This is a genomic window from Parapedobacter soli (assembly GCF_025460835.1).
Lineage (GTDB): Bacteria > Bacteroidota > Bacteroidia > Sphingobacteriales > Sphingobacteriaceae > Parapedobacter > Parapedobacter soli.
On sequence record NZ_JAMXAY010000038.1, the window covers coordinates 1 to 50334 of the forward strand.

The window sequence follows — 50334 nt, forward strand, 5'->3', positions numbered from 1 at the left end:
TTTTTAAATGGAAAATGGCTGGCTGACTTTTTCAGCAGGCCCTACTTAACCGATGAAATTATGAAAGCGATTCACAATCAACGGATATGTTGTGGGGCTGTGTTGGTTTGCTTGCTTATCGTGGCTTGCAAAAAAGACAATCCGGCCGAACCGAATGAAAAAATGGGGGTTTTTGTTAAGACCGATGCCACCTACGGACAGGTACTGACCGATAGTGCCGGCATGGCGCTCTATTTCTTCGCCCGCGACGCCGATGGAAGTTCGGCATGTACAGGCAATTGCACCTCGATATGGCCTGCGTATTACAGCAGCCATGCTGCGGCCAGCGGAGCTGTAGAAAGCGATGATGTGGGTACCATTACCTTAGCCAACGGTGCTTTGCAATCCACGTACAAAGGGTGGCCGCTATATTATTATGCCAGTGACGGTGCGCCTGGTGACATCGGTGGTGATGGTATTGGTGGCAACTGGTTTGTCGCCAAGCCCGACTATTCGGTGATGGTGGTGCAGCACCAGCTAGTGGGCGCTGATGGTATCGCGTATACCGAAGACCTTGTACCGGGCGAAGGCCAGACACGGTACCTGGTTGATGCTTACGGGCGTACGCTGTATGGGTTTGTCCAGGACAGGTATAACATCAACAATTTTACGAATGCCGATTTTTCCAACAATGGTGTGTGGCCGATCTATGAAGCTGGGCCGGCATCCGTTCCATCGGTACTTGATCCCACCGATTTCGAGGGAATAAACGTGCATGGGCGCACGCAATTGACCTATAAAGGGTGGCCGCTTTATTATTTCGGTCAAGACGCCGCCCGTGGCGAAAACAAAGGGGTTAGTGTTCCGGCCGTCGGCATTTGGCCGGTGCTGAACGCCGATTCGCCGGAAGCCACGGCACCCTGATAGCTAACGATTTATTCTCTTATAAACACACATGATGATAACGATGGTACGCTGGAGAAAAATTCTATGGAGGGCACCGATGCTGGCACTGGTGCTCGGTTTTATGGCATGCGGGAAAGATGGGGCACCCACGCCCGACCCCGACCCGCCCGGAAATGGCGGCGGTGATGATGTGACGGCGGAGAACGTAACATACACCAATTTTGTGGGCGTCTTGCTCCAGTCGAAATGCAGCATGTGCCATGCGGGCTCGGGCGAAGGTACACCTTATTGGACTTTCTCGGGGTATAATTCGGTGAAAGATAACATCGATCGCATTAACGATGCTGTTATTGTGCGGCGGATCATGCCAAAAACAGGAAGTCTCTCCACCCGCGAGCGCGAATTGCTCAAAGCATGGATCGATAAGGGGGCACCGCAATGATAAAGGTATACGTTTGGTTTTTCGCAATGGTCCTGTGCTTCCGCGCGGAGGCGCAGGGCTTATTGATCGACAAGGCAAGCCGAATTTCGTTTTTTTCGGAAGCGCCCCTTGAGAATATCGCTGCGGTGACGGAAAAAGCGGCGTCGGCGCTCGATACCGGCAGCTGTGAAATCGCATTCAAGGTGACGATAAATACTTTTGCGTTCAAAAAACGGCTCATGCAGGAACATTTTAACGAGAATTACATGGAAAGCGACCGTTTTCCCCACGCCACCTTCAACGGTAAAATCCAAGAGCCTGTCGACTGGCACCGCGACGGTACGTATCTTGTTACGGTGGTGGGTACGCTGGATATACACGGCGTCGGAAAGCAGTACACGGTCCCCGCAACCATCACGGTAAGGGGGGAATCGATAATGGCTGTGGCCAAGTTCAATGTGCGCGTGGCCGACCACGATGTGAAAATACCCCGTATCGTTATCAAGAACATCGCCGAAGTGGTGGAAGTAGACGTCTCGGCAACATATAATAAGTAATACCGATTACGTATGAAGGCAGCACGATATATCACAAGTATGACCCTGTTTATAACAGCGGTAGCCATTTCTCGGCCGGTAGCGGCGCAGATCGACTTGGAGGCGGCCCTTGCGGATAGTACCGGCCATGCACGGGAAGCCGTGGAAGCCACATTCAAAACCACCCGCATTATTAATAGCCAGTCGCCCGAAACCATCCATAAGCGCGAGCTCGATTTCAAGGTAGACCACCGTTTTGGCGACATAGCCGGCGCGAACGGCGGTGCCAAGAACTTCTTCGGCTTGGATAATTCTACCGATATCAAAATCGGGTTTGAGTACGGGATAACGGACGATCTGAATGTCGGTATCGCTCGCGCCAAGGGTGCTACCCACGTAGCCCAGTTATACGAAGTGAACATGAAGTACAGAATGCTACGGCAAACGGTTGATGGCAAGGTGCCTTTCTCTATTGCGGGATACGGCAGCCTAACCATACCCGGTGTGCAAGCAGATGAGCAAAACGATGGTGAAGCTACATCCTATCGGCAATTTTCCGACCGCTTGAATTTCGTCGGCCAGCTGATTATTGCCCGGAAATTCGGCCCGGCCCTGTCGCTGGCCGTGCATCCCACGTATATCCGTAGGAATACCACGGCAGATTACGACGGTCAAGATAACCTGTTCGCGGTAGGGATTGGTGGACGGTTGAAGGTGAGCAGGCGTATGGCGCTGGTGATGGACTATTTCCTGCCGTTCCGATCACCGGCAAGCAAGGAACGGTATGCGGAAGCCACCACCGCGCTTTACAACCCCCTGGGCATAGGCTTGGAAGTCGAGACCGGTGGCCATGTGTTCAATCTTAATTTCACCAATGCCACGGCCATCCAGGAGATGCAATACATTCCGGAAACCACCTCTTCATGGACCAAAGGTCAGTTCCGATGGGGGTTTACGATCTCCAGGCGCTTTTCGTTGTAGCGGACGCCTGTTTCGTGTCGCTCACCGTTTTTTTGTTACCGCACGTATCACCGTATACATACTGATGCACACACCACCGAGGGCGAAAAGCGCTGTCCAGATAGGTGTTTCGGCCTCGCGCGATTGGTCTATGCGGTAGCCGATATACGTGAACACGCCGATGATGGCGAGCATCTGGAAGCCTACACCGCTGAAATAAGCATATTTACCCAGCGCTTTAGTCGGTAACCGCTTCCGTTTTTCCATAAGAAATCAGCTTGATATCAGCCGCGTGCTCGGGCAATGCCAAACTGCGGCTGGTGGTACACCGGCCATTGATGGAAGCCCCGTCTTCAACGATGAACCGCATAGCCTCAATGTCTCCTTGGATCAGTGCCGACTGGTTGAGCTGAAGGACTTCCTTGGCGGTAATCTGGCCCTGCACGGTACCCGATATCTCGCCCGAACAACAATGGATGTTGCCGGTAATGTCGCCGCTGTCACCGACCACCAATTTGGCAGTACATGAGACATTGCCCGTAATTCGCCCATCGATACGCAGGTCGCCCGTTGTGGTAACATCGCCCGCGATTTCGGTTCCATTGGCAATCAGGTTGAAGCTGCTGCTCCGTGTCTGGACTGGTTTTTCCGTTTTCTTACTAATGAACATATTGGTAACACTTAGGTAAATCAGATTTCCTCAAAAAGCGATGTAGTCCGTGGGGTTTACTGGATTGCCATTATACCACAACTCGAAATGGAGGTGCGGACCGGTTGTCAACGATCCCGTGTTCCCGGCAAACGCAATAACTTCTCCGCCACGCACAAAACTACCAATTTTTTTGATTATTGAAGCACAATGTTTATACTGTGACAGCAGGTTGTTCCCATGTTGCACAATAACAACATACCCGGTTTCGGGTGTGTAAGACGCAAAAACAACATGGCCGCTCAGGGTAGTACGTACAGGTTCGTTCTGCTTCACCGCAATGTCTACCGCGTAATGCTGCTCCTTGGTACTGAAATTTGAACTGATGATCCCTTTGATGGGGCTGTAAAACGTGTATGACGAAATCCCCGTCCGGGAGGGGCCCGGATTCTCCGGAAGGTCATAGGCCGCACCCGACTCCAGCAGTTCGCGCAATGCCAGCTCGTCTTCGGAGAGGCCGACGTCAGCGGCCCGAGATAGTGCTGCAGCCTCGCCCGCAGGGACCGCGCCGACTGTATCGGAAGGGGGATCACCCGCATCACCACTGATGATCCGCCGGATGTTATCCAAATATTGCTCGTGTGCGCGGGCAACCTGTTCCATCGAGTCGATCCGTGCATACGCTTCCAACAATGCGGAGCGTCCGTATTCGCCCAAGGAGGAGCCGATCACGTACTCGCGCAGGGGCGTAGAACGGATGAGTACGGCCGTTAGTATGACGACCACGACAGCAGCCGAAATGGTACCGCTGATCCAATACCATAGTTTACCCCGGAAAGCGGCTTTTTCCTCGAATGTTTCCTCATGGAGCACCACCACTTTGTAACGTGCATTGAGGATTTTGGAGAGCTTGTTTTTTTGTTTAGCCACGAGAACTCCTTTCTAAGCGGGTGTCTGACAAAATGGGAGAACGTATTTCAAGCGCAAATTGCAGTGCATCCATAAATACCCTTGAAAGTAAAGCAAATAATGAATAATTATAGGTAGATGAAAATAAATGATATTTTTGCATGTGCATTCCCAGCAAAGATATTCATTTTTGTGGCATTTGCCTGCTATTTCATGCATACGCGTTATAGCAGGGATGCTGGTGTATTGCGTAGTGGCCGGCTGTGCTGCGAATAGGGAAAAGGATAGGGCAGCCGAGTATGACATGATGGAAAACCTGACCGCCAAATTCAATATTGTCTATCACGGCCGTAAAATCATCGCCGACGTTACACGACAGAATTTTGAAGCCCACCACGAGGATTACCAACAGCTGCTACCGGTACTGATTGAACCTACCGAAGCGACATCGTCATCAAATACGCAGCTGATGGACTCCGTCATCGGCAAAGCGCTGAACATCATCAACCACAAGGGCAAAAGCAAGTATATCAATGAAGCTTACCTACTTACCGGGAAAGCAAATTACCTGAAGGGGAATTATTACAACGCAGTAGAGTTTTTTACCTATCTGGCCAATACGTTTGCCGATATGCCAGAATACCGTCAGGCCGCACTGGTATGGAAGGCGCGGTCTTTGATGCAATTGGGCAACCTCACCGATGCCGGTTCGGTGTTGGATACCGTTTTTGCCGGCTTGGAATCAGAAAAGAAATCAATGGGGCTTGCCTTTGCTACCCAAGCTAAATACTACCTCCTGGTGCACGATGAAGAATCGGCCATAACGATGCTTGAACAAGCCATAGAACACACCCGGCTTAAGCCGATTAAATTGCGGTGGCATTTCCTTTTGGGGCAACTGTTGCAGCAGAGCGGTCGTAAAGAAGAGGCTTACGGCCATTACAGTAGGGTTGTACGTAGCAATGCGCCGTATGAGATGTCATTTTATGCGGCACTGAACCGTGTGTTTTTGACCACTGGGGAAAATAGCACGGGCGAGCAACGGGTGAGGCTGTTGCGGCGTATGCTGCGCGACGGGAAGAATAAGGAATTCAGAGATCAGATTTATTACCAGATTGCAACGGTCTTTTATGAAGACGGTTATCTACCTGAAGCGTTGGCAAACTATGAGCTGGCCCTGCGGCAGGAGAGTAGCAATCGGTACCAGACCACGCTCACCTACCTGAAACTGGCCGACCATTATTTCGCTGCCACAGACTACCCCACGGCCAAGCTTTACTACGATAGTGTGGGGATGGTGCTGCCTGTTGATTTTCCCAATGCGGGGGAGGTACAGCGTAAAATCGCTAATCTGGATGAGCTCATCGCGCAGCTAACGGTTGTGGCGCACCAGGATAGCCTGCAATACCTAGCCCGGCTTGACGAGACTACGCGCAGAACTGAAATCGATAGCATATTAACCCGCAGTTGGCTGCAGTATCAAGCCAAAAAAGTTGAGCCGGCCAAACAGCGGGCGTCGCAAACGCAGCGTTTTTCGCCGTTTGACGATATGATGCCTGCTGCGGTATCGTATACGGATAACCGTTTTTATTTCAATAACCCGGATGCGATGGGTATGGGGCAGGCTGAATTCAGGCGGAGGTGGGGCAATCGCCAATTGAAAGATAATTGGAGGTTCAGCGATATGGCTGGTGCAAGTGTTATAAGCGGGGAGGCGGCAGGAACCGTTGACACGGAACATACCCCCACCGAGGAAGTGGCGGCCGTGGATAGCACGGCGTGGGTGAGTAACCTGAGGCAAACTTACTTGGATGAATTACCGGATACGGATGAGAAAATGGCCGCTTCCGACACGCTTATACACAATGCGTTGATACGGGTTGGAAATAGTTACCGCGACGAATTGCTGGACAATGAAGCCGCTATACGTACGTATGAGGAATTGCTGGAGCGGTATCCGTCCACCCCCGAGGCGCCGCTGTTGTATTACAACCTTTATCGCCTGTATAGCGGTATCGACGACGCCAAAGTGGCGCTGTATCGCCAGAAACTATTGGTCGATTTTCCCGATTCACGCTATAGCCACATCATTCGCGACCCGGCGTACCTGGCTAAACTGGAACAACAACAGCGGGTATTGGACCGGGCGTATGAGTCCGTATATACCTTGTACACCGAACAACAGTACCCGCAGGTGGTGGATGAGGTTACGCGCTTGCTCGACATCGGAGACGGGCGCCAACAGACATTGAGCCAGCTGGCCTACCTGCGGGCTCTGGCGTGGGGCCGTACCGCTGCGATCGATACATTCGAAAACGCATTGCGGCAGTTGGTTTCCGATTTCCCCGGCGATAGTTTAATTACGCCACTTGCAAACCAGCATTTGGAGTTTATAGAGACACACCGCGATACCCTGGCTACCCGCCAATACGCTTTACAAGCAATTGCCGGAGAACGCAAGCGGTTTGTTGACGAACCAACCATGACATTGTGGCCCCAGCTCGTAATAAGGCATGGCCCCGAGTCGCCTAGACCACGCCGCGAACTGACTGTGAATACCGCCGGACGAACCGGCTTGGGCGGCAGACCTAACCTCGGGAATGTACAGGGTATAGCAGGCCAGCAGTTGGCCAGAGTGGCCGAAGTCGGTGATCTCGGACCCAATGTCTACCGCGATTTGGAGCTGCTCCCGGATTCGGCAACTTACTATTTCGTAATCAACGTGATGAATGCCCGGGCCAATCTGGCCCCCTCCCGTTTCGGGATTGGGCAATTCAACCGCACCCGGTACGCCGGACAGGCAATCTCCCATCAAATGAAAGTCATAAACGATGAAAACCAGTTGGTTTACGTTGGCCCATTTGATAGCTATGATGATGTAAAGCAATATGAAACGCGGATTTTGCCACTGATTCCGGATATCATGAAGATACCGACAGACCTATATAATACCTTTGTGATCACGGCGACCAATTTTGGCACGTTATCTGATTTTGATAAAGTCGATGATTACCATGCCGTGTATCAAGAACAACTGGAACGGTAGCGCTTAACGCGTAAATTTTAAGTAGTAGAATGAATAGACAAAAGAAGAAGGATAAAAGCGAGCTAACGAAAGAAGAAACCAGCCGATATACCCGTATGTTCTGGAAGACACTTATCGGGGTTATTTTATTAGGCTTTCTATTTATTTTCTGCGTCGGTATCGGGCTGTTCGGCCAATTGCCGACATTCCGCGATTTAGAGAATCCCAAAAGCAACCTTGCGTCTGAGGTCATTTCCGACGATGGTAAGGTGCTAGGTACTTATTATGTGCAGAACCGTTCGAAAGTGACCTACGAGCAACTGTCGCCCAATTTGGTGCAAGCACTCATCTCCACGGAGGATAAGCGGTTTTACCGCCACTCGGGTATCGACTACCGCCGTACATTCACTATTATTTTTTATAACCTGGTCGGTAAGCGCCAAGGGGCGAGTACGATTACCCAGCAGCTGGCGCTCAACCTGTTCTCGGAAGGCCGTGCACGGAGTACGGGCAAACGTATCATCCAGAAATTCCAGGAGTGGATAACTGCCGTGCGCCTAGAACGGAATTATACCAAGGAGGAAATCATCACCATGTATTTCAATACCGTCGATTTCGGTGCATACAATACTTTCGGTATCAAATCGGCTGCGCGGACGTATTTCAATACCACACCGGATAAGCTAGACATTCCACAGGCAGCCATATTGGTAGGGATGCTTAAAGGTCCAGGTATGTACTCGCCCGTGCGTTACCCACAGCGGTCAATCCGGCGGCGGAATGCGGTGATTGAAAATATGCGAAAGTCAGGCTTCATCACTCGCGAAGAGTCGTTGGAACTGCAGAAAAAACCGTTGGTGCTCGATATGAGGATATCGGAGTATGGCGACGGCTTGGCGCCCTATTTTAGGGCAGTACTGAAGCGGGAAATCCAGCGCGAATTCAACGAACTGTCAATCACTAAGGCCGATGGAACACCATGGGACCTGGACCGGGATGGCCTGAAGATATACACCACAATCAATTCAAAGATGCAGCTGTATGCTGAAGAGGCCCAGCGTGAGTGGATGAAGACAGTGCAAGCCTCGTTTGATAGGCAATGGAAGAACCGCGATCCATTCAGGGGCGATAAGGCAAAGCTGCTTGAGACAGGCATGAAACGCTCAGATAGGTACCGGGTGCTGAAACAGGCGGGGCTCTCGGAAGCCGAAATAAAAAAGGATTTCGACACGCCGGTGCCCATGACGTTGTTTACATGGGATGGAGATAAAGATACGGTGATGACGCCGATGGACTCCATCCGTTATAATAAGCTGATACTGCGGAACTCCTTCATGTCCATGGAGCCGCACACCGGTTACGTGCGTGCTTGGGTGGGCGGTATCAATTTTGAGCATTATAAGTATGACCAGGTGAAAATGGGTACGAGGCAGGTTGGATCTACCGCTAAGCCATTTACCTATGCTGTAGCAATCGATAACGGCTACTCACCGTGCTTCAAAGTGCCTAATGAGCCGCTTACGATAGGTAGCGGCGCTTATGCGTGGACACCACGAGGTGAAAACAAGGCCGGCAGCCCCATTACCTTGCGTACGGCACTGGCCAATTCCCAGAACTTCGCAACGGCTTATATGATCAATGAGGTGGGGGCGAGGCCGGTAGCGGCACTTACCCAACGGATGGGTATTACTTCCGATGTGCCTGAATATCCATCTATTGCATTGGGTGCTTACGAGGCTTCGGTGTATGATATGGTAGGGGCTTACTCGGCATTTGTAAACCATGGCGTGTGGGTGGAGCCTACGTATATTCTTCGGATTGAGGATAAAAATGGCATGCCCATCTATGAAAAGGCGCCCCGCGTTACCAAGGTGCTGAATAGCGAAAGCGCCTACATTATGGTGGATATGCTTAAAAGTGTGGTGGCAAATGGTTCGGGTGGGCGTATACGCTGGCGTTACAACCTCACGAACCCAATCGGGGGTAAAACCGGTACGACGAATGACAACGCCGATGCTTGGTTCATCGGTATCACACCCGAACTGGTGAGTGGGGTGTGGACGGGTGCGGAAGACCGGGGTATCAGCTTCGCGTCTATGGCAGAAGGCCAAGGCGCACAAGCCGCATTACCCGTATTTGCACTGTATATGCAAAAAGTGTATGCCGATACCACATTGAATTATACGAAAGGGGATTTCCCATTGCCCGAAGGTGGCCTTACCCGTGAACTGGATTGCAGCAAATATCAGGAATTTGACCCGGTGGAAGAGCCGAGGCTGGATGACAGGCTTGGATTCTGATTAGAAAATGTGCTTATTTGAAGAAATGCTTGCAGCTTGGTGGCCGTAAGCAGGGTTGTTGATATGGCGAAGTTTGACTATCGTAAGGCGCTTGAACAGATACCGCACCGGCCGGGGGTATACCAATATTGGGACGCCGATGGCGAATTGATTTATATCGGCAAAGCGAAAGATCTTAAGAACCGCGTAAGTTCCTATTTCGTAAAAACCAGCCAATTGAATGGCAAAACGCGCGTGCTGGTACGTAAAATAGACCGGATTACCTTCACCATAGTAGATACCGAGATCGATGCATGGCTACTGGAAAATAGTCTGATCAAGAAACATCAGCCCCGCTATAATGTGATGCTGAAAGATGACAAGACCTATCCGTGGATTGTCATCAAAAACGAACCATTCCCACGTGTCTTCCCGACCCGGAAATACGTCAAAGATGGTTCGAAATATTTCGGGCCCTATGCTTCCGTAGGGATGATGCATGCCATCATGGATACAATCCGTGAGTTATATCCACTCCGTACATGTAATTTATCGCTCACACCGGAAAACATTGCCAGTGGTAAATTCCGGGTGTGCCTGGAGTACCAAATCGGCAATTGCAAGGGGCCGTGTGAAGGTTACCAGACCGAAGAAGATTACGAGCGCAACCTAAAGGACATCCGTGATATCCTTAATGGCAAGATCGGAGTGGTTATCCGGCGGCTGAAAGAGCAGCTGGATGCAGCAGTGGCAGAATTGAACTTTGAGTACGCACACCATTTGAAAACCAAACTTGATTTGCTGGATCGTTATCAGAGTAAATCAACAGTCGTCAACTCTTCCATTACAAATGTCGACGTGTTTAGCATTGCATTCGACCAGAAATACGCATTTGTCAATTACCTGAAGGTGATGAATGGTGTTATCATCCAGACACAGACCGTGGAGCTGAAAAAGAGACTTGACGAAAGCGAGGCCGAATTATTGAGTCTGGCCATCCCGGAAATACGTAGCCGGTTCAACAGTACCTCCAAGGAGATCATCGTTCCGTTTGAACTGGATGTCGATACCAAGGATCTACGGTTTACGGTACCCAAACAAGGCGAACGGAAAAAGCTGTTGGAACTCTCACTCAAAAACGCACTGTACTTCAAGAAGGAGCGGCTCAACCAATACGAGAAGCTGAATCCGGAATTGAAAACCGAACGTATCCTTACCCAGATGCAGAAAGACCTGCGCATGAATGTACTCCCTCGCCATATTGAGTGCTTCGACAACTCCAACTTCCAGGGAAAGTATCCGGTCTCTGCAATCGTGGTATTCAAAGACGCCAAACCGTCAAAAAAAGACTACCGCCATTTCAATGTGAAGACGGTCGAAGGGCCAAACGATTTTGCCACGATGGAAGAAGCCGTGCATCGTCGGTATCGTCGGTTGTTGGACGAGGGACAGACGCTGCCCCAGCTCATCATCATCGACGGTGGCAAGGGCCAGTTGTCGTCGGCATTGAAAAGCCTGAAGCTGCTTGGTATCGATAAACAAGTTACCGTGATCGGTATCGCCAAACGGCTGGAAGAACTGTATTACCCCGGCGACCAATACCCGATGTACCTCGATAAGAAGTCGGAAACGTTGCGGGTAATCCAGCACCTTCGCGACGAAGCCCATCGATTTGGTATTACGTTCCACCGCAAACAGCGTAGCCGCCATACGTTCCGGACGGAACTGGAAAATATCCCCGGTATCGGCAAGGTCTCCGCCGAGAAATTGCTCAAGGCGTTCAAGTCCGTAAAGAAGATACGGGAGGCGAGTACCGAGGAGCTTGCTACGGTTCTTTCCCGAAAACAAATCCAGGCCCTGAAGGCCTACTTTAGTCAGCCGGCAAATGCCAAGTGATTGCCGGGCTACCTGCTTAGCGCTGCTAACACCGCCTTACCATGGTTCACCAGTGCAGCAGTAGTCGAATCGGGTGCCGATTTGACATTGAACTTTGCCAGCTCATCATCCAGTGTTTTTAGTTTCGCAGTGTCCGATGCTACAAGTAATTTTTCGCGCAATATCCGGATCTTCTCAGCGTCTTGGATACCTTCCCGCATGCGCTCAAACCGGATTGAGCTCCGCCCATCGGGGTAGATCACATACGTATCGCCCGCGGGCCATGTGCGGAATCGCGAGTCAACCAATGGGTTTTCCGTCCATGAGTTGTATGACCAATGCAAATAGCCGTCCAGGCCCGTTGTGCGTGTGTACCAACCCATAAAGACAGCCTCCGATGGGTCGGAAAATGTGAAGACGTTTGGGAACTCATCGGCGCAGCATACGTAATAGGTGCTAATAAGTCCGTTTTCCTTTCTGAAAGCCAAGTCCTTTTCGTCAAAGTCGGCGTCGAACGCGATACAGATATCGTTCAGCATAGGGTATTGTTGGTAGCTTTTGTGGTTGTCGGCCAAGGCCACACCTAGCTCCGGAGCAACTTCCTCCAACAGTGTCAATGCGATTTTCATTTCTTCCGGAGAGCGCTCATCCATGGCGATGTTGGTGAACGAAAGCCAGCCTTGAGCATTCAGGTGATCGCGGAATGAGGTAAGAAAAGGTGTCCATAGCTCCGTGAATTCGGGGCTCCCGGGTTTTGCACTGACGTTGATGGTGTCCCCAGCTGCTTCGTCGATGTAGTGGATTTCATGGTTCCACGGAAGTAGCGAGTAGCAATTGATGAGCTTGTTTACGCCAAGATCGAACATGAAGTTTACCCAGCGGTCAAATACCGTGTAATCATATTCCCATTGGCCGTCTGCTTTCTTTGTCCAACGGATCATATCTTCATACGGATCGAAGCACTGGTTGTTCCAGGGGTCTTTATTCAGGTTGGCGGTGATAACTTTCTGGCCGGCATCGGCCAGCATTTGCATAGGTGCCTTAATCAATTCCCAATGCTGGTCAGACCATACTTTCACGCCATGTACACGCGCTACGGCCGACGGATGCTGCCATAGGTCTAAATGGAATGCCCATTCGCTTGCCGGCGGCAGGGTTTGCGGGAGCACCTCGATGGCAAGGTCGAGCTGCTTGGTTTCCTGGCCCTCGGCGTGCAGTTTTACGGTGCCTGTATATACACCGGGAGAGGCGCTCGACGGGATATCAAAGCTCAGCCAAACAGGAAGGGTGGTGCCGCCCGCCATGTCGAAACATGAGGTGTTATCCAGTACGTCGGCTGATAGTGATACCGGGAAATCCTCGGGCTTGCGGTGGCCGCAACCATCAGCAAAAGCATCCGTAAGGACATACCGTACGAAGCGTGCGGTGCCGATTGCACCATCCATGGTTGCGCCGTCTTCGGCGGTGAACGGGGAGAACTCGAATTCGATTTGATTTATCGGTTCGCCCGACCATAATACCAGTTGTGCCGATATGCGCTCCCCGCGCCAGCCGCTGCCCTGCCATTCGGTAGACTGGGGCAAATCGGGAATAGCGGACTTCGCGTAACGTTGGTCGATGGTCCCGAAAGCATAATTCAGGCCGTTTACGGCCGACCAGTCCACAACGGTGGTGTCGGGGTCGGCAGCTTCTGCGTAGGTTTCACATGATTTTGTTTGGCGAGACTGGTCGCAAGCTGCCATCAGGACTAAGCTGGATAGCAGTAGGATATACTTCTTGTTCATCCGGTTTACTCTATTTGGTGAATGGCTATGAGCCTAATCGTTGCCAATACTACGGAATGGACAGGGATTTTGCAACGCCTTAGCGCATGCAATCGATTGTGTAATTTTGAAGCGGTCAATCGTGCAAGGAAGCGATGGCCCGGGGTATTTCGGCTATGACCTGTGTTGCGGGTACCACGTCCAGGCCCCCGGCATGCAGTCGGTCTCCTGCCAGCCCATGCAGGTAGCATCCGAGGATTGCCGCCTCCCGTGGTGCATAGCCCTGTGCTAAAAGCGATACCAGTACACCCGTAAGTACATCCCCCATGCCGCCACTGGCCATCGCCGGATTACCCGTAGGGTTTATAGCCACATTGCCGTCGGGCAGCACGATAAAGGTGTATCTGTTTTTCAGAATAATAATTATTCCAAAGGCCACGGCTTTTTCTTTGGCGGTTTGTAGGCGATCCCACCAGTTGCTGTGTGTACCGAACAACCGGTCGAACTCTTTCATGTGGGGCGTAAGGATACTTAGTTTGGGTAACTTTTGGAGTAATCGGGGGTGCTGGCTGAGGAAAGTAAGCGCATCGGCATCGATGACAGGTGGTTTTGTTAGCCCGGTTAGTATCCGGTGCAAATCGATATCTGTTTGGCCAAGGCCAGGTCCGATAGCGACTGCATCCGTTTTTTCCAAACCAGTTGTTGGGGTGTCGTGCCGCGGCCAATACATGACTTCGGGGTAACATGCGTTCAAAGCTGTTAACCCTGCTTCAGGGATGCACGCTGAAGTGAGCCCGGCTCCGGCATATACACTCGCCCCGCATGCTAAGATTGCCGCCCCCATGGTCGGCTCGCTGCCTGCGATAACCAGAGCATGGCCATACGTGCCCTTGTGCGAAAACGGTTTTCTTCTTTTGTAAAAGTGCTGGGCGTCGGTGGCTTCCACCAGCAGGTAATTACCAGGTAAACTTTCAATGAAATCGTCGTCGAGCCCGATGTCTACCACTTGGAAGCGCTCCATCGCCCTGGCCGATTCGGGGAAGAAAAAACTGAGTTTAGGTCGGTGGAATGAAATAACATCGCCGGCGTAGACGGCATAGTCGCTGTCGGGCATCAGCCCGTCTGCTCGGAGGCCCGTTGGGATATCCACTGCCACCGTATTTCGATGGGCTTGGTTAATGTGCTGTGCCAGGTTCAGCCAGTCGCCCCCAAGCGGTTTGTTCAGCCCCGATCCCAGCAGTGCATCGACGATGACATCCTGTTGGATGGGGGGCAACTTGGCCGCTGGCAGGAGCTCGGCGATCGGTACGGGTGTGCCGCGCAACCTGGAGAGATTGCTGGTGAAATTTTCGCTTTCCTGCATACTGAACCGTGCAATCCATACGGTAATTCCATCGTACCCCTGCGCTTGTAGTATACGGGCAACGGCCAAGCCATCACCGCCGTTATTTCCCGTACCACAGCACACCAATATACTGGTGTTTTTATCCGGATAAAGCTGAATAAAGGTGGTTGCGAACGCCAACGATGTTTTTTCCATCAAATCGAGCGACGTAATATGCCCATACTCGATAGTGTGGCGGTCGGCGTCACGCGTCTGTGCAGCGGTCATGATTGTCTTCATTTTTACACGCTCTTCATGGGTTAAATATATAGTTTTATAGGTGTAATGTCAAGAACAGGTGCGGCTATGGCCGATTCAAGGAAATACATTAACTTTGTTATTTCATCGCATAACGCAGGAGAAATATGATTGTTAATGACCCTTTACAGTTGGCTCCGGCTATTACGGAAGCATTGGAAACTGTTTTCGATCCGGAGATACCCGTCAACATTGTTGAGCTGGGTTTGGTATATGAGCTTATCACCAAAGAAGGAGGTATAGCTAAAGTAGTGATGACGCTCACCGCACCCGGATGCCCGGTGGCTGGTGATATCATCGATGAAGTGCAGCGGAAGGTATCGGACGTGGAGGGTGTGCACCAGGCCCTGGTGGAGCTCACATTTGACCCAGCCTGGGATAAAAGCATGATGAGCGACGTAGCCCGTTTGGAGCTCGGCTTTATGTAATAGCTGCCCCCAGACCGTCCCCGAATCAGCACTTACTCGCCAAGTGAGTGGACGATTTGCGATCGGTACTCTATATCTTTTTCCTGAAACTCGATGGTTTTCTTGTACGTATCGAACGTGAAAAATACTTCCCCCGGAACAGCCGAGTCCGGAGCAAAAAAGAGCTTGAAGCTGTATGTAAAAGGCTTGTTGTAGTCTACCGCACTGCGGTTGGATGAGAATACCAACGGTTCAACCGGGGCGGCTTTCATTTGGGTTACATCGCCCACATTCCACAGCGTTGCCAATGCGGCCACGAAGCGGTCGCTTTCCGGGCCAGACCGGACAAAGCTGATGGCACCCGTCTTAAATCCCATTTCTTCATTAACGGAACCATCGTCGTTGACGCCGGCCTCAATCACCTTGTCCAATTCAATGTTGAATCCAACGGTGTCATTTTCATATAACCCGAGGGCGCGGTACGTGATGGATGTGTCCCCATCGACCCGGTCCGATATCCGCAAGGCCACGTACTTCGGCTGTGACGGATTGGTAACGATTTCAAACAGCGGTGCGGCGTCATTGGCATCCGGATTTTTGGACGCATTGCCACAGGAGGCGAGCAACGCCGCCCCGACCAATATGGTGAATACCTGTTTCATGATAATGTGTTTTTGTTGTCTACTTGTTTTTCCAGATCGCTTAATGTTTTCACCGGCTTCTTTTCCTGGACTCCTTTGCCGAATAGGGCGTTCCAGATATTGCGTGATTCTTTCGTGAGCAGGGGCGCAACGATCGATAATATGAGTACATATACGACCACAAACGATTGGATTACTGGCAACAGCTTGCCTGCTTTGCCAATATTGGCCATGATGATTGAAAATTCGCCCCGGGCAGCAAGGGTAAAGCCTATATCCACTGAGTTCCGTTTTTTCAACCCCGAGAAACGGGAAGCGAAATAGCCCGATGCGACGTTGCACACCACCGTTACCAATGCCGCTATGGAAGCCCATAATACCGAGCCGCCTAATGTTGTGGGATCAATGGAGAGACCGAAGCTGAAAAAAAACATCGCACCGAAGAAATCTTTGAAAGGGAGTACGAGCTGCTCGATACGCTTGATGTATTGTGAATCGGCGAGTACCAGACCTGCCATCAGTGCTCCTATAGCTTCCGCCACATGGATGGTTTCGGAAAAACCGGCAACGATGAATAAGAGTGCAAATATGACGAGCACGAACAACTCGGAAGTCTTGTCTTGCAGAACCCGGTCGATAACAGGTACGAATTTACGGCCGAGGATGAGGAAAGCGAGGATGAAACCTAAAGCGAGCAACGAGGTGCCGGCAACTGTCCAGAACGAGGTGCTGCCTGTTAATATCAATCCGGAAAGGAATGAGATATGCATGGCAATAAACAGGTCGTCAAACATGATCATGCCCATGATGACTTCCGTTTCGGGATTGGCAGTCCGCTTCAAGTCGGTCAATACCTTGGCTACGATCGCAGTTGATGAGCTGGTCATGATACCGCAGAGTACCATGGTTTCTTTAAAGGGTAACCCCATCAGCCAACCGATCAGTAAGCCGGAACAGAAATTGAGCGCCACATAAAACGTGCCTCCCGTGATGATGGATTTACCCGATTTGATGAGCCTCCCTACTGAAAACTCGAGCCCGAGATAAAACAGCAGGAAAAGTACCCCCAGGCGGCCCATGAAGTCGATATATGGCTTACTTTCTGTAAAAGTAAGGTCGATAGTGCCAAAGGTGGGCGCGTGCTCGCCGAGCACCATCCCAATGAGGATGAAAAAGGGGATGACTGAAAACCTGAGCTTATTGGAAATCAATCCAACAAGCGCTACTAAACCTACGGCAATACCGATTTCAAATATCAGGGTATGTGACGTCATCCGCTTCTTTTTCTATTATAGTATTTCCTTTATCAATTTAATGTGGTTACGCTTACCGGCTACTACCATCGTGGTGTCGGCACTCATTACATAGTCGGGCCCGGGGTTGATAATGCTGTCGCCCTCTTTTATCGCTGCGATGATCGACGCACCGGTCCGCTTGCGGACTTCCAGTTCGCCAATCGATTTACCCAGGCTGGGCGAGTCCTTGCTTACCTTTATCCATTCGATGGTAAGGTCGTCCAAAGCAACCTCGATAGTTTCAAGTGCTTTCGGTTTGTAGGACAATCCGCCGATGATTCCGGCCACTTGGCGCGACTCTTCGTCAGAAAGTGTCATCACGCATTTTGATTCGCTCTTCTCTTGGTCGTAGCGGTAGAGCTCGCGCCGCCCATCGTCATGGATTACTACCACCATATGATCTCCGGCTTCTGTTTCGATCTGATACTTTTTGCCGATACCAATCAGGTCCGATTCTCTTACAATTGACATAGTTGTCTCTCCCTAATTAAAACTCATGCAAATGTATGAATTTTATGAGAAAGCGGTTGGGGATATATGGATGGGGAGGTGGTGCCGGCAGGTACCAGTGCGTGACGTTGTGACAGGTGTTTGACTCCTAAGGTGCTGGTTGTTAGATCGTTGCTTTGGTTTAGTGAAGTTTGATTCACGTACTTTAACTGATTCATATATATATTTAACAATGAGCTTGTTATTTGATATTATATAAACTATAACATTTCATACGAGCCGATCGCGAATTCGGTCTCGACAAACCACGTGTTATATGAAAATACCTAATTATTGGTATTTCCCAATCGGTCGGCCTTGGGTTAATTTGCTTAATTAAAAACTAAATACAATACCATAATTAACCGGGGCTTTACGGGGTCGTCGACCCCGGTTTACCAGAGACGGAAAGGAGTTGGAAAATGAAGCCGAGAATAATTGTAATGACCATAGCGACGGGGGACACCGTTAGCAATGATGCCAGCGTTGTAGAAATGTCGACCATTCCAGCAGTTGTATTGGTTGAAGGCGGCAGCTTTCAAATGGGCAGCTATGTCAGTGAGGGTGAAGAGCCAGTACACAGTGTTGCGATTAGTACCTTCTATATCGGAAAATATCCGGTGTCGGTACGGCAGTATCGGGCATTTTGTAAAGATGTGGGGAAGCCTATGCCTGACACCCACCACGATTGGGGCAGCAGCGACCATCTGCCTATCGTTAATGTCATATATGACGATGCGGTACAGTATTGTAATTGGCTATGCACGAACGAGGGTGGCAACTGGCGGTTGCCCACCGAAGCGGAATGGGAGTATGCGGCTCGGGGCGGAACCAGGAGTAAAGGGTATATATACAGTGGTAGCAATGAACTGTGTACGGTGGGGTGGTCTGGCGGTGATGGCTGCCGGTGTGCTATCGGCACAGGACGTAAGAAAGCAAATGAGCTGGGGATTTACGACATGAGCGGTAACGTGTGGGAATGGTGCCAAGATTGGTACGATGTGTCCTATTATGGGCAGGGTGCCGTTTCAGACCCATTGGGACCGGTATGGGGCACGCGGCGGGTACTACGCGGTGGTGCTTGGGATGAAATCCCAATTACATGCCGTGTGGCCCATCGTAATCACCTTGCACCTTCAGAATACCGCAGCAATGTGGGCTTCCGTGTGGCTTTGTCACTATGAAATGGGGTCGAGCTTGCTCAGTTGTCTTCACTTTCATCGTCCTGTTCCTTCCGGATGGTAACTAAGCGCCTAAAAAACTCCTGAAACGTATAGAACTCCTGCCTATAGACCAGTCCGATCGCACTGACGTAGTTTTCATTGATCGTGAGGGGAAGAGAATTCCGGCTATTCAGCCTATTGGAACCCCGCAATACCAGCCTGCCATCTTTACGGATAAGGTATCGTAGCTCGGCATCGGTAACAATGCGGTCACTGAATACGTACAAGTCGTTGACGTTTCGCATATCTGTAACGCCACCCGTAAAAATCAGCCGGTCGTTGAAAAGGCGGAGTGATGCGCTGGCATCATTGAGCGACCGGATGTTTAAATCGACAAATTTGATATTTAACGATTGGGAAATTAGGTTATTCAGTTGGTTGAATGCTAATTCGGTGCCGGCACTGAGCAAAGTGTTGTTTAGCTCCCGGCTGAAATCGGTTGCCGAGCCCGGTGCGAAGCTCCGCCGCACAATAAGGCTCAGTGCCTGTTGGTTTACGTTGTTTGCATCACTTAAGTAGCTTTGCAACTCATCATTGACATAGGGTTCGTTTGGAAAACTGAGCCCAAACGTGATATCCGGGCGCATAAGATTGCCGGTTAGGTTCATCACAGCGTGGGCAAGCACACGCTGTTCGATGGTCTCGCGCCCCGCTGCATTATATAAAGGGGCGAGGCTTGTGCGCTGGCCATACACTGCTGCAAGATTGATTGTGGCGTCGGTAGGATGGCCTGTCCAGCGGATGGTCCCGCCTTCGTTGATCTCGAATATCTTATTGATGAAATCTTGTGCAGTGAAGGTGAACTTACCGGTATTGATGGTGTAGTCGCCGAACATCTCAAAATCGCCCAGGCTCGACATGCGCAGCGAGAGCGTCCCTTCCCCACGCCCTGCCAGCTCGCCCAAATCGGTATAGAGGCTGGTTTCGGCATCAGGTGTGATCTGCACGTCCATGTTCATGCTGAGCCCCTGGAATAGGCGTGGGCGCGCCTTCGTCCTCTCCAGTGTATCATGGCTTACGAACCGTATGAAGTCGTTATCACTGACTGTGCCGACGGCATTGAGCGGTATGTAGAACCGGGTAGCTGGCTCCGTTCTCGCCGCTATCGTGATTTGCATCGCATTGGTTGGCCCATTGAACGAGAAACGGCCCGTTCCGTATGCGGTGCCATAATAAGACGGGTTGTCGCGGACGGTGGTATTCAAAACCAGGAAGTTGGTCGCATCCACTGTTATGTTGACATCGGGAATCAGTGGATTGCGCATGTCTACCTGGCCATTGGCGATGGCACGGTTGTTTCGTGGATCGGTAATCACCAGATCCTCCAAGTTGAACGTACTGTTCGTCAACACAAACTCGTCGTTTATCCGGTAGGGTGTTTTCAGATAATTTACAGTGAATTCCGCATCGTCTAAACGGCAGGTGCCATTAATTCTAGGTGATAGCGCCGGGCCGGTAACCTGTAGGTCTGCGGAGACCGTCCCGCTAACGTCCGAAATGAGCTTGCCGAGCAATGGCTGAAATAAGATCAACTCGGTATGGGTTAAATGTGCCCTTACATTGAGCTTGTCGACTTCGGCTGCAGCGTCGTACGTGCCAGCGGCACTAATTGACGTTACCCCATCGCGCTCCGTTACCAGGTTGACGTTGACTAATTCGCTGATGCGGTCAAAGTCTGCGCGAAGCACGGCGTTGCCGATGGCGGTTTCATTGAGGTGTACATCGGTAGCGGTCATATCGGCTACGGCAACGGGATTGTTAAGTAGGGAAGAGACATCCATGTGTCCATTGAGAGTGCCGTCTAGTTCAACCGACGACGAAGCTATCAACGGAGAGAGGGTGTGGAGGTTAAAGTTTTTGAATGTGAAAGATACCTGGTCGTCGCTCTTATCCGAAATCATACCCTCAAACCGGGCTACCTGCCCATGATTGGATATTTCAAAGCCACGGATATCGATTTCACCGTTATCTATATAAGCTACGGCCTGTTCGTTGAGCTGCCAGGGCTCGTTATTGAGTTTAAGTGCAGATGACAATAGACGTATCCGGGTGGGCGAACCACGGTGGAAATCCACAATTCCATTCAAATCCAGTTGATTGCTGGCTAATATGTCGGACAGCTTAATGTTGAAATGGAGGCTATCCTTGGCTAGTACGTTGGAAACATTTACATTATTGATATATAGGCTGTCGGTAACGCCAACACGGTCGGCAGTGACCAGCAAGCGCAACGCGCTTTCATTAGCCGATTCGTCTATGATTAGGCGGTTTATGTTGACCATCCCATAAGACAGCTCCGGTACAAGAAGGTTGAAACTTGCTGTGCGGTCTGATGAGGAGAACCTGGCGTTCAACTGTGCACCTTCTTTTATTACGAGGTTAGGAACTATCAATGAAGCGATCGGCGCCATATTTTTGAGCTGGAAATCCAGGTCGAAGGCCTGTTCGCCGGTCGGCCCCGTTGTTAATTCAAGAGAGGGCGCATATCGCATAGCTACCGATTTGAAATAACTGTGGATCGTAGTCAGGTCCATTTCGCCATTGACCGTCGCGTCTGCCAGGTCTGAACGTAAATGAAGTACGCGGTGGGCCTCGTTGCCACTGGCTTCGAGTATCAATGAGTCGACGCTATGTCTCGACGAGTCGGTTTCAAATCGGATATCATATAAAGCGAGATCTCCTTGCATATCGTTCAACCCATTACCATTGAAGTTACTCGCAATCGTTGCGTGTTCTATCACAACCGGCCGTTTATCATAGAGATGGAGGTTGCCCAGATTTGCGTGAGAGACCGTCGCATCAAAGGCATATTCAGGCTGTTCGCGGTTGAAGTTGACACCACCATCGAATAATAATTGAAGATTGGGGTCGTCAACCGCGACGTGTCCTGCGAATTGCATCTCAGAAAATTCGCCGGTTACATCGATGTCGGCGTAACGGTAGCCTTTCAAATCCAGGTATGCCAATTTGCCCGAGACACGGCTATTGATAAGTTGCGGTGCGAAGCCATCACCTGCAATATCGATGTCGAAACCACCATACTCAATTTGAGGATACTGAAGCAATGTGCCTAAATCAAATTCGGGTGTCGTTATCTTTCCCGAGTAATGCCCGCCGTTGCGGATGTTGAGATTGATTGCTGTGCTGGCAATACCGAGAGAGGATTCTAGTACTCCGGTAGCGATAAAATCATAATAAGTGCCCACTGCCGTACCCCTGTAGCGGAGGTCTCCCAATCGATCCACAACGGCAGGTAGCTCCAGTCGCCGCGTATGGGCCAATTCGTTCACCAGCGATTCGATATCCGTACTGTTGGTGGCCAATGCGTAGAGGTTCATGTCAAATAGGGTGTGCTCAATATCGGGTAATCCACGGATGCTGAAATCTCCCGATAACCTGGTGCGGTTACCCATTCGAAGGGTAATGTCCTTAGCCGAAATGTCTGATACGGTACCCTTGATCGAACCGGATAACGAAACATCGAAATTTGTGACAGCTACCTCGGGAGCGAAAAACTCGATATCTTTCGAATCGATCTGTGCGCGGTCCAGCTTCAGCTCCACGTTGACCGCCGTTACGAAATCTTCGAACGCAGAGAAACGGTCATAGTCAAGCCGGAGATAGTCGCCCAGCCTACTTCGATTTGTTTCTACATAGAGATTGCTAAGTTCTATGCAGTTGGTGTCTACTTTCGCCAATGCCTGCATTTCGCGGAGGTGAAACCCACTTTTTTCGCGGAAGGTGAGTTCCTCGATGTTAGATTTGAGAATGTGGCTGTCGAAGTCGATATCAGTGAAGCGCCCGCAAAGGCCTGTCAGGTGGATGTCCCGGTAATTGATACCCCTGGTTTGGTGGCTTTTCCCGCGCTGATAACGGAAGGAAATGTCGGCTAAATCAATCGCCGATATATCCAGTTCGATTGGCTTCCGGCCACTCGATGTGCTGCCGTCGTCCTTGGGTTGGAAATAATCGGCAATGAATGCGAGATTACTTGTACTGTCTTGGCGGTTGAGCAAAAACGTACCGCCGGAGAGTGTCAGTTTATTAATGGTAATACGACCCTCACGTATTTTCCATAGATTCATTGATGCTGTCAATTGGTTGGTAAAGAGCAGTGTGTCGCCAGATAAATCCGCGACATAGAGGCCTTTTAACACCAGTGATGAAAACGGCTTGAAATATAGTCCGTCTATAGCGACCGTTGTGTGGAGCTCACCAGAAAGGTAATCGGCGGCGCGCTTCGCAAAAAAAGTCTGTACAGGCCGGTACTGCAGGACATAGACAAGGCCTATTAGCAGAAGCAATAAGGTGACTAGTGCCCACAGCGATATTTTTAATATTTTTTTGATATTTTTGCTCTTGTTGTATATAAATACGAAACATTAAAAACTATGCCTGTCATCCTCGGCATTGAATCTTCATGTGACGAGACATCAGCCGCTATAAGCGTCAACGGAACGATATGCTCGAACATCATCGCTAATCAAACCGTCCATGAAAGATTTGGCGGTGTTGTGCCCGAATTAGCGTCGCGCGCGCACCAGCAACAGATCATCCCCACCGTTGAACAGGCCATCCGCGATGCAAAAATACATAAAAATGACATAGATGCGGTAGCATTTACCAGAGGACCGGGATTGTTAGGCTCGTTACTGGTGGGTACGTCGTTTGCTAAAGCATTCGCGCTTGCCCGGAACATACCGCTTATCGAAGTGAATCACATGCAAGCACATATCCTTGCTCATTTCATCGAAGAGCCGGTTCCGGAATTCCCCTTCCTGTGCCTTACGGTATCGGGAGGCCATACGCAACTGGTGCTGGTGAAAAATCACTTCGAAATGGACCTGCTGGGACAAACGCTTGATGATGCTGCAGGTGAGGCGTTCGACAAGACGGCGAAGATCCTCGGGCTGCCTTACCCTGGCGGGCCACTGATAGACCTCCATGCCCAACAAGGGAACCCTAACGCATTCCCGTTTCCGGAACCGCAGGTCCCGGGGCTGGATTTCAGCTTTAGCGGACTGAAAACGGCTATCCTTTATTTCGTACAACAAAAACAAAAGGAGCAAGCCGATTTCTTGGAAACACATCTTGATGATGTCTGCGCGTCGGTGCAGTCGCGCATTGTTTCCATCCTGCTCAATAAATTGCAACGGGCGGCTTTTGAAACCGGCGTGTCTCATGTTGCGATTGCGGGTGGCGTGTCAGCTAATTCAGGATTACGTAATGGAGTGGTAGCATTGGGTAAAGAAAGAGGATGGCAAGTGTTTATTCCACGCTTTGAATATTGTACCGACAATGCTGCAATGATTGCCATCGCTGGCCATTATAAATACCTGCTCCACGAATTCGTAGGGCAGGATGTAGCGCCACTGGCCAGGTACACAATTTGAAACACTAAAAATAAAGAATCGATGAATTGGAATCCCGATCCGGACCGTTATGAAAATATGGTCTATAACCGCTGCGGCCGCAGCGGACTGAAACTTCCCGCCATATCCTTGGGACTATGGAATAACTTTGGCGACGATGTGCCGCACCTCACCAAGCAGCTGATATGCCGGCAGGCATTCGACCTCGGTGTCACCCATTTCGATTTAGCCAATAATTATGGCCCCCCCGGGGGCAGCGCAGAGCTCGCGTTTGGACGCATACTGAAAGAAGATTTCGCCGGTTACCGTGACCAATTGATTATCTCCACGAAAGCGGGATACGATATGTGGCCAGGGCCGTATGGTGAGTGGGGGAGCCGCAAATATTTAATTGCCAGTTGCGATCAAAGCCTTAAGCGGATGGGACTCGATTACGTGGATATTTTTTATTCCCACAGGTTTGACCCGGATACGCCGCTTGAAGAAACCATGATGGCCCTCGATCATATTGTCCGCTCGGGCAGGGCGTTGTATGTTGGTATTTCGTCCTATAATGCCAACCGTACCCGGGAAGCTGAAGCTATTTTACGGGAGTTGGGTACCCCTTGCCTTATCCATCAGCCAAGTTATTCCATGCTCAATAGGTGGGTGGAGACCGACGGCTTGCTGGATGCGCTCACCGAATTGGGGATGGGTTCGATCGTATTTTCACCGCTTGCCCAGGGAATGCTTACCGATAAATACCTCAACGGTATACCGGAGGATAGCAGGGCCAGAAAAAGGGCTTCTTTCCGGTCAGGGTTCCTGAACGATGAAAATATGCAGCGTATCCATGCACTGAACGCCATAGCCCAGCGTCGGGGACAGACATTGGCGCAAATGGCTATAGCCTGGGTACTGCGGGGTGGTCGTGTGACGTCGGCACTAATCGGAGCCAGCAGGCCTGAGCAAGTGATAGATTGCGTAGGTGCGTTGGATAACCTCGCTTTTTCTGAAGAGGAGCTCAAGGAAATAGATAGCTATGCACAAGATGGCTCAATAAATATCTGGGCAAGGTCGGCAGAGCTCGAATAGAGAGATTTCACGCACTGACGCACTACTTGTCTTGTTCCCTCCATTGCTGGCTGAATGATTTCGTCGCAATATGGGGGAGCTGGCGGTGTTTGCCCCAAGCCTTACGGAAAAAATTACGTAATACGAAGTTCTTGGTTTTTCCGCTGAAAAAATCGATGAGTTTACGCTTGGTAATGGCGTAGGTAAAGCCTTTCCAAGCGAGCCGCTCGGTTTTCGACACCAGATGGGTGCCTACCGCGTCGCGACGGTTGAGCAGCAGCATTTTGTGGATGTCGATCTTCACTGGGCATACTTCGGAACATTTTCCGCATAGACTTGAAGCATAGCTTAGGTGCTTGAATTCGGCCATGCCGCGAAGGTGGGGGGTGATCAACGACCCGATCGGTCCGCTATAAGTTGTGTTGTATGTGTGGCCACCTACATTTTTATAAATGGGGCACGCATTGAGGCACGCCCCGCACCGGATGCAATATAACCCTTGGCGTTGATCCTTTTGTGCCAATAGATCGGTGCGGCCGTTATCCAGCAACACCACATACATTTCTTCGGGGCCATCGGTCTCATTTTCCTGCCGCGGCCCACTGATGATGCTATTATAAACGGTAAGGCGCTGTCCGGTACCGTGTGTGGAAAGGAGTGGCCAAAACAAGTCCAAGTCATTGAGCGACGGAATGATTTTCTCGATGCCTACGATGGCGACATGTATTTTCGGGAATGTGGTGGAAAGCCGGGCGTTACCCTCATTTTCTGTAATTGCCACACTGCCCGTATCTGCGATGAGGAAATTACCTCCTGTGATACCCACGTCGGCTGTGGTGTATTGTTCCCTAAGTAGTTCGCGGGCCTTCAGCGTCAATGCCGAAGCGGTAGCATCGGGTGGGGTGCCGAAATGCTGGTGGAACAGCGCTTGGATATCAGATAGGCTGAGGTGCATGGCGGGTGTCACGATGTGGTAGGGTTTTTGTCCCAGCAGTTGCACAATGTATTCACCGAGGTCGGTTTCTATTGCCTTGATATTCTTCTCGGTGAGAAATTCGTTGAGCTCGATTTCCTCAGTCGTCATCGATTTGGATTTCACCACTGTTTTTGCCCCGGCATCTGCTAAGATCTTGCCAATCTCGTTACGCGCCTCGGCGGCATCATTGGCCCAGATGACCTTGCCCCCCCTCCGTAAAAAATTGGATTCGAACTCAGGCAGTAGCTTATCCAGATTCTCCATCACCCGCCACTTGATGATGTGCGCTTTGCGTTTGGAATTCTCCAGATGATGGAACTGGGGGAGCGCACGGCTAACCGCATCGTCGTACTTATCGATATTATAATTGATGATTTTCCGATGACGGGGCTCGAAGGCCTTGGCGGCGCTTTCTTTCAGAAAAGTAGTTTCTTTTGCAGACGACATATGCAAGGGTTATTATATAAATAACGCAAAAATCGCCGAACTGTTGCCGACTTTAACGTAGTGCGATGCCCAGCTCGGATAGTTGTTCCCCGGAGATTGCCGAAGGAGAATCAATCATCACGTCGCGGCCTGCGTTGTTTTTTGGGAAGGCAATCACATCACGTATGCTGTCTAACCCGGCAAATACGGCAACCAACCGGTCAAACCCGAAAGCGATGCCGCCATGTGGAGGCGCACCGTAGGTGAATGCCTCCAAAAGGAAACCGAACTGCTTTTGCGCCTCCTCCGGAGTGAATCCCAAATGCTTGAACATCAGCGACTGCAAGTCGCGGTCGTGTATCCGGATGGAGCCACCGCCTATTTCCGTGCCGTTGATTACTAAATCATAGGCGTTGGCACGAACCCTTGCCGGTTGCGTTTCCAATAGGGGGATGTCTTCTGCTTTCGGTGATGTGAAAGGGTGGTGCATGGCATGGTAGCGCTCCGATTCATCATCCCATTCGAGCAGCGGGAAATCTGTTACCCAAAGGGGCGCGAAGACACCCTTTTCCCGTAACCCGAGCTGTGACGCGATTTCCAGCCGGAGCTCGCTTAGCTGTTTCCGGACCCGATCGGTATCCCCAGCCATTACGAGGAGCAGGTCCCCCGGTCGGGCGTCAAACGCCGCTGCCCAAGCCTGCAATTGCTCTTGGTTATAGAATTTATCTACCGATGACTTCAATGTGCCATCCTCGTTGTAGCGGAGATATACCAGGCCTGAAGCACCGATTTGGGGCCGCCTTACGAAATCTGTCAATGCATCGAGTTGTTTTCTTGTGTAAGAAGCACAGCCTTGTGCATTGATGCCTACGACAAGTGGCGCGTTGTCGAATACGGGAAACCCGGCCCCCTGCAGTATACTGTTGAGCTCGACGAACGGCATTCCGAAACGGATATCCGGCTTATCAGACCCGTATAGCCGCATAGCCTCGTCGTATGGCAGGCGGGGGATCGTACCTAAATCGATGTCTTTGACTTGCTTGAAAAGATGCTTTACCAATCCTTCGAAAAGCTGCAGAATATCCTCCTGTTCTACAAAAGACATTTCGCAGTCTATCTGTGTGAACTCCGGCTGGCGGTCGGCGCGCAAATCTTCATCACGGAAGCACTTGACGATTTGGAAATACCTGTCAAAACCCGAAACCATCAACAGTTGCTTGAATGTTTGGGGCGACTGTGGTAAGGCGTAGAACTCACCGGGGTTCATCCTGCTTGGCACTACGAAATCACGGGCTCCCTCAGGAGTCGATTTGATGAGAACCGGCGTTTCTACTTCCAGGAAATGGTGCACGTCCAGGTAACTGCGGATTTCCTGTGCGAGCCGATGCCGGAGGATGAGGTTGTCTCGGACCGGGTTGCGGCGGAGGTCGAGGTAACGGTATTTCATCCGTAAGTCGTCGCCGCCATCCGTGTCGTCCTCGATCGTGAAAGGAGGGAGCTTTGCTGCACTAAGCACCTCGAGACGGGCTACCTTGATTTCGATTTCACCCGTAGGTATTTTAGGGTTCTTGCTTTCGCGTTCGATGACTTTACCCGTTACTTTGATCACGTATTCCCTGCCAAGGGCGCGGGCTTCGGAACGTAGCGATTCGTCGTCGGCCGGATCGAACACCAATTGGGTTATACCATAACGGTCCCTTACATCTATAAAGGTCATCCCCCCCAAATCACGGGATTTCTGCACCCAACCACTAAGTACAACGGTTTTACCCAAATCTGAGATGGTCAACTCTCCGCAAGTATGTGTTCTATGCATTGTCTTATTTGTCTAGAACGGCAAAAATAGCGGTTTTTTCTGAACAAACGGACAGTGGTTGCAGGAGTTTTTCCAAACGGGCCCGACTAGCACAAGCTTCCGACGTACGCCCGCCCTAACGGGAGGTTGTCGCCGTTGTTTAACAAAATGTTAGACGCACTCCGCGCCCGGATAGCATCTGTGTTAATCAGATATGATTTGTGGATCCTTACGAATTTCTTATTGTTCAGGATGGTTTCGGCGACTTCTTTAAGGCATTTCCGCAGTACGATTTTCTTTGTGGTGGTGATGAACGTCGTGTAATTGCCTTCGGCATGTGCATAGATCATTTCGTCCATCGGTATTTTGGTCTTGTGCTTCCCGTCGGGTAAGAAAATACTCTGACTCTCTTCTTTGGCATCTACCTGGTTCAGCGCAATTTCGATAGATGCGTAGACGTCGTTGCGGTTAAACGGCTTTACAATGTAGCCGGCAGGATTCGTGGATTTTGCCGCTTCGATTGTGCTGCGGTCTGCATGTGATGTGAGGAAAATAAAAGGAATATGGTATGCCGCATTGATTTCGTGGGCCAAGTCGATTCCCGTTTTTTCCCCGCATAAAATAATGTCAACTAAGATAAGGTCAGGCTTAGCTGTTCGGATGGCCGCAATGGCGTCGTCATAATTCGTGCAAATGCCGCAAACGTCGTACCCCAACTCTTGGAGCATGTACTCCAAATCCATGGTAATGATAAGCTGATCCTCTACGATTAGTATTTTTTTCTTTTTCATCCGAATGAAAATAGTTAATAGTTATAGTGAATTTGCATTCCAGATTCAATGAGAATCATGGTAACGGGACAAAGCTAACACGATGGCATTAAACGGGATGTAGTAATATCTCTACATCAATGTAACTGGCTTATAATTAGTGATTTTAGTGTTTGTCTTGTAGTTTTTTATTGACAAATGCCGTCTTCTAAAATCCAAGCCTTCGATACACTGCTTCCTAATGCGCTCGATGTATGCGGGCCGTCGCTGATTTCATACGTTAGTACAATTGTCCCCTTTCCCGGACTACCCTCAACGTGCAGGGCAATCGTTTCACCCTTTGCCAATTGAACGGTTGTGCTGAAAGGTAGCGAAGGGTGGTTTGAGGTTATTGGCCCATCGTTCGTGTGGTAGGTTACCGATGAGATAAAAGCGTCGTCATGCGTAGCTACTTGGTAAGTGACCGAGCTGTCTTCAGACAACCGGTGGCCGTCGATATCACAGTTGCAGTGTGTGGGCACCAAATCCATGCGCTCATCGCATGATTGCAACGGTGTTAACGTGAAAACAAGTACACTGATAATAATAAAACGCATAATCAAGTAAGGAAATCAATTATCCAATCCCTGCAAATATGCCAATAATAGCTTCCGGGAAACGAGGAGATAGATTGGATTTTTTGATTTTGTAGTTATTCTACTACACTTTAACTATACGATGGAGTCGCGGTTGTGTGTGAGTATCCGCGCCCGCTACCGGAAGGTAAAGTGGGAGTAAATGTGGTGTGGAAAACTTTTTTGTGGGAAAAAGTGGGGGAAAGTGGAGTAAATCCTTACTTTTACATCATATTTATTACGGGAACTGTATCCATGGGCCATTTAATAGGCGAATTTGATTGTAAGCTAGACACCAAAGGAAGGATGGTGTTGCCCGCTGCGCTCAAAAGGCAGATGCCTGATGTTGAGCGCACCGGCCTTGTAGTCAATCGTGGTTTCGAAAAGCATCTCGTGATTTATTTAAGGGGTGAGTGGGATAAAATAACCAATAAACTGGCGAAGCTGAATACCTATAAAGCCAGGAACAGAAAGTTTATCCGCGACTTTACCCGTGGGGCTACCGAGCTGTCACTAGACTCTGCCGGGCGGGTATTGTTGCCTAAATCGCTCCTGGAATACGGCCAGATTGAAACGGAAGTCGTTCTGTCTTGTCAGTTCAATAAGATTGAAGTTTGGTCTAAGGAGGCCTATCATAAATTGTGGGAGGATGATGAGGATGATGATTTTGCAGCGTTGGCCGAGGAGGTGATGGGAGGTGATGAATTAACCGATGAACATGATGGGTAGCGGATACCATGTGCCTGTAATGCTGCGTGAATGCATAGAAGCGTTAGCGATCAAGCCGGAGGGTATATATGTGGATGTGACTTTTGGCGGCGGTGGCCATGCTAGGGAAATAATGAAGCACTTGGGGGAATCGGGCAAGCTATACGCTTTTGACCAGGACCCCGACGCGTTGCGGAACGCGATAGATGATGAGCGGTTCGTGCTCATCCATCAGAACTTCAGGTTCTTTAAAAACAACCTCAGGCTTCACGGGGTGGGCGCTGTCGATGGAGTCATAGCAGACTTGGGGGTGTCATCGCATCAGTTTGATGATGCCCAACGCGGTTTTTCGACGCGCTTCGATGCCGAGTTGGATATGCGTATGAGCCAAGCGGGCCAATTGGATGCCAAGCAGGTGTTGAACACCTATACGGAGGCCGAGTTGCACCGTGTTTTCGGGATGTACGGGGAGCTCCATAATGCTCGTACATTGGCCAAGCTCATCGTTACAGCGCGAGTTGTAAGACCCATTGCTACGGTAGGTGAGCTGAAGGAGGTGGTCAAAAAAGTGGTGCCCCGTGGCAAGGAAAATAAATACCATGCACAGCTTTTCCAAGCACTGCGGATTGAGGTGAATGGTGAGCTGGATGCTTTGCGGGAATTTTTACAGCAAGCGGTGACTATGTTGAAAACTGGCGGGCGGTTAGTGGTGATGTCATACCATTCACTGGAAGACAGGTTGGTGAAGAATTTTATGGCTACGGGTAAATTCAAGGGGATGGTAGAGAAGGATTTCTATGGTAATGAGATCAAGCCGTTGAAGGCTATCAGTCGCAAGGCAATTATCGCTGGTGACGAAGAGGTGGAGCAAAATAGTAGAGCCCGGAGCGCCAAGCTTAGGGTGGGAGAGAAAATTTAAATTGAATATGGCACGTAACGCATACAAGCGACAGCCGTTGAGCGAAGAAGAGCAAGCCGAATTGCAGGAGACGGTGGAAGAAAAAGCGGATGCCACCCGCAGCTTTTTCCAATCACTGTTTTCTACGGATCGGTTTTCGTCGTCTACGTTTGTGGGGTATATCCCATTCATCGCATTCGTAGGGCTGCTGGCCATCCTTTATATTGCCAATCGGCATTATGCGGAGCGTACCGTGCGGCAGATCGACCACTTGGGTAGGGAAGTGAAGGAGATGAACTGGGATTACAAATCACTTTCGGCCGATTTGATGAAACTCACCACGCAAAGCGAAATCGCGAAGCGGGTGGATACCATGGGGTTGAAAGAGCGGACGGCACCGCCAAAGAAAATCGTAATTGTAAGGGCAAACAATTAAAATGGAATACTAAATCATAGTAAGGCATGAACATCAGAACCGACATATTGCTGCGAGTATACCTGTCATTTGGGCTGATTGTGCTCTTCGCTATTGCAGTGCTGCTGAAGCTTTTCTATTTGCAATATGTGGAAGGGGCAGAATGGCGGGAGATGGCAGATAGCCTTTCTACGCGATATGTCGATGTAGAGGCTGTCCGCGGTAACATTTATTCGAACGACGGAAGCCTGCTAGCGACGTCTGTACCTGAATATGATCTCCGGATGGACCTGCTTGCACCGGGTATCATGTCAGATGATGCTTTTTACTCAAAAGTCGATTCGTTGGCCGCTAAGCTATCCGCTTTCTTTAAGGATAAATCATCTGCCCAATATTCGAGGCTACTTAAACAGGCGCGCAAAGATGGAAATAGGTACTATCTGTTGAAGCGTGACGTGGGGCATCAAGAATTGAAAGAGGTCAAAGAATTTCCGATTTTCAACTTGGGAAAATATAAGGGCGGTCTAATCGCCGAACGCAAGAACAAGCGAATCCTGCCGTTTACCAATCTTGCTGCACGGACCATTGGATATAAAGTGGCAACCGAAGATGTGCATGTTGGCCTGGAAGGTGCCTATGCTGAATATATTGATGGGAAGAGCGGGAAACGATTGGTAAGGCGTATAGCTGGTGGCGTATGGATGCCGGTGAACCGCGAAATCGAGGTGGCGCCCGTTGATGGGGCCGACATCATTTCAACCATCGATGTAAACATGCAGGATATGGCGCAGCGTGCGCTTGAGAAACAACTGATAACCAGCAATGCCGATAATGGCTGTGTTATTTTGATGGAGGTGGCTACCGGTGAAATCCGCGCGGTAGCTAATTTTACCAGGGTTGAGGAAGGTGTATATCGCGAAAAGTTCAACTATGCCATCGCACAAAGTGCCGAGCCGGGGTCGACATTTAAATTGGCATCTTACCTGGTGGCACTCGATGATGGGAAAATAGATACGAATACAGTCATCGAAACAGGGAATGGCACCTACCAGGTGCACCGGCACACCATCCGGGATACCCATGCTTACGGAACACTCACCGTAAAAAAAGCATTCGAAGTGTCGTCTAACGTGGCTATTACGAAAATCATCAACACCTACTATAGAGATAACCCAGCAGCGTTCACAAAACGGTTGCACGAGCTCCACCTCAATGAGCCGCTGGGATTGCAGATTCCGGGCGAAGGTAATCCGCTGATTAAGACGCCCGACAGCAAGAGCTGGAGCGGCTTGTCTTTGGTGCAGATGGCTTATGGCTACGAGCTGAAGTTGACACCACTGCAAACCCTGTCGCTGTATAATGCAGTGGCGAATGATGGTAAGATGGTGGCGCCGATTTTCGTAAAGGAAATCAGGAGATTAGGCAATACCGTCGAACATTTCGATACCCGCGTTATTAACGAACAAATAGCATCCCCATCCACCATAGCCAAGTTGCAGGATATGTTAGCAGGGGTAATGACTGAAGGTACCGGCAAGCGCTTGCGCAACCCTGATTTGTCCATGGCAGGCAAAACCGGAACAGCACAGATGGCAGATGGCGCGGCAGGTTACCGCAATCGTAAATACCAATCGTCCTTTGCTGGTTATTTCCCGGCAGATAACCCCAAGTACTCGATGATAGTGGTGGTGCAGAACCCCCGTAATGGCTACTATGGTGCCTCCGTAGCCGGCCCGGTATTCAGAGAACTCGCTGATATGGTATACGCCAATGATCTCGATCTTCAAAATGACTTCGAGCGAATGCGCTTCGTAGGTAATACCCAGCAACCGCCTTCGCTCAAAGGATCGAAAGCGGCCACCCTCCGTGTTTATGATGCACTCGGAATCAAAGCGACCTATGCATCGGCAGAACCGGTGCAGCATATCGATACCGTGAAGGGGGTGCCCTTTTCGGATGAGGCGATTAAGACAGGTGTTGTGCCGGATGTGAAAGGAATGGGGCTCATCGATGCGTTATACGCTCTTGAGAACTCGGGATACCGAACCACCGTGAAGGGCAAGGGGAAAGTTGTGGCACAGTCGTTAGTGGCGGGTAAAAAAGTAGATACAGGGGCTCCCATAACAATTGAATTGAAATGAGTGCATTAAAGGACATACTCCATGGTATCCCGGTGCGTCACGTTGTCGGTAATCTCAATGTGACGATAACCGATGTATGCTTTGACTCGCGCAAGGCTACACGCAATAGTATGTTCGTTGCGGTAGTGGGTACCCAGGTCGATGGACATCGCTATATCGACGATGCCGTGGCACTCGGTGCTTCGGTGGTACTCTGTGAGCATGTGCCCGAAGCTATAAACGACAATGTCACCTACGTCCAAGTTGAAGATACCGCGTTCGCACTGGGGGTGTCTGCGTCAAATTATTTCGGAAGCCCGTCTACTAAACTGAAACTCGTAGGCGTAACAGGTACAAATGGCAAAACTACCATCGCTACGTTACTTTATAAGCTGTTCAGGGAGCTTGGTTATGAGGCAGGGTTGATTTCCACAGTCCAAAACCAAGTGGGGGACCAGGTGGTGCCCGCAACACACACCACGCCCGACCCGATTGAATTGAATGCATTGCTACAGGAGATGGTTGAGGGGGGCTGCGATTATTGTTTCATGGAAGTGAGTTCGCATGCCATCGTCCAGCAACGGATAGCCGGTCTGAGTTTTGCCGGGGGTATTTTCTCGAATATTACGCACGACCACTTGGACTTCCATAAGACATTCGATGCCTATATAAGAGCAAAAAAGCAGTTTTTTGACGATTTGGCTCCGTCAGCATTTGCGTTGGTGAATGCCGATGATAGAAACGGAGCCGTGATGCTGCAAAATACTTTTGCGCATAAGCGGACTTATGGGATCAAACATTTGGCCGACTTCAAAGCGAAGGTCATTGAAAGTCATTTTGAGGGGATGCTGTTGCACCTGGATGACCATGAAGTATGGGTGAAATTGGTCGGCGGATTCAACGCCTATAATATAACCGCCGCTTATGGTGCGGCGATATTGCTGGAACAGGAAACAATCAAAGTGCTCACGGCATTGAGTAATATTTCCGGCGCGGAAGGGCGCTTTGATACAGTCATTTCAGCCGGAGGGGTTATCGGTGTGGTGGATTACGCGCATACGCCGGATGCTGTGCAGAATGTGTTGGAAACCATTCGTGATTTGCGGAAGGAAGGCCAGCAGATTATCACGGTGCTTGGGTGTGGGGGCGACCGCGACAAGACGAAACGCCCCAAGATGGCAGCAGTGGCCGTGGAGAACAGTGACAAAGTAATCATTACATCAGACAACCCACGCACTGAAGATCCGCAGCAAATTATAAGGGATATGGAGGCCGGAGTGCCCAAGGAAAAGAGCCGAAACACCTTTTCCATCGTGGATAGGCGGGAAGCTATCCGGGCAGCATGCCATATCGCCCAGTCAGGCGATATTGTGTTGGTTGCCGGTAAAGGACATGAGAAATATCAGGAAATCGAGGGCCAAAAGCATGCTTTTGATGACCACGAAGTATTGACTAAAGCACTTAACGAACGATAATTACGCTATGTTGTACTATTTATTCACATGGATAGAAGACTACATCCACATCCCCGGAGCGGGGTTGTGGCAGTATATCTCATTCCGAACGGCTGTGGCGGTTATCGTATCGTTGATCATCACCACCGGCTACGGTAGCCGGTTGATCAGGATACTACGTGCCAAGCAGGTAGGTGAGACCATCAGGGATTTAGGCCTCGAAGGCGAAAAGCAAAAGCAAGGTACGCCGACAATGGGTGGGCTTATCATTATCGCCGGCATTTTGGTGCCGACGCTGCTCTTTGCCAAACTTGAAAACATCTATGTCCTCCTTATGTTGGTCACAACGGTTTGGATGGGGACGATAGGTTTTCTGGATGACTATATCAAAGTATTCCGGAAGAATAAGGAAGGGTTGGCCGGTCGATTCAAAATTGTTGGACAGGTGGGGTTGGGGATCATCATCGCCTGCACCATGTATTTCCATCCGGATATCGTGGTGCGCGAAAAGGTGGTCAACCCCGCACCCGGTGTGGCCGTGGAAAAGCGCGTACAGACTGATACAGGCCAAACTTATTATACGAAAGACGTAAAGTCTACGAAAACCAATATCCCTTTTTATAAGAATAATGAATTTGATTATGCCAAGGTGTTAAGTCTATTCGGTGCCAATGGCTCGACAATGACATTTATTGTTTTTCTGATTGTCGTTGTCTTCATTGTAGCTGCCGTATCAAACGGTGCCAACATCACAGACGGTATTGACGGGCTCGCCACGGGGACTTCAGCCACAGTAGGGGCTACGCTCGCTATCCTGGCGTACGTGTCGGGGAACGTGATTTTTTCTGATTACCTCAACATCATGTATATACCCAACTCCGGTGAATTAGTGATTTTTGCCGGTGCTTTCGTGGGCGCCTGTACGGGCTTCCTTTGGTATAACTCCTATCCCGCACAGGTATTCATGGGCGATACGGGAAGCCTCGCCATCGGCGGGATCATAGCGGCATTTGCGGTGTTGATTCGAAAAGAGTTACTCATCCCGATTTTATGCGGAGTCTTTTTGGTCGAAAACCTCTCTGTTATCATGCAGGTATCTTACTTTAAGTATACAAAGCGGAAGTATGGTGAGGGCCGCCGCATTTTCAGGATGTCGCCCCTGCACCACCATTACCAGAAAAAAGGATATCACGAGGCGAAGATCGTCACGCGTTTCTGGATAGTGAGCATCCTACTTGCTATCTTGACTATTGTGACATTGAAAGTTAGGTGACGAAATGGCAGCGATAGCAACATATCATTACCCCCAGGAGGGAAAACTCGCCGTACTCGGTGCAGGTGAGAGCGGTGTGGGTGCAGCTTTGTTAGCACATCAAAAAGGATTTGATGTGTGGGTGTCAGATAGCGGCAAGATAGCCGATAAATATAAGGAATTGCTTCACGATCAGGGCATACCATTCGAGGAAGGTGCGCATACGGAGTCGCGTATCCTCGACGCTGCCATCGTGGTGAAGAGCCCGGGGATACCAGCCACAGCTCCGATTGTACAGAAACTGAAAGCACAGAAAACGCCCGTGATTGCCGAGATCGAATTTGCAGCGCAGTATACCGACGCGAAACTCATCGGTATCACCGGTTCCAACGGCAAGTCGACCACCACGATGCTTACTTGGTATCTACTAAGCAAAGGTGGCCTCAATGTCGGGCTGGCCGGCAATATAGGGCGTAGCTTTGCGCTGCAAGTAGCCCGGGAGCGGCACGACTGTTATGTGCTGGAGCTAAGTAGCTTTATGTTGGACGACATGTTCCATTTCCGGGCCGACATCGCAGTACTGCTCAATATCACGCCAGACCACTTGGATAGATATGGCCATAAAATGGAGAATTATGTAGAATCGAAATTCCGTATCGTAAGGAACCAACGGGCCGAGGACCTTTTTATTTATTGTGCGGATGACCCCCATACCATGGCTGCGTTAGGGAGCTACCCTACGGCAGCGCAGATGCTGCCTTTTAGCCTCGATACGCGGGTGGAGCCGGGCGCATACCTCAATAATGACAATGAACTTGTAATTAACGTACCAAACCAAGATACATTTAAAATGGATATTAATGAACTTTCCCTTCAGGGTAAACACAACGTGTACAACAATATGGCCTCAGGCTTGGTGGCCAAGGCCCAGGAATTGCGCAATGCTTCCATGAAGGAGAGCATGGGGTCATTCAAAAACATTCCCCATCGCTTGGAGTTCGTGGCGTGTATCGCCGGTGTAAATTATATCAACGATTCGAAGGCTACCAATGTGAATGCTGTTTGGTATGCATTGGAAAGTTTCGCGCCTCATGTGGTGTTGATCATGGGGGGTGTGGATAAAGGCAATGATTACGAAATGTTGCGCGACTTGGTAAAGACAAAAGTGAGGGCCATCGTGTGCATTGGCAAAGATAATTCACGGATATACGATTCGTTGGAAGACGATGCACAGATTATTGTGAACAGCTCAAGCATGCGCGATGCCGTGGAGATTGCTTCGCATCTAGCACAAAAAGGTGATACCGTGCTGCTGTCGCCGGCCTGTGCAAGTTTCGACTGGTTCCGGAATTTCGAAGACCGTGGCAACCAGTTCAAGGAAGCAGTGATGGATTTATAAGTGTATACTACCGATTCTTTTGTCGAAACGTAGATTGTTGAAAGCAGAATACTGGCAATGGCGAATAATTAAAACAATAGAAAAATGGAACACGCATTTTCGAAATTGAAGGGAGACCGGTGGCTGTGGATTATCATCATCCTACTGTCCGTATGGTCGCTGCTTGCAGTATATAGTTCTGTCGGCACCCTGGCTTATAAAGAAGGTAAAGGCACCGAGGTTTACCTTATTAAGCATACGTTGCTCATTTTCGGCGGTTTTGCCCTGATGTATTTCTCGCATTTGCTCGACTACCGCTGGTATGCGGGGATTTCCAAGATATTGATGGCTATAACCATTCCCCTCCTGCTGTACACATTGTTTTTCGGTAACACGGTAAATGATGCCAGCCGGTGGGTAACTATACCGGTGATTAACCAAACGTTCCAGACCTCGGATTTGGCCAAGCTTGCACTGATCACATTCCTCGCGCGGACATTGACACGCAAACAGGAAAACATCAAAGACGTGAAAAAAGCATTCCTACCCATCATGGGCTCGGTATGTGTGATATTTGTGCTTATAGCACCAGCAAACCTGTCCACAGCATTAATGTTATTCGGCGTTAGTGTGCTGCTGCTTATTATCGGGCGGATCAGTATCAAGCAGATTGCTTACGTGTGCATGGGTGTGTTCGTTTTACTGCTGTTGGTGATTCTATTGGGACCCCGGCGTGAAACTTACGTTTCCCGTGTGGAAACGTATTTGAGCGGCGAACAAGCGGATTCAGAAAAATCATACCAAGCAAACCATGCGAAAATAGCTATCGCGTCAGGCGGGCTCTTCGGTAAAGGGCCGGGTAACAGTACGCAACGCAATGTGCTGCCGCACCCTTATTCTGATTTTATCTTCGCCATTATTATCGAAGAATACGGTGCGATAGGCGGCGTGATCTTAGTGGGGCTGTATGTTGCGCTTATGTTCCGATGTATACGGATAGTTACATTAAGCCCCAAGGCATTCGGGGCGTTACTGGCCGCTGGCCTAGGCTTCAGCCTCGCTTTGCAGGCATTGGCCAATATGGCTGTCGCGGTTGGGCTGGGTCCGGTAACAGGTATCCCGCTCCCGCTCGTGAGTATGGGGGGAACGTCTATACTGTTTACGAGCATCGCTTTCGGAATTATCCTAAGTGTGAGCCGGAATATTGACGAAATGAAAGGGATAAGCAAATCGGATGAACAGAACAAGAAAATAGTGATAGGTGAAATACCCGTAGTGGGCTAATAGTAAGCAGCGAAATCAAAAAACAATGGCAAAACGTGTTATCATCAGTGGAGGCGGTACAGGAGGGCATATCTTCCCGGCCATAGCCATCGCTAATGCGCTGAAGCGTATAGCACCCGATACCGTATTATTGTTTGTGGGCGCAAATGGAAAAATGGAGATGGAAAAGGTGCCTGCTGCCGGATATGAAATAATGGGTCTAGATATCCAGGGAATCAATAGGACTTCACTATGGAAAAATCTCACATTACCTTTTAAGGTCTACAAGAGTATCCGTAAAGCGAGGCAGATTATCCGTGATTTCCAGCCTGATGTAGCCGTGGGCGTCGGCGGGTATGCTTCGGGGCCGCTCCTGCACGCAGCCTCCCGCATGGGGGTGCGGTACCTGATCCAGGAGCAGAACTCGTACGCCGGTATCACAAACAAACGATTGGCGCATAAGGCAGATAGAATATGTGTTGCATTCGAGGGTATGGAGCGGTTTTTCCCTAAAGGCAAGATTTTATTTACTGGTAACCCGATTCGGCGCGATGCGGTAGATATCCTGCACAAGCGCCCGGAAGCCCTCCGATCGTTGGGGTTGTCGGCACAAAAGAAAACAATCCTGCTTACAGGCGGTAGCCTCGGTGCACGCACATTGAACGAAAGTATGCGAGACGGCCTGGATCGGTTGGCTACGGCCAATGTACAGGTGGTTTGGCAGTGCGGTGCATTTTACTATGATGCACTACGAAGCGCTATCGGTACGAAATACGATGACAATGTGAAATTGGCCCCTTTCTTCCAACGTATGGACTTGGCCTATGCTGCTGCCGATGTGATCATAGCGAGGGCTGGAGCCGGCACCATAGCCGAACTCTGTGTGGTGGCCAAACCGACCGTGCTGGTGCCGTCACCAAATGTTGCCGAAGACCACCAAACAAAAAATGCGAAGGCATTGGTCAATAAAGAAGCAGCCCTGATCGTACCTGATTCAGAAGCGCCGCAGAGATTAATAGATACCGCAGTGGCGTTATTGGATGATGAGCAGCAGGCTGAAGCATTGTCCCGGAATTTGCGGAAACTGGCTATCCTTGACGCGGATGAAGTAATTGCAGAAGAAGTATTGCGGTTGGCTGGCAATAGATAATAGACAATAGACAATAGATAATAGATAATAGACAATAGACAACAGATAATATGAACATAAACAACATCAGGCAAGTATACCTTATCGGGATTGGCGGCATTGGCATGAGTGCCCTGGCACGCTATTTCCGCCATTCGGGCTGCCTGGTGGCTGGATATGACAAGACCGAAACCGATTTAACGCGACGGCTGGTCGCCGAAGGCATCACCGTCAATTACAATGATGATTTTGAGGTGGTCGGTGATGTGTTCAAAACCGTTGATGAGCATACGCTTATCATCTATACCCCGGCGGTACCGAACGAGTTGGATATCCTCAATCGGTTCCAGGAGTTGGGCCATACGCTGTTCAAGCGGTCACAGGTACTGGGATTGATCAGCCAGAACAAGTTCACGATAGCCGTTGCCGGTACGCACGGTAAAACCACTACCACCGCGCTTATCGCGCATATTCTGTCGGATAGCGGTTTTGGCTGCTCGGCTTTTTTGGGCGGAATAAGTACGAATTACAACACCAACGTATTGTTTTCTGATAATGATGTTATGGTGGTGGAGGCTGATGAGTTCGACCGGTCCTTCCTGACGTTATATCCCGATATCGCCGTGGTGACTTCTGCGGATGCAGACCACTTGGATATCTATGGTGATAAGGGGCAGCTCCATGATTCATTCAAGTTATTCCTCGGACAGCTGCATGCCCAGGGAAAAAGCATTGTAAAAGCAGGGCTACCCTTTAACGCAGATGTTTATTACTCGGCAGCTGGTGAAGCCGACGGCTATGCCGAAAACATACGCGTTAAACAGGGAGATTTTTATTTTGATTTCGTATATCACGGGGTGAAATTGGCAGATATACGCCTCGGTGTGCCGGGGCGGCACAATGTCGAAAATGCTGTTGCAGCAGCCATAGTCGCTCGGTTGCTCAAAATCCCCGCCGCTAAAATTATCAGTGCATTGTCGTCGTTCAGCGGGGTGAAACGTAGGTTTGAATACATCGTAAAGACTGAAAAGGCCATATACATCGATGATTATGCACACCATCCCGAGGAGCTGAAAGCTTTTTTCTCGGCGGTAAAGCAGCTGTACCCGAGAAAGAAACTCACCGCTGTTTTCCAACCGCATCTATACAGCCGCACGCGAGACTTTGCCGAAGGCTTTGCCGAAGCACTCGGTATGGTGGATGCCTTGCTGCTAATGGAAATCTATCCCGCCCGGGAAATGCCCATAAAAGGGGTGGATTCAAGGATGTTGCTTGAAAAGATAGCCATTGAAGAAAAGCATGTTGCAAGCCCGGAAAACGTAAAGGAATATGTGCAAAACGTACGGCCCGAGTTACTGGTGACGGTTGGCGCAGGTAATATTGATTTGTTGGTCAAACCATTGAAATCCATATTGGAGCATGAACAGTAACATCGCATCATATCGGTTCCATTGGCGGGGCATATTGTACGCGGCGGTAGGTATCGCAGCGTTCGCCGGGCTTGTTATGCTGATGGGCTTCATAGGCACCAAAAGCAGTGAACAAGCCTGCATGGAGATGCGCGTCATCTTGTTGGGCAACGAGTCATTCATTGAGCAGAAGGATATTGCAGCCCTCTTGGTCGAAAAATTCGGTGAATTGGAAGGGCGCACGCTAGAGAGTATCCCCATCCATCAAATCGAACAAGAGCTCCGGCAAATCCCTTATGTGTTTTCGGCAATTGTGACCGCGGATATGGACGGGCTCCTATCCGTCAGGGTTAAACAACGGGAGGCAGTGGTCCGGGTCTTAAATCGTGGAGGGGATGATTTTTATGTCGACCAGCAAGGCCATAAGATGCCGGTTTCGTTGAAGTATGTGCCGCGCGTGCCCGTGGTTAACGGCTATATATCTGAGCCTTACGACGGCACGCTTGACAGCACAAAAAGTGATTTGGTAACCGATCTTTTCAAAACCGCCCAATTTATCAACAGTGATAGCCTATGGAGCAGCCAGATAGTGCAGCTTTACGTAAATGAAAACCACGATATCGAGTTGGTACCGCGGGTGGGAGAGCAACGGATTATATTGGGCGATGCCGATTCGCTGGACCGTAAGTTTGAAAAATTACTGCTGTTTTACCGCAAAATTGTGCCCAAAACAGGCATCCAGGCATATAAGTCGGTAAATCTCAAGTTTGCCGGACAAATTGTCTGCGAACGGAGTGCGCATTTTAACCCCGACGACATCCTGATCATACCGGATTCAACTCATCATAGTTCAATAAATAATAGCAACAATACGCAATAATTATGAAAACAAAAGTAACAACGGAAAAAGACTCGCCAATCATTGTGGGGCTTGATATTGGTACGACGAAGATATGCGTTACCGTAGGCCGGCGCAGTGGCAAAAACAAAATTGAGATCCTCGGTGTGGGTAAAGCTGAATCATCCGGCGTAAGCCGGGGGGTAGTGGCAAATATCCAGAAAACCGTCAACAGCATCCGCCAAGCGGTAGAAGAGGCGGCGGGGCAATCGAACGTAGACATCAAAGTGGTGAATGTCGGGATTGCAGGCCAGCATATCAAAAGCATCCAGCACCGGGGTATCCTTACCCGCAAAGACGATAGTGAAATCAGCCGGTTGGATATCGAGCGGCTGATCGAAGATATGTATAAATTGGTGCTGCCGCCGGGTGAAGAGATCATCCATGTGCTACCCCAAGAATTCACTATCGATAACGAGCCGAGTATAAAAGACCCTATTGGCATGGCAGGGCGCCGGATGGAAGCGAATTTCCATATCATTTCGGGGCTGGTTAGTGCGGTGAAGAACATTAAGAAATGCATAGACAATGCATCATTGGAAGTGCAAGACCTGATCCTGGAGCCCCTTGCGTCATCCGAAGCCGTACTTGATGAGGCCGACAAGGATGCCGGCGTGGTGCTGGTGGATATCGGGGGCGGCACAACCGATGTTGCAATATTCCACGAAGGTATCATCCGCCACACGGCAGTGATCCCGCTCGGTGGTAATATCGTAACGGAAGACATCAAACAAGGGTGTTCCGTATTGCGCAATCAAGCTGAACTGTTGAAGATTCGCTTCGGTTCGGCACTCGCAGATGAAAATAAGGAAAATGAAGTAATCAGTGTGCCTGGGCTGCGCGGGCGTGATGCGAAAGAGATTTCAGTGAAAAATCTTGCCTACATTATCCAAGCAAGGATGGAAGAAATCATCGAACACGTGTATTATGAAATCAAATCATCAGGCTATGAAAATAAGCTGATAGGAGGGATCGTTATCACGGGTGGTGGAGCACAGTTGAAACACCTCGTCCAATTGGTCGAATACATTACCGGTATCGATTGCCGTATCGGATTCCCGAATGAGCACCTTGCGAAAAACGAAACCTTACCCAAAAGCAACTATGACGAGCTGAAGAGCCCGCTGTATGCCACCGGCATCGGCCTACTGATCAAAGGTGTGCAAGCCGAAGAGGAGCAGGAAGAAATGAACGAGGAAAAGGCAGGTCGGATGTCGATTATCGATATTGCCCAAACAGGAAGTAAGGAGAAAGGGCTGTTCAAATGGTTCAGGGATATCATCAAAGACGGCAACGAAATTGATGATGCGACCTACCTCGGGAGACGATAGTTTTCAACAACAGCTGTTTTTTCCACATTATCAACAATTGTGGAAAACCATTGTGTAAAAAGTGCTATTATTACGCTACGAATGTTGAGTCGGAATTGAATTTTGTATCACGCTCGTTTGGAGCAAAATACGATTGAAATATGTCTTTTAAATTTGAAATGTTGAAGGAGCAATCGGCAATTATCAAGGTAATTGGCGTAGGGGGTGGGGGCGGAAACGCAGTAAACCACATGTATAAACAGGGAATCAGCGGTGTTGATTTCATTGTCTGTAACACAGACGCACAAGCCTTGGAGCTGAGTCCGATCCCAAACAAAGTGCAATTGGGTGCCAGTCTGACGGAAGGAATGGGTGCAGGTGCTGACCCTAGTGTTGGCGAGAATTCTGCCATTGAAAGTATCGAAGATATCAAACGTATGCTGGGTTCCAACACCAAGATGCTGTTCATCACAGCAGGGATGGGGGGTGGAACCGGGACCGGTGCGAGCCCGGTACTAGCCAAAGCAGCCCGGGAACTCGGTATCCTCACCGTAGCCATTGTAACCACCCCGTTTGCATTTGAGGGTAAAAGACGCCGTATGCAGGCCGAGGATGGTTTGGGTGAATTGACAAAATATGTTGATTCATACCTGGTAATTTCAAACGACAGGCTACGCGATATTTTTGGGAACCTCACGATGACCGCTGCTTTTGCGAAAGCAGACGACATCCTGACCACCGCTGCAAAGGGTATCGCTGAGATCATCACTATTCCAGGTTACGTGAATGTAGACTTCAAGGATGTGAGGACCGTGATGAACGACAGCGGTGTGGCGATTATGGGGAATGCCGTGGCCGAAGGAGAGGACCGCGCGCTCCGCGCAGTGGAAGGGGCATTGGCCTCGCCATTGCTAAAAGACAACGAGATTGAAGGCGCACGTTACATCCTGCTCAATATCACGTCTGGTAAGCAGGAGGTGACCATGGACGAAGTGACGATTATCACAGACTATATTCAAGATAAGGCCGGTCTGTCGGCAGATTTGATATGGGGTAACTGTATCAATGAGTCATTCGAAAGCGAACTGTCTGTTACCATTATTGCTACTGGATTCCAGACATTGGAAGAGCGGATAAAAGAAAAGGAGAACGAGCGGATCGAGATCCCACTTACACCGGAAGAGCCTAAAATACCGTACGTGAGGCCCATCAACCAGTTTGTACGGAAAGATAACGATGCTCCGGAAGTGGCCGGACCGGTGCTTAAGTCTGTAGCGGAACCAAGCAATCCCCGTACTGTCCCACAACAGGCGGATTTGTTCAGCGCAACATCGCCCAATAAGCCGCAGCTACGCAATAACACGCCCGATAAGGATGGCATCATCCGGCATACGCTGACTCCCGAGAGTGAGCAGCCCAGCCCAGCAGATGAGGTGGAGGATGATGGGTATGAGGTGAAGACAAGGCCCTCGGCTTTTCATTTCGAGCTGCCAACTGATTTTGGTGAGGAAATGCCGGCCAATGCAACGGAGGCCGGCGACAATAGCGTGGAGTATAGCCAGGAGCATGTACCCCCGACCACGAGAGAAACAAGTCGCGGGACGGACGAACATAAAACCCCAGCACACGTAGAGAAGGAGCTGCTGAAAACCAAGGAACGCATCCTACGGCTCAAGGAATTGAGCATGAAACTCAAATCTGCTAATGGATTGCAGGAACTGGAAACTGAGCCGGCATACCGACGTAAGCAAATGGCCCTGGAAGACGTACCGCATTCGTCGGAATCGCAAGTGTCGAGATTTACCCTATCCACTGAAGAAGGGATCACTGAGATAAGACCCAACAATTCTTTTTTGCACGACAACGTCGATTAGTTTAAGCCGATTGTTCGGTTCAAATTCGAATAAAAGAACTGTTTGGTCGGGGGGCTGACCAAACAGTTTTTTTGTTTATCTAAGGTATATGCGGTGCAACCCTTGCAGATGTGTTGGAGCCTTTTAATTTAAAGTTTATCTTTGCATCGATTTTTGTCTTATTTAATACACAACATAAATATATTGGACTTATTTGATAAAATTGCGAAGAATCTGGGGCCAATCGGCCAACACTACGAGTGGTCCCACGGTTATTTTTCGTTTCCGAAATTAGAAGGTGAAATTGCTCCCCGTATGTTATTTAATGGGAAAGAGCATTTGATTTGGAGCCTCAATAATTACTTGGGCCTAGCCAACCATCCGGAAGTGAGGGCGGTAGATGCCCAAGCTGCCGCAGACTTCGGCTTAGCTTATCCCATGGGGGCACGGATGATGTCGGGTAATAGTAACCACCATGAGGAACTGGAGCAAGATCTGGCTGCCTATGTAGGCAAGGAAGACGCGTTTCTGCTTAACTATGGCTATCAGGGAATGGTATCCATTATCGATGCCATAGTGGACCGCAACGACGTTATCGTTTACGATGCGGAGTCGCATGCCTGCATCGTAGATGGCGTACGCCTACATATGGGAAAGCGGTTCGTCTATCAACACAATGATTTGGAAAGCTGCGAGCGGCAGTTAATCCGTGCCACTAAGCTGGCCCGTACGACCGGTGGCTCGGTGTTACTGATCACAGAGGGCGTATTCGGTATGTCGGGTGCACAAGGCAAGCTGAAAGAGATTGCAGCCCTGAAAGAAAAATACCCATTCCGGATGTTGGTGGACGACGCACACGGCTTCGGGACCATGGGGCCTACCGGCGCCGGTACCCACGAAGCACAGGATTGCGTAGCAGATATAGATATCTACTTCGGTACATTTGCGAAGTCGATGGCAGGTATCGGTGCATTTGTAGCCTCCAATCAAGACGTAATCACCTACCTCCGTTATAATATGCGGTCGCAAACATTCGCGAAGTCACTTCCCATGCCCATGGTTATCGGGTTGAAAAAGCGGTTTGAGTTGTTGAAAAACAGCCCTGAGCTCCGTGAACGATTGTGGGCTGTTGCAAGGGCATTGCAACACGGACTGAAACAGCGTGGATTCGACATCGGGGCCACCAATACGATGGTGACCCCGGTTTTCCTAAAGGGAGATCTACATGAAGCGACTGCACTTACCCGGGACTTAAGAGAAACTCATAGCATATTTTGTTCTATTGTTGTCTACCCGGTTATCCCCAAAGGTTTGATCGAGTTGCGCTTGATTCCAACTGCGGTGCATACCCAAGAAGATGTGGAATATACGTTGGATGCATTTACAGCGGTCAGCGAAAAACTGCAAGCAGGGGCTTATAAGCAAGCTGTTTCTTTACAATCGGAGTAATTTCCCGAATTATAATTTGGAAAAAAGACAAGCGAGGGATTGATAAGGCTTTATTTATATCTACCTCATTATCTGCTTGTATATCAGTCACATGTATATGTGTATGATTGCTTGTTTAGCTCATAGCAACGAGGGGTGTGGAAAAAAAAGTGCGTTTAAAGCTTGTTTTGGGTGTTTTAAAGTTTTTTTTTACGAAAAAAGATTCTACTTTTAACGCACTGTAGATTATTAACTTTTTAAAATTTAAAAACTAAAAGGAGTATTTATTATGGCAAGCATCCAAAAATTCAATGAACTTAAGAGTTTGATCGAGGGGTTAGATGGAGACGCGGACAAATTCTTCAACAAAGGCAACAACGCGGCTGGTACCCGGGTGAGAAAAGGCCTGCAAGACGTTAAGAATTTAGCTCAAACAATCCGCTTGGAGATTCAAGAAGCAAAAAATGCAAAATAAGCATACTGTTTGACCTAGTCAAATAGCTAAAGGCCCTGAGATTCAGGGCTTTTTTTTTGAGCCAAATGCTTATATTCGTATTCTAATCGATTGATGCCATGGTAAATTATGGAAAAGTGGTGGTGTGGTTTATGATTGGCTTGCCACCGATGGGGTACGCTGGTCTTCTCATCAAAAGGATATAACGAGCCGTGGGACGGTCAGCGCAACAATATGTCTTTACCTTCTGGTACCTACTATTATACCTTGACTTCCGACGTGTTGGTCAAGTCAGTCACCGGGTCCGTGTCGATTCTGAGGTAAGCAGTAATTTTCATAGTCTCTGTTATTTTTCGTATCATCGCTTAAAACAAATATACTAGAATGGCAAACAAAAGTAATAACCCCATTTGGGTGATGAGTTCAGCATTCGATCAACTGACATTACCCGAGTTGGTAGATACTACCGTGCGGATCGGAGCGCAAGGCATAGATCTGTGTGTGTTCCGACGCGATGGAACCCGGCAGGACCACACGGCTACACACCTAAACTACGATCATTTCACACCAGATACAGCAAAGGAACTTATCGACCGTTTCAATGCGGCACACTTGAGGTTGTCGCTGGGAGCCTTCGAGAATATGATCGGAGGGGACCCGGCAGAACGTATAAAAAATCAAAACCACTTACTCAAATTGATACGGATAGCTCACCTGCTGGGCGGTGATGAAAATGATGTGAAGGTAGGTACTTTTGTCGGATACAATCACGAGCTCGGCGTCCAGCAAGACGGCTTTCAAAAGAACTTGGATGAATACCGGCGAGTTTTCGCACCGATAATACGGTATGCAGAAGACTTAGGCGTGACCATACTTTATGAAAATTGCCCGATGGAAGGCTGGCGCCCCGCGTCGTATACTACTACATACAATAACCTACCCGGGGTGCTGGCGGCACGCAAGCTAATGTATGCCTTAATCCCTAGCGAAGCGCATGGCGAGATTTATGACCCCTCGCACGACGTGTGGCAGCACACCGATCCGGTAGATGTGATTGCGCAAACTGACATTTCGCGTGTGCACCGTGTTCACGTGAAAGCCACCCGTAACCTTAAAACCAAAGCGCGCGTCGATTGGGGAGGGATGTACCCCATGCAATTGGTGGATCCGGGACTGGCTGACACGGCAGGAGTGAGTATACCCGCAAGCGATTGGGACAGGCACCATTATGAAGCCATGTTGCCCGGATTTGGCGGGTCGGACAGTATGGATTGGCGGGCATTTGTAGATCTGCTTGCCGAAAAGGGATTTACAGGGCCATACGAGATCGAAAACGAAGCCAGAAATTCAAAGGATACCGGAAATATGGCAGCTATTGTACAGGGCTTTGAAGCAAGTATAAAGTTTTTGGCACCTATGGTGTGGGAACTTCAGGATGATACGGGGTACACGTACCGCCAGCGCTCCCCGCTGAAGTCAGCCACCTCACGAGATATCCCGATTCGCACCATCGATAAACTGTGACGAGAATAGGATGTAAGCCTTATTAGCCTAGGCACCCGAATGCAAACGGAACTTTTCGATCAGCTCTGCGATATTATCGACCTGGAGCTTCTCGAAAATACGGGTTTTATAGGTGCTTACCGTAGAGGTACTGAGATTAAGGGCTTTGGATACGTCCATGATGCCTAATCCCTGAACCAGGTATTTTGCAACGTCGACCTCCCGGTTGGAAAGGTGGTTTAACGGGTTGTCTGCTTTCAATACGGATTTCCCCATGGTGAGGGTGTTGTAATACAATTCACGCACTTCAGGGCTCATGTATTTGCCCCGTTGGATCACCGAAAGGATGGCTTCCTTCAGGTCGGCCTTGGAGGTGTTTTTATTAAGATAACCCGATGCACCCGCCTGCAGGTAACGGAGCGCATAAAGTGTTTCGTCATACGACGAAAACACCAATATCTTAATGTTCGGCTGAATCAGCAACACTTTCTCAACCATTTTGATATTATTTCCCCCCGGCATGTTGATATCGAGAAGTACAAGGTCATAAGGCTTTTCCGACAACAACTTGATCATTTCGTCAAAATCCTCAGCCTGGGTAACCCGTGCAAGCGGCAGTGCCTCTTTTACTACGATTGATGTACCCAGCCTAACGATTCCATGATCATCTGCTATCAATATCTCTGTCATTTGTCAAATGTTTATCATAGATGCCATCTATTAAGGCATTTGGTTATTTCATAAGTCAGCTACGCAACAGTGCAAATATAAGTTAAAATATAATTGCAATCGTGTTTTTGGATTAAAATTAATCTGATTATCCGTTTACGCACCTGTTATATTTGCAATGACCAGTC

At 49.6% G+C, this 50334-nt stretch carries 42 protein-coding genes; 28 read left to right on the plus strand and 14 right to left on the minus strand.

The window, feature by feature from the left end:
* From NGM62_RS15270 to NGM62_RS15285, 4 genes are all read left to right on the plus strand, one after another.
* A partial coding sequence (locus tag NGM62_RS15270) for a hypothetical protein (RefSeq protein WP_262249125.1) occupies positions 1 to 903 on the plus strand: 903 nt, incomplete at its 5' end.
* Between the two features lie 31 nt (positions 904 to 934).
* Positions 935 to 1327, plus strand: coding sequence for a hypothetical protein (locus NGM62_RS15275; RefSeq protein WP_262249126.1), 393 nt, complete (start codon positions 935 to 937; stop codon positions 1325 to 1327).
* Positions 1324 to 1863 carry a YceI family protein gene (locus tag NGM62_RS15280; RefSeq protein WP_262249127.1) on the plus strand — a complete coding sequence of 180 codons (540 nt, stop codon included), beginning with the start codon at positions 1324 to 1326 and terminating at the stop codon, positions 1861 to 1863. The genes NGM62_RS15275 and NGM62_RS15280 overlap by 4 nt, the downstream gene beginning before the upstream one ends.
* Before the next feature lie 12 nt (positions 1864 to 1875).
* On the plus strand, positions 1876 to 2823 hold the full coding sequence (locus NGM62_RS15285; RefSeq protein WP_262249128.1) for a DUF5777 family beta-barrel protein: 948 nt from the start codon (positions 1876 to 1878) through the stop codon (positions 2821 to 2823).
* A gap of 21 nt (positions 2824 to 2844) precedes the next feature.
* On the opposite strand, the gene NGM62_RS15290 is transcribed toward NGM62_RS15285, so the two are convergent.
* From NGM62_RS15290 to NGM62_RS15300, 3 genes are read right to left on the minus strand one after another with little or no spacing between them, the layout of a single operon-like run.
* The gene (locus NGM62_RS15290) at positions 2845 to 3069 is read right to left on the minus strand and encodes an AtpZ/AtpI family protein (protein ID WP_262249129.1); all 225 of its coding nucleotides are present in this window, start codon (positions 3067 to 3069) and stop codon (positions 2845 to 2847) included.
* Complete coding sequence (locus tag NGM62_RS15295; protein WP_262249130.1) at positions 3041 to 3472, minus strand: bactofilin family protein; 432 nt, start codon at positions 3470 to 3472, stop codon at positions 3041 to 3043. Before NGM62_RS15295 ends, NGM62_RS15290 begins: the two co-directional genes overlap by 29 nt.
* A gap of 30 nt (positions 3473 to 3502) precedes the next feature.
* Positions 3503 to 4381, minus strand: coding sequence for a M23 family metallopeptidase (locus NGM62_RS15300; RefSeq protein WP_262249131.1), 879 nt, complete (start codon positions 4379 to 4381; stop codon positions 3503 to 3505).
* A gap of 214 nt (positions 4382 to 4595) precedes the next feature.
* Here NGM62_RS15300 and porW point away from each other — a divergent pair, with 214 nt between their 5' ends.
* From porW to uvrC, 3 genes are all read left to right on the plus strand, one after another.
* Positions 4596 to 7406 carry a type IX secretion system periplasmic lipoprotein PorW/SprE gene (gene porW / locus NGM62_RS15305; RefSeq protein WP_262249132.1) on the plus strand — a complete coding sequence of 937 codons (2811 nt, stop codon included), beginning with the start codon at positions 4596 to 4598 and terminating at the stop codon, positions 7404 to 7406.
* A gap of 29 nt (positions 7407 to 7435) precedes the next feature.
* Positions 7436 to 9685 (plus strand): penicillin-binding protein 1A, encoded by a 2250-nt coding sequence (locus tag NGM62_RS15310; protein ID WP_262249133.1) that lies wholly within the window; start codon positions 7436 to 7438, stop codon positions 9683 to 9685.
* Between the two features lie 63 nt (positions 9686 to 9748).
* Positions 9749 to 11560: an excinuclease ABC subunit UvrC gene (gene uvrC / locus NGM62_RS15315; RefSeq protein WP_262249134.1), complete on the plus strand. Its 1812-nt coding sequence runs from the start codon at positions 9749 to 9751 to the stop codon at positions 11558 to 11560.
* A gap of 8 nt (positions 11561 to 11568) precedes the next feature.
* Here the strand turns inward: uvrC and NGM62_RS15320 are convergent, their stop codons facing one another.
* Both NGM62_RS15320 and NGM62_RS15325 read right to left on the minus strand, forming a co-directional pair.
* Positions 11569 to 13323, minus strand: a complete 1755-nt coding sequence (locus tag NGM62_RS15320) for a DUF4091 domain-containing protein (RefSeq protein WP_262249135.1) — start codon at positions 13321 to 13323, stop codon at positions 11569 to 11571.
* A 115-nt stretch (positions 13324 to 13438) separates the two neighbouring features.
* A complete protein-coding gene (locus NGM62_RS15325) occupies positions 13439 to 14926 on the minus strand; it encodes an NAD(P)H-hydrate dehydratase (RefSeq protein WP_262249136.1) in 1488 nt (495 codons plus the stop codon).
* A gap of 125 nt (positions 14927 to 15051) precedes the next feature.
* Between NGM62_RS15325 and NGM62_RS15330 the strand changes: the two genes are divergently transcribed.
* Positions 15052 to 15372, plus strand: a complete 321-nt coding sequence (locus NGM62_RS15330) for an iron-sulfur cluster assembly protein (protein WP_262249137.1) — start codon at positions 15052 to 15054, stop codon at positions 15370 to 15372.
* Positions 15373 to 15404: 32 nt separating this feature from the next.
* Here the strand turns inward: NGM62_RS15330 and NGM62_RS15335 are convergent, their stop codons facing one another.
* The 3 genes from NGM62_RS15335 to NGM62_RS15345 are packed head-to-tail and all read right to left on the minus strand — an operon-like array spanning position 15405 to position 17758.
* On the minus strand, positions 15405 to 16013 hold the full coding sequence (locus NGM62_RS15335; protein WP_262249138.1) for a hypothetical protein: 609 nt from the start codon (positions 16011 to 16013) through the stop codon (positions 15405 to 15407).
* Positions 16010 to 17266, minus strand: coding sequence for a cation:proton antiporter (locus tag NGM62_RS15340; protein WP_262249139.1), 1257 nt, complete (start codon positions 17264 to 17266; stop codon positions 16010 to 16012). The genes NGM62_RS15335 and NGM62_RS15340 overlap by 4 nt, the downstream gene beginning before the upstream one ends.
* Positions 17267 to 17281: 15 nt before the next feature.
* Positions 17282 to 17758, minus strand: coding sequence for a cation:proton antiporter regulatory subunit (locus NGM62_RS15345; protein WP_262249140.1), 477 nt, complete (start codon positions 17756 to 17758; stop codon positions 17282 to 17284).
* Between the two features lie 440 nt (positions 17759 to 18198).
* Here NGM62_RS15345 and NGM62_RS15350 point away from each other — a divergent pair, with 440 nt between their 5' ends.
* Positions 18199 to 18960: a formylglycine-generating enzyme family protein gene (locus tag NGM62_RS15350; protein WP_262249141.1), complete on the plus strand. Its 762-nt coding sequence runs from the start codon at positions 18199 to 18201 to the stop codon at positions 18958 to 18960.
* A 17-nt stretch (positions 18961 to 18977) separates the two neighbouring features.
* On the opposite strand, the gene NGM62_RS15355 is transcribed toward NGM62_RS15350, so the two are convergent.
* Positions 18978 to 23303: a translocation/assembly module TamB domain-containing protein gene (locus tag NGM62_RS15355; protein ID WP_262249142.1), complete on the minus strand. Its 4326-nt coding sequence runs from the start codon at positions 23301 to 23303 to the stop codon at positions 18978 to 18980.
* Positions 23304 to 23390: 87 nt separating this feature from the next.
* Between NGM62_RS15355 and tsaD the strand changes: the two genes are divergently transcribed.
* Together tsaD and mgrA are read left to right on the plus strand one after the other, a co-directional pair.
* On the plus strand, positions 23391 to 24392 hold the full coding sequence (gene tsaD / locus NGM62_RS15360) for a tRNA (adenosine(37)-N6)-threonylcarbamoyltransferase complex transferase subunit TsaD (protein ID WP_262249143.1): 1002 nt from the start codon (positions 23391 to 23393) through the stop codon (positions 24390 to 24392).
* A gap of 21 nt (positions 24393 to 24413) precedes the next feature.
* Positions 24414 to 25445 (plus strand): L-glyceraldehyde 3-phosphate reductase, encoded by a 1032-nt coding sequence (mgrA, locus tag NGM62_RS15365; RefSeq protein WP_262249144.1) that lies wholly within the window; start codon positions 24414 to 24416, stop codon positions 25443 to 25445.
* 22 nt (positions 25446 to 25467) lie between these two features.
* On the opposite strand, the gene NGM62_RS15370 is transcribed toward mgrA, so the two are convergent.
* The 4 genes from NGM62_RS15370 to NGM62_RS15385 all read right to left on the minus strand — a co-directional run bounded on the left by NGM62_RS15370 (position 25468) and on the right by NGM62_RS15385 (position 29987).
* Positions 25468 to 26847 carry a lactate utilization protein B gene (locus NGM62_RS15370; protein ID WP_262249145.1) on the minus strand — a complete coding sequence of 460 codons (1380 nt, stop codon included), beginning with the start codon at positions 26845 to 26847 and terminating at the stop codon, positions 25468 to 25470.
* A gap of 52 nt (positions 26848 to 26899) precedes the next feature.
* Positions 26900 to 28642 (minus strand): aspartate--tRNA ligase, encoded by a 1743-nt coding sequence (gene aspS, locus NGM62_RS15375; protein WP_262249146.1) that lies wholly within the window; start codon positions 28640 to 28642, stop codon positions 26900 to 26902.
* A gap of 86 nt (positions 28643 to 28728) precedes the next feature.
* Positions 28729 to 29412, minus strand: coding sequence for a response regulator (locus tag NGM62_RS15380; RefSeq protein WP_262249147.1), 684 nt, complete (start codon positions 29410 to 29412; stop codon positions 28729 to 28731).
* Positions 29413 to 29579: 167 nt separating this feature from the next.
* The gene (locus tag NGM62_RS15385) at positions 29580 to 29987 is read right to left on the minus strand and encodes a hypothetical protein (RefSeq protein WP_262249148.1); all 408 of its coding nucleotides are present in this window, start codon (positions 29985 to 29987) and stop codon (positions 29580 to 29582) included.
* Between the two features lie 273 nt (positions 29988 to 30260).
* Between NGM62_RS15385 and mraZ the strand changes: the two genes are divergently transcribed.
* The 17 genes from mraZ (at position 30261) to NGM62_RS15465 (ending at position 49498) form a co-directional block, all read left to right on the plus strand.
* Positions 30261 to 30734 (plus strand): division/cell wall cluster transcriptional repressor MraZ, encoded by a 474-nt coding sequence (gene mraZ, locus NGM62_RS15390; protein ID WP_262249149.1) that lies wholly within the window; start codon positions 30261 to 30263, stop codon positions 30732 to 30734.
* Entirely contained in the window at positions 30727 to 31632 is a 906-nt protein-coding gene (gene rsmH, locus NGM62_RS15395; RefSeq protein WP_262249165.1) for a 16S rRNA (cytosine(1402)-N(4))-methyltransferase RsmH, read from the plus strand. The genes mraZ and rsmH overlap by 8 nt, the downstream gene beginning before the upstream one ends.
* A gap of 7 nt (positions 31633 to 31639) precedes the next feature.
* Complete coding sequence (locus NGM62_RS15400) at positions 31640 to 32047, plus strand: FtsL-like putative cell division protein (protein WP_262249150.1); 408 nt, start codon at positions 31640 to 31642, stop codon at positions 32045 to 32047.
* Between the two features lie 26 nt (positions 32048 to 32073).
* Positions 32074 to 34167, plus strand: a complete 2094-nt coding sequence (locus NGM62_RS15405; RefSeq protein WP_262249151.1) for a penicillin-binding protein — start codon at positions 32074 to 32076, stop codon at positions 34165 to 34167.
* On the plus strand, positions 34164 to 35621 hold the full coding sequence (locus tag NGM62_RS15410) for a UDP-N-acetylmuramoyl-L-alanyl-D-glutamate--2,6-diaminopimelate ligase (protein WP_262249152.1): 1458 nt from the start codon (positions 34164 to 34166) through the stop codon (positions 35619 to 35621). The genes NGM62_RS15405 and NGM62_RS15410 overlap by 4 nt, the downstream gene beginning before the upstream one ends.
* Before the next feature lie 7 nt (positions 35622 to 35628).
* Entirely contained in the window at positions 35629 to 36873 is a 1245-nt protein-coding gene (gene mraY, locus NGM62_RS15415) for a phospho-N-acetylmuramoyl-pentapeptide-transferase (RefSeq protein ID WP_262249153.1), read from the plus strand.
* Positions 36874 to 36877: 4 nt separating this feature from the next.
* Entirely contained in the window at positions 36878 to 38251 is a 1374-nt protein-coding gene (gene murD, locus NGM62_RS15420) for a UDP-N-acetylmuramoyl-L-alanine--D-glutamate ligase (protein WP_262249154.1), read from the plus strand.
* A gap of 84 nt (positions 38252 to 38335) precedes the next feature.
* A complete protein-coding gene (locus NGM62_RS15425) occupies positions 38336 to 39514 on the plus strand; it encodes an FtsW/RodA/SpoVE family cell cycle protein (RefSeq protein WP_262249155.1) in 1179 nt (392 codons plus the stop codon).
* 25 nt (positions 39515 to 39539) lie between these two features.
* Positions 39540 to 40643, plus strand: coding sequence for an undecaprenyldiphospho-muramoylpentapeptide beta-N-acetylglucosaminyltransferase (gene murG, locus NGM62_RS15430; protein ID WP_262249156.1), 1104 nt, complete (start codon positions 39540 to 39542; stop codon positions 40641 to 40643).
* Positions 40644 to 40693: 50 nt separating this feature from the next.
* Positions 40694 to 42052, plus strand: coding sequence for a UDP-N-acetylmuramate--L-alanine ligase (murC, locus tag NGM62_RS15435; protein WP_262249157.1), 1359 nt, complete (start codon positions 40694 to 40696; stop codon positions 42050 to 42052).
* Positions 42042 to 42911 carry a cell division protein FtsQ/DivIB gene (locus NGM62_RS15440; RefSeq protein ID WP_262249158.1) on the plus strand — a complete coding sequence of 290 codons (870 nt, stop codon included), beginning with the start codon at positions 42042 to 42044 and terminating at the stop codon, positions 42909 to 42911. The genes murC and NGM62_RS15440 overlap by 11 nt, the downstream gene beginning before the upstream one ends.
* A gap of 2 nt (positions 42912 to 42913) precedes the next feature.
* On the plus strand, positions 42914 to 44260 hold the full coding sequence (gene ftsA / locus NGM62_RS15445) for a cell division protein FtsA (RefSeq protein WP_262249159.1): 1347 nt from the start codon (positions 42914 to 42916) through the stop codon (positions 44258 to 44260).
* A gap of 140 nt (positions 44261 to 44400) precedes the next feature.
* On the plus strand, positions 44401 to 46113 hold the full coding sequence (ftsZ, locus tag NGM62_RS15450) for a cell division protein FtsZ (protein WP_262249160.1): 1713 nt from the start codon (positions 44401 to 44403) through the stop codon (positions 46111 to 46113).
* Positions 46114 to 46296: 183 nt separating this feature from the next.
* Positions 46297 to 47541, plus strand: a complete 1245-nt coding sequence (locus NGM62_RS15455; RefSeq protein WP_262249161.1) for an aminotransferase class I/II-fold pyridoxal phosphate-dependent enzyme — start codon at positions 46297 to 46299, stop codon at positions 47539 to 47541.
* Between the two features lie 268 nt (positions 47542 to 47809).
* Positions 47810 to 47995, plus strand: coding sequence for a histone H1 (locus tag NGM62_RS15460; protein WP_262249162.1), 186 nt, complete (start codon positions 47810 to 47812; stop codon positions 47993 to 47995).
* Positions 47996 to 48130: 135 nt separating this feature from the next.
* Entirely contained in the window at positions 48131 to 48298 is a 168-nt protein-coding gene (locus NGM62_RS22270) for a T9SS type B sorting domain-containing protein (RefSeq protein WP_390937615.1), read from the plus strand.
* 60 nt (positions 48299 to 48358) lie between these two features.
* Complete coding sequence (locus NGM62_RS15465) at positions 48359 to 49498, plus strand: sugar phosphate isomerase/epimerase family protein (RefSeq protein ID WP_262249163.1); 1140 nt, start codon at positions 48359 to 48361, stop codon at positions 49496 to 49498.
* 27 nt (positions 49499 to 49525) lie between these two features.
* Here the strand turns inward: NGM62_RS15465 and NGM62_RS15470 are convergent, their stop codons facing one another.
* Positions 49526 to 50167 carry a response regulator transcription factor gene (locus NGM62_RS15470; protein ID WP_262249164.1) on the minus strand — a complete coding sequence of 214 codons (642 nt, stop codon included), beginning with the start codon at positions 50165 to 50167 and terminating at the stop codon, positions 49526 to 49528.
* Between the last annotated feature and the right edge of the window lie 167 nt (positions 50168 to 50334).

Excerpts from the sequence above, each read along its gene's own strand:
- NGM62_RS15340 (WP_262249139.1), bottom strand. The coding sequence starts at position 17,266 with ATGACGTCACATACCCTGATATTTGAAATCGGTATTGCCGTAGGTTTA.
- NGM62_RS15345 (WP_262249140.1), bottom strand. The coding sequence starts at position 17,758 with ATGTCAATTGTAAGAGAATCGGACCTGATTGGTATCGGCAAAAAGTAT.
- NGM62_RS15470 (WP_262249164.1), bottom strand. The coding sequence starts at position 50,167 with ATGACAGAGATATTGATAGCAGATGATCATGGAATCGTTAGGCTGGGT.
- NGM62_RS15410 (WP_262249152.1), top strand. The coding sequence starts at position 34,164 with ATGAGTGCATTAAAGGACATACTCCATGGTATCCCGGTGCGTCACGTT.
- porW (WP_262249132.1), top strand. The coding sequence starts at position 4,596 with ATGCTGGTGTATTGCGTAGTGGCCGGCTGTGCTGCGAATAGGGAAAAG.
- NGM62_RS15310 (WP_262249133.1), top strand. The coding sequence starts at position 7,436 with ATGAATAGACAAAAGAAGAAGGATAAAAGCGAGCTAACGAAAGAAGAA.
- mraY (WP_262249153.1), top strand. The coding sequence starts at position 35,629 with ATGTTGTACTATTTATTCACATGGATAGAAGACTACATCCACATCCCC.
- NGM62_RS15335 (WP_262249138.1), bottom strand. The coding sequence starts at position 16,013 with ATGAAACAGGTATTCACCATATTGGTCGGGGCGGCGTTGCTCGCCTCC.
- murG (WP_262249156.1), top strand. The coding sequence starts at position 39,540 with ATGGCAAAACGTGTTATCATCAGTGGAGGCGGTACAGGAGGGCATATC.
- ftsZ (WP_262249160.1), top strand. The coding sequence starts at position 44,401 with ATGTCTTTTAAATTTGAAATGTTGAAGGAGCAATCGGCAATTATCAAG.
- NGM62_RS15385 (WP_262249148.1), bottom strand. The coding sequence starts at position 29,987 with ATGCGTTTTATTATTATCAGTGTACTTGTTTTCACGTTAACACCGTTG.
- NGM62_RS15370 (WP_262249145.1), bottom strand. The coding sequence starts at position 26,847 with ATGTCGTCTGCAAAAGAAACTACTTTTCTGAAAGAAAGCGCCGCCAAG.
- NGM62_RS15275 (WP_262249126.1), top strand. The coding sequence starts at position 935 with ATGATGATAACGATGGTACGCTGGAGAAAAATTCTATGGAGGGCACCG.
- NGM62_RS15380 (WP_262249147.1), bottom strand. The coding sequence starts at position 29,412 with ATGAAAAAGAAAAAAATACTAATCGTAGAGGATCAGCTTATCATTACC.
- NGM62_RS15440 (WP_262249158.1), top strand. The coding sequence starts at position 42,042 with ATGAACAGTAACATCGCATCATATCGGTTCCATTGGCGGGGCATATTG.
- NGM62_RS15320 (WP_262249135.1), bottom strand. The coding sequence starts at position 13,323 with ATGAACAAGAAGTATATCCTACTGCTATCCAGCTTAGTCCTGATGGCA.
- mraZ (WP_262249149.1), top strand. The coding sequence starts at position 30,261 with ATGGGCCATTTAATAGGCGAATTTGATTGTAAGCTAGACACCAAAGGA.
- rsmH (WP_262249165.1), top strand. The coding sequence starts at position 30,727 with ATGGGTAGCGGATACCATGTGCCTGTAATGCTGCGTGAATGCATAGAA.
- mgrA (WP_262249144.1), top strand. The coding sequence starts at position 24,414 with ATGAATTGGAATCCCGATCCGGACCGTTATGAAAATATGGTCTATAAC.
- NGM62_RS15330 (WP_262249137.1), top strand. The coding sequence starts at position 15,052 with ATGATTGTTAATGACCCTTTACAGTTGGCTCCGGCTATTACGGAAGCA.
- NGM62_RS15425 (WP_262249155.1), top strand. The coding sequence starts at position 38,336 with ATGGAACACGCATTTTCGAAATTGAAGGGAGACCGGTGGCTGTGGATT.
- murD (WP_262249154.1), top strand. The coding sequence starts at position 36,878 with ATGGCAGCGATAGCAACATATCATTACCCCCAGGAGGGAAAACTCGCC.
- NGM62_RS15295 (WP_262249130.1), bottom strand. The coding sequence starts at position 3,472 with ATGTTCATTAGTAAGAAAACGGAAAAACCAGTCCAGACACGGAGCAGC.
- ftsA (WP_262249159.1), top strand. The coding sequence starts at position 42,914 with ATGAAAACAAAAGTAACAACGGAAAAAGACTCGCCAATCATTGTGGGG.
- tsaD (WP_262249143.1), top strand. The coding sequence starts at position 23,391 with ATGCCTGTCATCCTCGGCATTGAATCTTCATGTGACGAGACATCAGCC.
- uvrC (WP_262249134.1), top strand. The coding sequence starts at position 9,749 with ATGGCGAAGTTTGACTATCGTAAGGCGCTTGAACAGATACCGCACCGG.
- NGM62_RS15325 (WP_262249136.1), bottom strand. The coding sequence starts at position 14,926 with ATGAAGACAATCATGACCGCTGCACAGACGCGTGACGCCGACCGCCAC.
- NGM62_RS15400 (WP_262249150.1), top strand. The coding sequence starts at position 31,640 with ATGGCACGTAACGCATACAAGCGACAGCCGTTGAGCGAAGAAGAGCAA.
- NGM62_RS15465 (WP_262249163.1), top strand. The coding sequence starts at position 48,359 with ATGGCAAACAAAAGTAATAACCCCATTTGGGTGATGAGTTCAGCATTC.
- NGM62_RS15280 (WP_262249127.1), top strand. The coding sequence starts at position 1,324 with ATGATAAAGGTATACGTTTGGTTTTTCGCAATGGTCCTGTGCTTCCGC.
- aspS (WP_262249146.1), bottom strand. The coding sequence starts at position 28,642 with ATGCATAGAACACATACTTGCGGAGAGTTGACCATCTCAGATTTGGGT.
- NGM62_RS15290 (WP_262249129.1), bottom strand. The coding sequence starts at position 3,069 with ATGGAAAAACGGAAGCGGTTACCGACTAAAGCGCTGGGTAAATATGCT.
- NGM62_RS15405 (WP_262249151.1), top strand. The coding sequence starts at position 32,074 with ATGAACATCAGAACCGACATATTGCTGCGAGTATACCTGTCATTTGGG.
- NGM62_RS15460 (WP_262249162.1), top strand. The coding sequence starts at position 47,810 with ATGGCAAGCATCCAAAAATTCAATGAACTTAAGAGTTTGATCGAGGGG.
- murC (WP_262249157.1), top strand. The coding sequence starts at position 40,694 with ATGAACATAAACAACATCAGGCAAGTATACCTTATCGGGATTGGCGGC.
- NGM62_RS15350 (WP_262249141.1), top strand. The coding sequence starts at position 18,199 with ATGAAGCCGAGAATAATTGTAATGACCATAGCGACGGGGGACACCGTT.
- NGM62_RS15285 (WP_262249128.1), top strand. The coding sequence starts at position 1,876 with ATGAAGGCAGCACGATATATCACAAGTATGACCCTGTTTATAACAGCG.